The 56835-nt window shown below is 74.5% G+C and carries 46 protein-coding genes and 1 pseudogene (2 of these 47 cut by a window edge); 26 read left to right on the top strand and 21 right to left on the bottom strand.

Annotation, left to right across the window (positions count from 1 at the left end; genetic code table 11):
- On the bottom strand, nt 1-1391 hold the 5' portion of the coding sequence (locus ACYP53_RS24160; RefSeq protein ID WP_459648914.1) for a TolB family protein. It extends 262 nt beyond the left edge of the window; only the first 1391 of its 1653 coding nucleotides appear in the window; its start codon is at nt 1389-1391; the stop codon falls past the left edge of the window.
- Between the two features lie 171 nt (nt 1392-1562).
- On the bottom strand, nt 1563-2948 hold the full coding sequence (locus ACYP53_RS24155) for a hypothetical protein (protein ID WP_459648913.1): 1386 nt from the start codon (nt 2946-2948) through the stop codon (nt 1563-1565).
- A gap of 240 nt (nt 2949-3188) precedes the next feature.
- Here ACYP53_RS24155 and ACYP53_RS24150 point away from each other — a divergent pair, with 240 nt between their 5' ends.
- On the top strand, nt 3189-4100 hold the full coding sequence (locus tag ACYP53_RS24150) for a LysR family transcriptional regulator (protein WP_459648912.1): 912 nt from the start codon (nt 3189-3191) through the stop codon (nt 4098-4100).
- Nucleotides 4101-4285: 185 nt separating this feature from the next.
- On the opposite strand, the gene ACYP53_RS24145 is transcribed toward ACYP53_RS24150, so the two are convergent.
- Nucleotides 4286-4489, bottom strand: a complete 204-nt coding sequence (locus tag ACYP53_RS24145; RefSeq protein ID WP_189920235.1) for a hypothetical protein — start codon at nt 4487-4489, stop codon at nt 4286-4288.
- 115 nt (nt 4490-4604) lie between these two features.
- Here ACYP53_RS24145 and ACYP53_RS24140 point away from each other — a divergent pair, with 115 nt between their 5' ends.
- The 4 genes from ACYP53_RS24140 (at nt 4605) to ACYP53_RS24125 (ending at nt 8831) form a co-directional block, all read left to right on the top strand.
- Nucleotides 4605-5147: a TetR/AcrR family transcriptional regulator gene (locus tag ACYP53_RS24140; protein WP_459648911.1), complete on the top strand. Its 543-nt coding sequence runs from the start codon at nt 4605-4607 to the stop codon at nt 5145-5147.
- A 49-nt stretch (nt 5148-5196) separates the two neighbouring features.
- On the top strand, nt 5197-6150 hold the full coding sequence (locus tag ACYP53_RS24135) for a Gfo/Idh/MocA family protein (RefSeq protein WP_459648910.1): 954 nt from the start codon (nt 5197-5199) through the stop codon (nt 6148-6150).
- A 277-nt stretch (nt 6151-6427) separates the two neighbouring features.
- Nucleotides 6428-8242, top strand: a complete 1815-nt coding sequence (locus tag ACYP53_RS24130; RefSeq protein ID WP_459649818.1) for an endonuclease/exonuclease/phosphatase family protein — start codon at nt 6428-6430, stop codon at nt 8240-8242.
- A 76-nt stretch (nt 8243-8318) separates the two neighbouring features.
- On the top strand, nt 8319-8831 hold the full coding sequence (locus tag ACYP53_RS24125) for a GNAT family N-acetyltransferase (protein WP_459648909.1): 513 nt from the start codon (nt 8319-8321) through the stop codon (nt 8829-8831).
- Nucleotides 8832-8879: 48 nt separating this feature from the next.
- Here ACYP53_RS24125 and ACYP53_RS24120 read toward each other — a convergent pair whose 3' ends face one another.
- From ACYP53_RS24120 to ACYP53_RS24105, 4 genes are all read right to left on the bottom strand, one after another.
- Nucleotides 8880-11276 (bottom strand): ATP-binding cassette domain-containing protein, encoded by a 2397-nt coding sequence (locus tag ACYP53_RS24120; RefSeq protein WP_459648908.1) that lies wholly within the window; start codon nt 11274-11276, stop codon nt 8880-8882.
- Between the two features lie 211 nt (nt 11277-11487).
- The gene (locus ACYP53_RS24115) at nt 11488-11901 is read right to left on the bottom strand and encodes a VOC family protein (RefSeq protein ID WP_459648907.1); all 414 of its coding nucleotides are present in this window, start codon (nt 11899-11901) and stop codon (nt 11488-11490) included.
- Between the two features lie 84 nt (nt 11902-11985).
- Nucleotides 11986-13209 (bottom strand): C40 family peptidase, encoded by a 1224-nt coding sequence (locus ACYP53_RS24110; protein WP_459648906.1) that lies wholly within the window; start codon nt 13207-13209, stop codon nt 11986-11988.
- Between the two features lie 393 nt (nt 13210-13602).
- On the bottom strand, nt 13603-14475 hold the full coding sequence (locus tag ACYP53_RS24105) for an MmyB family transcriptional regulator (RefSeq protein ID WP_459648905.1): 873 nt from the start codon (nt 14473-14475) through the stop codon (nt 13603-13605).
- 160 nt (nt 14476-14635) lie between these two features.
- Between ACYP53_RS24105 and ACYP53_RS24100 the strand changes: the two genes are divergently transcribed.
- The 6 genes from ACYP53_RS24100 to ACYP53_RS24075 all read left to right on the top strand — a co-directional run bounded on the left by ACYP53_RS24100 (nt 14636) and on the right by ACYP53_RS24075 (nt 22475).
- Complete coding sequence (locus tag ACYP53_RS24100) at nt 14636-15418, top strand: SDR family oxidoreductase (protein ID WP_459648904.1); 783 nt, start codon at nt 14636-14638, stop codon at nt 15416-15418.
- Between the two features lie 97 nt (nt 15419-15515).
- On the top strand, nt 15516-15752 hold the full coding sequence (locus ACYP53_RS24095) for a tautomerase family protein (RefSeq protein ID WP_459648903.1): 237 nt from the start codon (nt 15516-15518) through the stop codon (nt 15750-15752).
- A gap of 205 nt (nt 15753-15957) precedes the next feature.
- Nucleotides 15958-17682: an acyclic terpene utilization AtuA family protein gene (locus tag ACYP53_RS24090; protein WP_459648902.1), complete on the top strand. Its 1725-nt coding sequence runs from the start codon at nt 15958-15960 to the stop codon at nt 17680-17682.
- Nucleotides 17679-19277, top strand: a complete 1599-nt coding sequence (locus tag ACYP53_RS24085) for an acyl-CoA carboxylase subunit beta (RefSeq protein ID WP_459648901.1) — start codon at nt 17679-17681, stop codon at nt 19275-19277. The genes ACYP53_RS24090 and ACYP53_RS24085 overlap by 4 nt, the downstream gene beginning before the upstream one ends.
- Before the next feature lie 26 nt (nt 19278-19303).
- Nucleotides 19304-21289, top strand: a complete 1986-nt coding sequence (locus ACYP53_RS24080) for an acetyl/propionyl/methylcrotonyl-CoA carboxylase subunit alpha (protein ID WP_459648900.1) — start codon at nt 19304-19306, stop codon at nt 21287-21289.
- Between the two features lie 13 nt (nt 21290-21302).
- Nucleotides 21303-22475: an acyl-CoA dehydrogenase family protein gene (locus tag ACYP53_RS24075; RefSeq protein ID WP_189920278.1), complete on the top strand. Its 1173-nt coding sequence runs from the start codon at nt 21303-21305 to the stop codon at nt 22473-22475.
- 19 nt (nt 22476-22494) lie between these two features.
- On the opposite strand, the gene ACYP53_RS24070 is transcribed toward ACYP53_RS24075, so the two are convergent.
- Together ACYP53_RS24070 and ACYP53_RS24065 are read right to left on the bottom strand one after the other, a co-directional pair.
- The gene (locus tag ACYP53_RS24070) at nt 22495-23229 is read right to left on the bottom strand and encodes a class F sortase (RefSeq protein WP_459648899.1); all 735 of its coding nucleotides are present in this window, start codon (nt 23227-23229) and stop codon (nt 22495-22497) included.
- On the bottom strand, nt 23216-23941 hold the full coding sequence (locus tag ACYP53_RS24065; RefSeq protein WP_189920280.1) for a hypothetical protein: 726 nt from the start codon (nt 23939-23941) through the stop codon (nt 23216-23218). The genes ACYP53_RS24070 and ACYP53_RS24065 overlap by 14 nt, the downstream gene beginning before the upstream one ends.
- A 210-nt stretch (nt 23942-24151) precedes the next feature.
- On the opposite strand from ACYP53_RS24065, the gene ACYP53_RS24060 reads away from it, so the two are divergent.
- The 3 genes from ACYP53_RS24060 (at nt 24152) to ACYP53_RS24050 (ending at nt 29188) form a co-directional block, all read left to right on the top strand.
- Nucleotides 24152-25750, top strand: a complete 1599-nt coding sequence (locus ACYP53_RS24060) for an AMP-binding protein (RefSeq protein WP_459648898.1) — start codon at nt 24152-24154, stop codon at nt 25748-25750.
- Nucleotides 25751-25881: 131 nt separating this feature from the next.
- Nucleotides 25882-26502 (top strand): TetR/AcrR family transcriptional regulator, encoded by a 621-nt coding sequence (locus ACYP53_RS24055; protein ID WP_459648897.1) that lies wholly within the window; start codon nt 25882-25884, stop codon nt 26500-26502.
- 148 nt (nt 26503-26650) lie between these two features.
- Complete coding sequence (locus ACYP53_RS24050; RefSeq protein ID WP_189920295.1) at nt 26651-29188, top strand: SpoIIE family protein phosphatase; 2538 nt, start codon at nt 26651-26653, stop codon at nt 29186-29188.
- 120 nt (nt 29189-29308) lie between these two features.
- Here the strand turns inward: ACYP53_RS24050 and ACYP53_RS24045 are convergent, their stop codons facing one another.
- From ACYP53_RS24045 to ACYP53_RS24015, 7 genes are all read right to left on the bottom strand, one after another.
- Entirely contained in the window at nt 29309-30931 is a 1623-nt protein-coding gene (locus tag ACYP53_RS24045) for an MFS transporter (protein ID WP_459648896.1), read from the bottom strand.
- On the bottom strand, nt 30928-31581 hold the full coding sequence (locus ACYP53_RS24040) for a TetR/AcrR family transcriptional regulator (RefSeq protein WP_189920299.1): 654 nt from the start codon (nt 31579-31581) through the stop codon (nt 30928-30930). The genes ACYP53_RS24045 and ACYP53_RS24040 overlap by 4 nt, the downstream gene beginning before the upstream one ends.
- 160 nt (nt 31582-31741) lie before the next feature.
- Entirely contained in the window at nt 31742-32134 is a 393-nt protein-coding gene (locus ACYP53_RS24035) for a cell division protein SepF (protein WP_189920301.1), read from the bottom strand.
- A 283-nt stretch (nt 32135-32417) separates the two neighbouring features.
- Nucleotides 32418-32933, bottom strand: coding sequence for a DinB family protein (locus ACYP53_RS24030; RefSeq protein WP_189920303.1), 516 nt, complete (start codon nt 32931-32933; stop codon nt 32418-32420).
- Between the two features lie 104 nt (nt 32934-33037).
- Nucleotides 33038-33733: a TVP38/TMEM64 family protein gene (locus tag ACYP53_RS24025; protein WP_459648895.1), complete on the bottom strand. Its 696-nt coding sequence runs from the start codon at nt 33731-33733 to the stop codon at nt 33038-33040.
- A gap of 194 nt (nt 33734-33927) precedes the next feature.
- Nucleotides 33928-34485 (bottom strand): RICIN domain-containing protein, encoded by a 558-nt coding sequence (locus tag ACYP53_RS24020; protein WP_189920309.1) that lies wholly within the window; start codon nt 34483-34485, stop codon nt 33928-33930.
- 556 nt (nt 34486-35041) lie between these two features.
- Complete coding sequence (locus ACYP53_RS24015) at nt 35042-36283, bottom strand: MFS transporter (RefSeq protein WP_459648894.1); 1242 nt, start codon at nt 36281-36283, stop codon at nt 35042-35044.
- Between the two features lie 208 nt (nt 36284-36491).
- Between ACYP53_RS24015 and ACYP53_RS24010 the strand changes: the two genes are divergently transcribed.
- From ACYP53_RS24010 to ACYP53_RS23985, 6 genes are all read left to right on the top strand, one after another.
- A complete protein-coding gene (locus tag ACYP53_RS24010) occupies nt 36492-37700 on the top strand; it encodes an ROK family transcriptional regulator (protein WP_459648893.1) in 1209 nt (402 codons plus the stop codon).
- Between the two features lie 167 nt (nt 37701-37867).
- Nucleotides 37868-38284, top strand: a complete 417-nt coding sequence (locus tag ACYP53_RS24005) for a TOBE domain-containing protein (protein WP_189920315.1) — start codon at nt 37868-37870, stop codon at nt 38282-38284.
- A 69-nt stretch (nt 38285-38353) separates the two neighbouring features.
- Nucleotides 38354-38842, top strand: coding sequence for a hypothetical protein (locus tag ACYP53_RS24000; RefSeq protein ID WP_459648892.1), 489 nt, complete (start codon nt 38354-38356; stop codon nt 38840-38842).
- The gene (locus tag ACYP53_RS23995) at nt 38839-39549 is read left to right on the top strand and encodes a glycerophosphodiester phosphodiesterase (protein WP_459648891.1); all 711 of its coding nucleotides are present in this window, start codon (nt 38839-38841) and stop codon (nt 39547-39549) included. The genes ACYP53_RS24000 and ACYP53_RS23995 overlap by 4 nt, the downstream gene beginning before the upstream one ends.
- Nucleotides 39546-40643 carry a winged helix DNA-binding domain-containing protein gene (locus ACYP53_RS23990; protein WP_459648890.1) on the top strand — a complete coding sequence of 366 codons (1098 nt, stop codon included), beginning with the start codon at nt 39546-39548 and terminating at the stop codon, nt 40641-40643. The genes ACYP53_RS23995 and ACYP53_RS23990 overlap by 4 nt, the downstream gene beginning before the upstream one ends.
- A gap of 90 nt (nt 40644-40733) precedes the next feature.
- Nucleotides 40734-41822 (top strand): AI-2E family transporter, encoded by a 1089-nt coding sequence (locus tag ACYP53_RS23985; protein ID WP_229928882.1) that lies wholly within the window; start codon nt 40734-40736, stop codon nt 41820-41822.
- Between the two features lie 18 nt (nt 41823-41840).
- On the opposite strand, the gene ACYP53_RS23980 is transcribed toward ACYP53_RS23985, so the two are convergent.
- Nucleotides 41841-41969 (bottom strand): hypothetical protein, encoded by a 129-nt coding sequence (locus ACYP53_RS23980; RefSeq protein ID WP_268256606.1) that lies wholly within the window; start codon nt 41967-41969, stop codon nt 41841-41843.
- A 117-nt stretch (nt 41970-42086) separates the two neighbouring features.
- On the opposite strand from ACYP53_RS23980, the gene ACYP53_RS23975 reads away from it, so the two are divergent.
- Nucleotides 42087-42983, top strand: a complete 897-nt coding sequence (locus ACYP53_RS23975) for a Vgb family protein (protein ID WP_459648889.1) — start codon at nt 42087-42089, stop codon at nt 42981-42983.
- Here the strand turns inward: ACYP53_RS23975 and ACYP53_RS23970 are convergent.
- Genes ACYP53_RS23970 through ACYP53_RS23960 form a run of 3 tightly spaced genes read right to left on the bottom strand, consistent with a single transcriptional unit; the run spans nt 42974 to nt 47479 of the window.
- The gene (locus tag ACYP53_RS23970; RefSeq protein WP_189920325.1) at nt 42974-43531 is read right to left on the bottom strand and encodes a GAF domain-containing protein; all 558 of its coding nucleotides are present in this window, start codon (nt 43529-43531) and stop codon (nt 42974-42976) included. The genes ACYP53_RS23975 and ACYP53_RS23970 overlap by 10 nt on opposite strands.
- On the bottom strand, nt 43515-44366 hold the full coding sequence (locus tag ACYP53_RS23965) for a S8 family peptidase (RefSeq protein WP_189920327.1): 852 nt from the start codon (nt 44364-44366) through the stop codon (nt 43515-43517). Before ACYP53_RS23965 ends, ACYP53_RS23970 begins: the two co-directional genes overlap by 17 nt.
- Nucleotides 44363-47479, bottom strand: a complete 3117-nt coding sequence (locus ACYP53_RS23960) for an adenylate/guanylate cyclase domain-containing protein (protein ID WP_459648888.1) — start codon at nt 47477-47479, stop codon at nt 44363-44365. The genes ACYP53_RS23965 and ACYP53_RS23960 overlap by 4 nt, the downstream gene beginning before the upstream one ends.
- A gap of 383 nt (nt 47480-47862) precedes the next feature.
- Between ACYP53_RS23960 and ACYP53_RS23955 the strand changes: the two genes are divergently transcribed.
- The 3 genes from ACYP53_RS23955 to lanKC all read left to right on the top strand — a co-directional run bounded on the left by ACYP53_RS23955 (nt 47863) and on the right by lanKC (nt 52076).
- Nucleotides 47863-48045, top strand: a complete 183-nt coding sequence (locus ACYP53_RS23955) for a hypothetical protein (RefSeq protein ID WP_189920331.1) — start codon at nt 47863-47865, stop codon at nt 48043-48045.
- A gap of 175 nt (nt 48046-48220) precedes the next feature.
- Nucleotides 48221-49441 (top strand): MFS transporter, encoded by a 1221-nt coding sequence (locus ACYP53_RS23950; protein ID WP_459648887.1) that lies wholly within the window; start codon nt 48221-48223, stop codon nt 49439-49441.
- A 37-nt stretch (nt 49442-49478) separates the two neighbouring features.
- Entirely contained in the window at nt 49479-52076 is a 2598-nt protein-coding gene (gene lanKC, locus ACYP53_RS23945) for a class III lanthionine synthetase LanKC (RefSeq protein ID WP_459648886.1), read from the top strand.
- A gap of 4 nt (nt 52077-52080) precedes the next feature.
- On the opposite strand, the gene ACYP53_RS23940 is transcribed toward lanKC, so the two are convergent.
- Nucleotides 52081-53973: an AfsR/SARP family transcriptional regulator gene (locus ACYP53_RS23940; RefSeq protein ID WP_459648885.1), complete on the bottom strand. Its 1893-nt coding sequence runs from the start codon at nt 53971-53973 to the stop codon at nt 52081-52083.
- 590 nt (nt 53974-54563) lie between these two features.
- Here ACYP53_RS23940 and ctaD point away from each other — a divergent pair.
- Both ctaD and ACYP53_RS23930 read left to right on the top strand, forming a co-directional pair.
- Nucleotides 54564-56225 (top strand): annotated as a pseudogene (ctaD, locus tag ACYP53_RS23935) (aa3-type cytochrome oxidase subunit I); the annotation flags it as partial.
- 311 nt (nt 56226-56536) lie between these two features.
- Nucleotides 56537-56835, top strand: the 5' portion of a protein-coding gene (locus ACYP53_RS23930; protein WP_459648884.1) for a hypothetical protein. 235 nt of this gene lie beyond the right edge of the window; the window shows 299 of its 534 coding nt (coding positions 1-299); the start codon lies at nt 56537-56539; its stop codon lies off the right edge, out of view.

The raw sequence follows: 56835 nt of genomic DNA, 5'->3' as shown, positions 1-56835 counted from the left end.
TCCCAGCCCGGGTGCTGCGGGCCGGCCACCAGGTTGTCGGCGGCGGAGGAGAAGTAGATCCAGCGGTTGTCGGCGGTGATGCTGCCGTGGTCGGAGGTGCCGACCGAGGTGGTGCCGGGCAGGCCGCCGCTGACCTTGGTCACGGTGCCCTTCCTGAGGTCCCGGACGTACAGCACCAGGTGGTACCGGTGGCCGTTGGTGGAGCCGCCGGGCTCGGGCAGGGCGTAGACCGCGCGTCGCCCGTCCGGGCTGATCGTGGCGTCGAAGCCGGCGGCGCCGAGCTTGCCGTCGAGGTCGAGGCTGGCGGCGGCGATGCGGCCGGACGCCACGTCGTAGGTGTAGTAGGTGCCGGTGGTGGGCCGGGACAGGTTCGCCTTGGCGGCGCCCTCCCGGAGGCTGCGGGGCAGGGCCCGGTCGGCGCCCGGGGCCTGCTCGACGTCGGTGGCGGCCGGGATCGCGGCGGCTGGGTTCGTCGCGGCCGGGTTCGTGGCGGCCGGGTTCGTCGCGGCCCGGGCGGAGGCGGCGGCCTCGGCGGCCGGGGCGGTGAGGGCCGGGGTCTGTTCGGCCGGCACCAGGTTGTCCGCGAAGGACGTGAAGCCGATGGTGCGGCCGTCCGCGCTGATCGTCGGGTTGAGTGACATGCTGTCGCCGGGCTTGCCGTCCACGCCGAGGGAGACCAGACGGGTCTTCCCGGTCCAGCGGTCGGTCAGGTAGACGTTGTAGTCCCAGGTGTAGGGCCGGGCGAGCGAGGGGCCGTCGCCCTGGGGGCCGGGGGCGAGGCCGGGGACGAGGTCCGTCCGGGCGGACACGAAGGCCACGTAGCGGCCGTTCGCGCTGATCGAGGGCGCGTACGAGGCGTGGAACTTGTCGCTGTCGGTGGCGGCGGGCGCGCCGCTGACGAGTTCGGTGCGGCCGGTCCTGCGGTCGCGGAGGTACACCTCGGTGCGGCCCGGGACGGGCAGGCCGGGGACCACGTTCTCGGCATCGCTCTCGAAGGCGACGTAGCGGCCGTCGGCGTTGATCGCGACGTAGTCGGTGAAGCCGTTCAGTGCGGAGCCGTCGTCGGCCAGGTTGACCCGCTCGGTGCGGCCGGTGCGCAGGTCCCGGACGTAGGCGTCGCGGGCGCTTCCCGCGGGCTGGGACACCAGGTTGGTGGCCCAGGAGGTGAACAGCGCGTAGTGGCCGTCGGCGCTGACGCCCTTGCTCCAGGACTGGTTGTCGGGCAGCGCGCCGTTCAGCCCGGTGCTGACCCGGACGGTGTCGCGCGGCAGCGGCGCGGCCTGGACGGGTGCGGCGGTCACGGCCAGCACGGCGGCGGCTGCCAGCACGCTGCCGCCGACGGCCGGCCACCGGTCGCGGAGGGTGCGGGTGGTGCGGGTGGTGCGAGACATGGGCGTTGCCCTCCCCTGTGATCGCCCCTGCCGCCGGGCTCCCTCCCGGCGACGGGCTCCAGCAGAGCCAATCGCCGGGAGGTCGCGCCGGTCAACGGCGGCGGGTGATCTCGGGTGGAAAAGTACGTCAACGGACGTATTCCGTGCGGTTCTCCGTACGGAACCGGCGGCTCAGAGGCGGTGCCGGAACACGTCCGTGAAGGTGTTGGTGTCGCCCGGGACCAGGTTGCCGTCCTCGGCGTCGAAGACCACCGTGGCGCCGGTGGCGTCGATGGACGGCCGGTACGAGCCGGCGGTGCTCTGCGCGCCGTCCTCGGTGACGCTGACCCGCTCGATCAGCCCGGTCCACAGGTCGCGACGGAAGACGTCGGTCGTGTCGTTGGTGTCGCCGGGCACCAGGGTCTCGGCGTCGGAGGCGAAGTAGACCCAGCGGTCGTCGAAGGTCATGGTGCCGTCGAACGAGGACCGCTTGGTGGCGGTGCCCGGCAGGTCGGTGTTGACCTTGGTGATCCTGCCGGTGGCGAGCTCGTGGACGTACAGGTCCATGCGGATGTTGCGGGGTGGCGTCCCGCCGCCGTGCACCGGGAGGCTGTAGACGGCGTAGCGGCCGTCGGGGCTGATCCGGCCGTCGGAGCCGGTGCCGCGCAGGTCCCCGGCGGCCGGGTCCAGGCTGGCGCCGGTGATCTTGCCGGTGCCGGCCTTCCAGACGTAGTAGGGGTAGAAGCGCGGCCCGGTCAGCTCTGCGTCGGTGGCGGCGGTTGTGGTGGCGGGGTCGCCGGCCGGGTCGGACGGGAGCAGGTTGCCGGCCCGGGAGGTGAAGCCGACGGTGGTGCCGTCCGCACTGATCGTCGGACTGAAGGAGTTGTTGTCGGCGCCCGAGCCGTCCGCGCCGACGGTGACCAGCCGGGTGGTGCGGGTCCAGCGGTCGGTGACGTAGACGTTGAGCTTGCCGCGCTTCACGCCGGGGGCGAGGTCGGTGCGGTTGGAGGAGTAGGCGACGTACCGGCCGTCCCAGCTGAGGGTGGGGTTGTAGGCGTCGCGGATGGTCTGGTCGTCGCCCGCGCCGGAGCTGCCGTCGCCGGCGGAGACCAGTTCGGTGCGGCCGGTCCAGCGGTCGCGGACGAAGATGTCGGTGTTGTGCTTGGGCTGGCCGGGCACCGCGTTGGTGGCCGGGGTGCTGAACGCCACGTACCGGCCGTTGCCACTGATCGAGGCGTCGGTGGTGGCGGCGTTCAGGGGGGAGCCGTCGTCGGCCACGCTGACCCGCTCGATGTGCCCGTTCCTCAGGTCCCGGACGTAGACCTCGTCCGTGTTGTGTGCGCCGGGCAGCAGGTTGGACGCCTCCGAGAGGAACAGTGCCGAGCGGCCGTCCGCGCTCAGCCCGAGTGTGGACGAGTACCCGTCGAGCTGCTCGCCCTTGAAACCCTCGCTGACCCGGGCGGTGTCGCCCTTGGGCGGCCGGGCCTCGGCGGCGGGCACGGTGGCACCGGCCGCGGTGACGAGGGCGAGGACGCAGGCGGTCCTGGCCAGTCTGCGGCGGGTGTGTGCGGTGGTCATCGATCGTCCTCCCCGGATGCGGCGCCGGGCCCGCTCGACCCCCGCGGCCCGGTCGGTCACGAGCCAACCGCCGGGACGGCCCGGCGGTCAACGGAGGGCGGTGATCCCGGCCGGAAATACGTCACCGGTGGTACCGCCGTCCGCCGGCGATCACCTCCGCCCGACATCCCGGCCTCCCGGGAGTGGGCCGGGCGTCCCGGCCCGTCCGGTCCGCTCCGCCGCGCTGGCAGAATTGGCCTTGTGATCGACGCACGACGGCTGCGGACCCTGCGGGCCGTGGCGGACCACCGCACCGTGACCGCCGCGGCGGCCGCCCTCTACCTGACCCCTTCCGCGGTCTCCCAGCAGCTGGCCGCCCTGGAGCAGGAGACCGGGCACCACCTGCTCGCCCGCGAGGGCCGGGGCGTGCGGCTGACCGCCGCCGGGGAGATCCTGCTCGGCCACGCCGACGTCGTGCTCGCCCAGCTGGAGCGGGCCGAGGCCGACCTCGCCGCCTACAGCGCGGGCGTCTCCGGCGAGGTGACCGTCGCCTCCTTCGCCACCGGCATCGGGCTGGTGCTGGCCCCCGCCATCGGCCTGCTCGCCGAGCGCGCGCCGGGGGTGCGGCTGAAGGTGCTGGACGCCGAGGGTGACGCCAGCCTGCCGATGGTGCTGGAGGGCCGGGCGGACCTGGCGGTGGCCGTCGAGTACCGGGGCGCCCTGCGCGCCGACGACGCCCGGCTGACCAGGGTGCCGCTGTACGCCGAGCCCTTCGAGGCGGTCCTGCCGCTCGGCCACCGGCTGGCGGGGGAGGCGGGGCCGCTGGCCGTCGCCGCGCTGGCCGACGAGCCGTGGATCGGACCCTACCCGGGCAACCCCTGTCACGACGTGGTGCTGCTGGCCTGTGAGCACGCCGGGTTCCAGCCGCGGCTGCTGCACTCCTCGGACGACTTCCGGGCCGTCGTCGCGCTGGCCTCGGCGGGCGCCGGGGTGGCCCTGGTGCCGCGTTCGGCGCTGCGCGGGGTGGACCTCGGGCAGGTCGCGGTCCGTCCGGTGGACAGCGAGCTGGCCACCCGCCGGGTCTTCGCCGCCGTCCGGGCCGGGGCCGACGGGCACCCGTTGATCCGGCCGGTCCTGGACGCCCTGGTGGAGGCGGCGGCCGCGGGCGGGTAGCGCGGAGCCCAGTGGGGCGGGGCACGGCGGGGCGGGGTGCCCCGGGGTGGGGTGCGGAAACGGTTTTGCGGCTGCCCGGCGTCCCGGGTCGGGCGGCCGCGCCGTGTGCAGGTGGCGTGGCGTCCCGGCCCGGGCGGCCGTGCAGCCGCTGGTCCGTGGGGGCGGTCGGGATCCGACCGCCGGGGTCACCCGGTGATGAGGGTGATCAGGCGGACGGCGGGGGCGGAGACCACCTGCACCGTCTCGGTGCCGGGCAGCCGCAGCTTGACGAAGCCGCCCTGGAAGGCCGCCAGCGCCCGGGGCACCGAGGAGACCGGCTCGCCGTCGGCGTTCACCACCACGTAGCCGTCGACCAGTTCGACGGAGGCCTCGGCCCAGTCCTCGTTCATGCGTCCCCCCGCTGTACGACTGTCCCCGTTAAACGGTACCGATCGGTTCCGTTCTGACGTCGAAAACGGTACCGATCGGTGCCGTTTGGCGTCAAGGGCGGTTAGGATCGCTTCCATGGCAGTCAACGCACGGGCGCGCCTGCTGAGCACGGCAGAGTCCCTCTTCTACGCCAACGGGATCCACGCGGTCGGGGTGGAGCGCATCCTGTCCGAGTCCGGGGTGGGCCGCGCCTCCTTCTACCGGCACTTCACCGGCAAGGAGGCGCTGGTGACCGCCGTCCTGGAGGGCCGGGACCAGCGGTGGCGGGCCTGGCTCTCCGAACGGGTCGCGGCCCACGGCGGCCACCCGCTGAACGTCTTCGACGCGCTGGCCGAACGGTTCGCGGCGCAGGACTACCGCGGCTGCGTCGCCATCAACACCATGACCGAGATCGCCGACCGCGCCAGCCCGGCCCGCGAGATGGCGGCGCTGCACAAACGGCGCGTCATCGAGCTGGTCGAACAGCTCATGCGGGACGCGGACATCCCCGAACCCGACTGTCGCGCACGGCAGTTCGCCCTCCTGATGGACGGCGCCATCGTCACCGCCCTGCGCGAGGGCACCCCGGACGCCGCCTGGCGGGCCCGCGCCATCGCGGAGTCCCTGCTCGCGGCTTAGGGCGCATAGGGTGGGCGGTGCCGACCGTCCGCACGCCCAGGAGAACGCCATGAGCGAGACCGCTGCCACCGACCACCGCCTCCCGGTCGGGGTGATCGGCCTCGGTGACATCGCGCAGAAGGCCTACCTGCCGGTGCTCACCGCGCTGCCCGGGCTCGACCTGCGGCTGATGACCCGGGACGCGGCCAAGCTCGACCGGATCGGCGACGCGCACCGGATCGCGCCCGCGCACCGCTTCACCGATCTCGGGGAGCTGATCGCGAGCGGCATCCGGGCCGCCTTCGTGCACGCCGCTACCGACCAGCACGTCCCGATCGTCGAGCGGCTGCTCACCGCCGGGGTGGACGTCTACGTGGACAAGCCGCTCGACTACACCCTGGACGGCGCCCGCCGGCTGGTCGACCTGGCCGACCGCACCGGCCGCTCGCTGATGGTGGGCTTCAACCGCCGCCACGCGCCCGGCTACGTCCAGGCCAAGGAGCGCCCCCGCGACCTGATCGTGCTGCAGAAGAACCGGGAGGGCCTGCCCGAGGCCGCCCGCACCCTGGTCTACGACGACTTCATCCACGTGGTGGACCTGCTCCGCTTCCTCGCCCCCGGCGAGATCGAGCACGTGGACGTCCGGGCCCGCACCAAGGACGGCCTGGTCGAGCACGTGGTGCTCACCCTCGGCGGGCGGGGCTTCACCGCCCTGGGGATCATGAACCGGCTGTCCGGCTCGACCGAGGAGGTCCTGGAGGTCTCCGGCGGCGACTCCAAGCGCGAGGTCCGCAACCTGGCCGAGGTGATCGACCACCGCGGCCAGCCCACCGTCCGCCGCCGCGGCGACTGGGTGCCGGTGGCCCGCCAGCGCGGCATCGAGCAGTGCGTGCTCTCCTTCCTGGACGCCGTCCGCGCCGGGCGCACCCTCGACGCCCACGACGCGCTGCGCACCCACGAGCTGTGCGAGCTGGTCGTGGAGCGGATCGGCGCTTCCTGGGAGTCGGCTGGGAGCGGTCTGTGAGCAGCCTGGGCTGACCGTGGGTCAAGTCACCCGGGGGGAACCGACAGTTCACCGACGAGGTCTTGTCGGGGCTTTTTCTACGCGCGTATCTTGAGGGGCGCCGCGGGGGGCGGGTGTCCGTCCCCCGCTCCCTCTACGCGAGTAGCGCGCGCCTCGAAGCGCGCCTCCGCCCGGACCGCCGTGCCACGACCGTGCCGCACGACGGAGCTAGGAGTCCGCCCCGGTGACCACCGCCCCCGCCTCCCGCCCGCACAGAACCCTGCTGCGCGCCGCCCTGATCCCGGCCGCGCTGACCGCCTCGCTGGTGCTCGTCCCGCTCCCGGTGGCCAACGCCGCCGGCGCCGCCACCCCCGCCCCGACCGAGGCCGGCCCGCTGCGGATCCACGACATCCAGGGCACCACCCGGATATCCCCGCAGGCCGGCAAGCCGGTCACCGGGGTGCCCGGCATCGTCACCGGCGTGCGCGCGTACGGCAGCTCCAAGGGCTTCTGGATCCAGGACCCGAACCCGGACGCCGACCCGGCCACCAGCGAGGGCGTCTTCGTCTTCACCGGCGGCAACCCGACCGTCAAGGTCGGCGACTCGGTGCTGGTGAGCGGCAAGGTCACCGAGTACTACCCGAGCTACTCCGGCGGCTCGCAGTCCGTCACCGAGATCTCCGCCCCGGGCGTCACCGTCGTCTCCTCCGGCAACCCGCTGCCCGCCCCGGTGGTCGTCGACACCCGCGACATCCCCGGCACCTACGCCCCGGCGGCCGGCGCGGACGGCTCGATCGACGGCGTCGCGCTGAACCCGGAGAAGTACGCCCTGGACTTCTACGAGTCCCTGGAGGGCATGCTCGTCCAGGTCAAGGACGTCCGGGTGGTCCAGGCCACCGACAAGTACAACGAGCTGTGGGTCGCCGCCGACCGCCAGGACCAGCGCAGCAAGCGCGGCGGCGTGCTGTACGAGTCCTACCGCGAGCCCAACGTCGGCCGCCTGATGATCCAGCAGCAGGCCGCGGTCTCCCAGCAGCCCTTCCCGGTCGCCAACGTCGGCGACGAGCTGACCGGAGCCACCACCGGCCCGCTGGACTACAACAACTTCGGCGGCTACACCCTCGTCGCCGGCACCGTGGGCACCCTCAAGGACAACCACCTGCAGCGCGAGGTCACCGCGCAGCCGGCCGACCGCGAACTCACCCTCGCCACCTACAACGTGGAGAACCTGGCCCCGAACAACCCGGACGCCAAGTTCGCCGCGCTGGCCCAGGGCGTCGTCACCAACCTGCGCTCGCCCGACATCGTCGCCCTGGAGGAGATCCAGGACGACAACGGCTCCAAGAGCGACGGCACGGTGGACGCCAGCCAGACCGTCGCCAAGTTCATCGCCGCGATCAAGGCGGCCGGCGGCCCCGCCTACGACTGGCGCTCCATCGACCCGCAGGACGGCAAGGACGGCGGCGAGCCCGGCGGCAACATCCGCCAGGTCTTCCTGTTCAACCCGCAGCGGGTCTCCTTCACCGACATCGCGGGCGGCGACGCCACCACCGCCGTCGGCGTGACCGGCACCGGTGCCGCCACCGCGCTGACCGCCTCGCCCGGCCGCATCGCGCCGAACGACGAGGCCTGGACCAACAGCCGCAAGCCGCTCGTCGGCCAGTTCGTCTTCCGCGGCCAGAAGGTCTTCGTCATCGCCAACCACTTCAACAGCAAGGGCGGCGACCAGGGCATCGACAGCCGCTTCCAGGCCCCGACCCGCGGCTCCGAGGTGCAGCGCGTCAAGCAGGCCACCGTCGAGCAGGCCTTCGTCGCCGGCCTGCTGGCCGCCGACAAGGAGGCCAAGGTCGTCTCCCTCGGCGACTTCAACGACTACCAGTTCTCGCCCGCGCTCGCCGCGCTCACCAAGGGCGGCGTGCTGCGCGACCTGGTGAACGAGCTGCCGGAGACCGAGCAGTACTCCTACGTCTACCAGGGCAACTCGCAGGTGCTGGACCACATCCTGGTCAGCCCCGAGGTCGGCTACGCCAAGTACGACGTGGTGCACATCAACTCCGAGTTCGCCCAGCAGGCGAGCGACCACGACCCGCAGGTGGTGCGCATCAAGCCGTAGCGTGAGCCCCGGCTATGCTGCCTCCGTCGCCGGTGCCCACCGGCGGCGGAGGCGTTTTCACGGGGGGTCGGCGAACGTGCGGTACCGGATCGAGCGGATCGGCCGCGAGGACTGGCAGCTCCTGCGCGAGGTGCGCCTCGCCCAACTCCTCGACACGCCCATGGCGTTCGGCGAGACCCACGAGTACGCCAGCCACCAGGGCGAGGGCAACTGGCGGGCCCGGACCAACTGGCTCAACGAGCCCGACAAGGTCGGCCTGGTCGCGGTGGACCCCGAGGGGGAGTGGGTCGGCACGATGATCTCCACCGCGAACAAGGACCACCCCGACACCGTCGACCTGATCGGCGTCTGGGTGGCCCCCGCCCACCGCGGCCGCGAACGCGGCGTCGCCGACGCGATGCTGGACACGGCCCTCGCCTGGGCCCGCGACCGCGGCGCCGGCCGGATGCTCCTCGGCGTGCACGAGGCCAACCCCCGCGCCGCCGCCTTCTACCTGCGGCGCGGGTTCGCGTACACCGGCGGCGGGACGCCGTACGTGCTGGACGCGTCGGCGCGGATCCTGGAGATGGCCCTTCCGCTCGGGGACTGACCGGCCTGAGGTGCCGGGCGGCCCGCGGTTGCCGGCCGGCCCGCGGCGCTAACCGACGTACGCGGCCAGGGCCTCGCCGGTCGGCGTGGAGCGGGCGGCGACCAGCTCGGCCGGGGTGCCCTCGAAGACCACCCGTCCGCCGTCGTGACCGGCGCCCGGGCCCAGATCGATGATCCAGTCGGCGTGCGCCATGACCGCCGGGTGGTGCTCGATCACGATCACCGACTTGCCGGACTCGACCAGCCGGTCCAGCAGCCCGAGCAACTGCTCGACATCGGCCAGGTGCAGCCCGGTGGTCGGCTCGTCCAGGATGTAGACCCCGCCCTTGTCCCCCATGTGGGTGGCCAGCTTGAGCCGCTGCCGCTCGCCGCCGGAGAGCGTGGTGAGCGGCTGCCCGAGGCTCACGTAACCGAGCCCGACGTCCGCCAGCCGCTCCAGGATCCGGTGCGCGGCCGGCAGCTTGGCCTCGCCCGAGCCGAAGAACTCCTCGGCCTCGGCCACCGACATCGCCAGCACCTCGGCGATGTCCCGCCCGCCCAGCCGGTACTCCAGTACGGCGGGCTGGTACCGCTTGCCCTCGCAGTCCTCGCAGGTGGTGGCCACCCCGGCCATCATCGCCAGGTCGGTGTAGACCACGCCCGCGCCGTTGCAGGTCGGGCAGGCGCCCTCGGAATTGGCGCTGAACAGGGCCGGCTTGACGCCGTTGGCCTTCGCGAAGGCCTTGCGGATCGGCTCCAGCAGCCCGGTGTAGGTGGCCGGGTTGCTCCGCCGCGAGCCCTTGATCGCGCCCTGGTCGACCGAGACCACGTCCTCGCCCGACGCCCCCGACCGCCGGCCCAGCGAGCCGTGGATCAGCGAGCTCTTTCCGGAGCCGGCCACCCCCGTCACCACCGTGAGCACCCCGAGCGGCACGTCCACGTCCACGTCCCGCAGGTTGTGGGTGTTCGCGCCCCGGATCTCCAGCGTCCCGGTGGGCTTGCGCACGTCCTCGCGCAGCGGCGCCCGGTCGGCCAGGTGGCGGCCGGTGACCGTACCGCTGTCGCGCAGCCCGTCCACGCCGCCCTCGTAGCAGACCGTGCCGCCCGCCGTCCCGGCGCCCGGGCCGAGGTCGACCACGTGGTCGGCGATCGCGATGGTCTGCGGCTTGTGCTCCACCACCAGCACGGTGTTGCCCTTGTCCCGCAGGCGCAGCAGCAGCCTGTTCATCCGGTCGATGTCGTGCGGGTGCAGACCGGTGGTGGGCTCGTCGAAGACGTACGTGGTGTCGGTGAGCGAGGAGCCGAGGTGGCGGATCATCTTGACCCGCTGCGCCTCGCCGCCGGAGAGCGTGCCGGAGGGGCGGTCGAGGGAGAGGTAGCCGAGGCCGATCTCCACGAAGGAGTCGAGGGTCTGCCCAAGGGTGGTGAGCAGCGGCGTCACCGAGGGCTCGTCGAGCCCGCCGACCCAGGCGGCGAGGTCGCTGATCTGCATCGCGCAGGCGTCGGCGATGCTGACGCCCGCGATCCTGGACGAGCGGGCGGCCTCGCTGAGCCGGGTCCCCCCGCAGTCCGGGCAGGCGGTGAAGGTGACGGCCCGCTCCACGAAGGCGCGGATGTGCGGCTGCAGCGAGTCCTTGTCCTTGGACAGCATCGACTTCTGGATCTTGGGGATCAGGCCCTCGTAGGTGAGGTTGACGCCGTTGACCTTGACCTTGGTCGGCTCCCGGTACAGGAAGTCCTGCAACTCCTTCTCGGTGTACTCGCGGATCGGCTTGTCCGGGTCGAGGAAGCCGGAGTTGGCGTAGACGCCGACCGTCCACCAGCTGTCGGTCTTCCAGCCGGGGATGGTGATCGCGCCCTCGGAGATCGACTTGGCGTCGTCGTACAGCTGGGTGAGGTCGATGTCGGAGACGCTGCCGCGGCCCTCGCAGCGCGGGCACATGCCGCCGGTGATGCTGAAGCTGCGCCGCTCCTTCACGGTCTTGCCGGCGCGCTCGACGGTGACGGCGCCGGCCCCGCTGATCGAGGGGACGTTGAAGGAGAAGGCCTTGGGGGAGCCGATGTGCGGGGTGCCGAGCCGGCTGAAGAGGATGCGCAGCATCGCGTTGGCGTCGGTGGCGGTGCCGACGGTGGAGCGCGGATCGGCGCCCATCCGCTGCTGGTCGACGATGATCGCGGTGGTCAGGCCCTCCAGGACGTCCACCTCGGGGCGGGCCAGGGTGGGCATGAAGCCCTGGACGAACGCGCTGTAGGTCTCGTTGATCAGCCGCTGGGACTCGGCGGCGATGGTGTCGAACACCAGCGAGCTCTTGCCGGAGCCGGACACACCGGTGAACACCGTCAGCCGGCGCTTGGGGATGTCGACGCTGACGTCCTTGAGGTTGTTCTCGCGCGCGCCGTGGACGCGGATCAGGTCGTGGCTGTCGGCGGCGTGCGGCGCGGGGTTCGCGTCCGTCCTCTTGGGCATCGTCTGGTCTCTCCCTGTCGATCGGGCGGGCCCGTCCCCGCGGTCACCGGTGGATTCCTTCGATCCAACCAGAACCGGCGTGATCCGGTCGGTCCGTTGGTCGGTCGGTCGGTCGGTCGGTCGGTCCGGTGCCGCGGGCGGCGGGCCCGTCGGGTGTCACGGCTACGGCTGTGGTGGCCTGCCGTCGTTCGTCCGGCGCGCCTCGCCGGGTTCAGCGCACCTCGTTGAAGCGGATCAGGTTGCCCGCCGGGTCGCGGAAGGCGCAGTCGCGCGCACCCCACTGCTGGTCGGCCGGCTCCTGCACCAGCTCGGCGCCGCCGGACTTCAGCCGGTCGAACAGGCCGTCCAGGTCGGGGGTGCCGAGGACGAGCCGGGCGTAGGTGCCCTTGGCCATCATGTCGGTGATGGTCCTGCGCTCGTCCTCGGTGACACCCGGGTCGATCGCCGGCGGCTCCAGCACGAGGGAGACGCCGGGCTGGTCGGCGGGGCCGACGGTGATCCAGCGCATCGCGCCGCCGCCGACGTCGTTGCGGACCTCGAAGCCGAGCAGGTCGCGGTAGAAGGCGAGGGAGGCCTCGGGGTCGGTGTGCGGGAGGAAGGTCCAGTGAATGGTGATGTCGCTCATGACCGCAACGCTAGGCGTGGGCCCGGGCCGGGTGCTTCTCCAAAACTGATCGGTCCGCCCGGCCGGTTCCGTGCGCCCGGTTCCTCAGCAGTCGGGGATGGTGGCGCCGCCGTTGTCCTTGGCGGTGTCGTTGCCCCAGCGGGAGAGGTAGAACGCGGAGACCCACTGGCCGCCGGGGCCGGCGTCCGGGTCGGTCTTCAGCCACCAGTGGTTGTAGCTGCCGCCGCTGGACACCTCGCGTCCCCAGGCCTTGCAGTAGACGTAGTTGGTGCCCTGGTTCAGCGTGCCGGTGGCGGTGGTGGAGTTCGGCGAGGCGTAGACGTTCGCGTTGGCGAAGGTGTCCACCCAGTACTTGCCGGTGGCGGGCGGGGTGCCGCCGCCCGGGCAGTCGGGGATGGTGGCGCCGCCGTTGTCCTTGGCGGTGTCGTTGCCCCAGCGGGAGAGGTAGAACGCGGAGACCCACTGGCCGCCGGGGCCGGCGTCCGGGTCGGTCTTCAGCCACCAGTGGTTGTAGCTGCCGCCGCTGGAGACCTCGCGTCCCCAGGCCTTGCAGTAGACGTAGTTGGTGCCCTGGTACAGGGTCCCCGTGCTGGTGGTGGAGGTCGGGGAGCCGTACACGGGCGCGTTGGCGAAGGTGTCCACCCAGTACTTGCCGCCGCCCGACGGGGTCGAGGTCGGCGTCGGGGTGGAGTCGCCGGGCCCGTACAGCCGGATCGCGCCGTAGTAGTCGCCGTGCGAGGAGAGCGCCGCCACCTGGACGTAGCCGCCGGAGTAGGGCGCCTCGACGATCCAGCCCTGCCCGAGGTACATCGCGACATGGTGGATGCCGGGGGCGGTGTCGCCGAAGAACACCAGGTCACCGGGGAGCAGCGGTGCGGTCCCGTCCGCCCGGTAGTAGCGGGCGACCGCCCGGGAGGACGGCCACTGGGTCCGGGTGGTGCCGTTGACGACGTCCTCGCCGACCGCCAGGTCGTAGGCGTAGCGGACCATGCCGGAGCAGTCCAGGCCGCGGACGTGGCAGTCGTCGGGGGCGCCGTTGGAGGCGTCGCAGAGGCCGTACGTCAGGCCGGGCTGCGCGCCGTGGCCGCCGCCCCAGGAGTACGGGGTGCCGATCAGCCCGCAGGCGGACCGGACGGCGGCGGTGGCCTGCGGAGCCGCCCCGGTGGACAGCACCCCGCAGGCGGGCGCCGCCTGGGCCTCCCCGGCCCCGGCGAAGAACACCCCGACCGACACCAGCATCGACAGCAGGGCCGCCCACCGCAGCGGGGCCAGCAGCCACCGTGACAAAGGGTCTATGCGCGTCGTCATGACCGCGAATCCTCCCGGCGCCCCTGACGGCCGGTCAATGGCTCTGCCCCACATGCCGTCCGTGGCCCGGTCACCTGCCGGTCCGCCGCCCGCCCGCACGGCAACCGGCAACACGGGCCGGTCCGTTGCGCCAGACCACGTCAGACCACGTCAGACCACGTCAGACCACGCCCGGCATCGCCACAACGCGGACGGGGCCCGGTACCTGATCAGGTACCGGACCCCGTCCGATGCTGGAGCGCCAGGCCCGGGTCGCACGGACTCTTCCTACTGAAAGTAGGACGTGCTCTGGTAGCACCACTGACGCCTGACGAGGGATCATTCTCCCTCGCGACAAGAAGAATATTAGCAGCTCAGAACCGGTGCGCCGAACCGCTCCCGGGCGGGCGCGGGTCAGCTCGGCGCCACACCCTCCGTGACGCCCAGCTCCTGGGTCCCCACGACGGACAGCAGTTCCAACTGCTCGGCTCCCGGGCTGCCGGGCGGGGCCGTGAACCAGAGCAGGCGCTGCCGCCCGTCCTCGCTGAGGAGGTTGTGGCAGTCGAGCTCGATGACGCCGAGCAGGGGGTGGACGATCCTCTTGCGGTCCATGCGGCGCACCGCGACGTCGTGGGTGTCCCAGAGGGCCGCGAACTCCTGGCTGCGTCGGCGCAGTACGGCGACCATCCTCGTGACCTCGGCGTCCCGGCCACGCCGGGCGGCCGCCGCCTGGAGGTCCGCCGCGAACACCCGGGAGTGGTGCGGGTGGTCCTCGGGCGGGTGGATCTCGCGCGCCCGCGGGTCGGTGAACCACCGGTACACGTAGCTCGCCGCCGGGCCGCGGTGCGCCGGGGACTTGCCGAGCAGCGCCCGGGCCAGGTCGTTCTCCACCAGGGCTTCGTGCAGGTCGGTGATGACACGCGCGGGGGTGTTGGACAGCCGGTCCAGGAGTCCGAGGAGCGCGGGCTGCACGTGTGCCGAGGGTCCGTGTTCCGAGCGGGGGACCGGCCGTTCGGCCAGGTGGAACAGGTGGTCGCGCTCGTCGCCGTTCAGGCGCAGGGCTCGGGCGAGCGCGGCCAGGGTCTGGGTCGAGGGCTGCACGCCGTTCTTCGCGCTGCCGCGTTCCAGCTCGGTGTAGTAGTCGACCGACAGCCCCGCCAGCTGCGCGACCTCCTCGCGGCGCAGCCCGGGGACGCGTCGGCGCGGGCCTTGGGGGAGGCCGACCTCGCCGGGCCGGATGCGGTCGCGGCGTGTCCTGAGGAAGGCACCGAGCTCTGGAAGGTTCACCCCTCCATGGTCGCCGCTACGCCGGAGCGCAGCCAGGGGGTGGCATCCCCTGGGTAGACGCAGCCCTGGCTGGGGGCGGGGGACCGACCGATCGTGGAGGACGCAGCAGGGCCGCCGGCAAGGCCGCGGCCCGAACCCCCATCCACCGCAGGAGCCAGCTATGCCCATCCCCACCTCCCCGGCCGGGACGCCCGCCCCGGCCCGGTCCTCCGCCGCACCCCGCGTCGCGGTCGTCACCGGCGGCTCGCGCGGCATCGGCCGCCGGACCGTCGGCCGGCTGGCCGCCGACGGGTACGCCGTCGTGGTCGGCTACGCCGGCAACCGGGCCGAGGCCGAAGCCGCCGTGAAGGAGGCCGTCGCCGGCGGCGGCCGGGCGATCGCGGTGCGCGCGGACGTCGCCGACGAACACGCGGTCGCGGCCCTGTTCGACGCGGCCGACGCGGAGTTCGGCGGCGTCGACGCCGTCGTGCACACGGCCGCGCGGATGCACCTGGGGCCGATCGCCGAGCTGGACCTGGCCGTCCTGGACGACCTGCACCGCACCAACATCCGCGGCACCTTCGCCGTCGTCCAGCAGGCCGCCCGTCGGGTGCGCCCCGGCGGCGCGATAGTGACGTTCTCCACCTCCGTGCTGGGGCTGGCCTTCCCGGGCTACGGCGCGTACGCCGCGAGCAAGGGCGCGGTCGAGGCGCTGACGCTGATCCTGGCGCGGGAGCTGCGGGGCCGGGACGTCACCGCCAACACCGTCGCACCCGGCCCCACGGCCACCGACATGTTCCTGGACGGCAAGGACGAGGAGACCGTCGCCCGCCTGGCCGCCCAACCCCCGCTGGAGCGCCTCGGCAGCACTGCCGACATCGCCGAGGTCGTCGCGTTCCTGGCCTCCCCGGCCGGCCACTGGATCAACGGACAGGTCATCCGCGCCAACGGCGGCATCGTCTGAACCGCCCCCAGCCACCCCGTCGGCCGACGGGACCGGACGGCCTGCCCGCTGCGGGCAGCTCCCTGTAACGCCCCACCGAGAGAAGGAACGACCCGCCATGCCTTTCGCGAACTTCAAGGTCCCCGAGAAGACCCTCACCCCGAAGCAGAAGGAGCAGATCGTCACCCGCACCACCGAGCTGTACGTCGAGATCTACGGTGAGCGCGCCCGCAACACCACCATGGTCCTGGTCGAGGAGGTCGCCGACGGCGGCTGGGGCATCTCCGGCAACGTGCTGACCCTCGCCATGCTCGGCGAGGCGCCGACCGAAACCGGCGACGCCGGCGAGGCCTGACGGCACCGCCGGCACGGAAGCGGTCCGCCGCAGGTCGCGGCGGCCCGCAGCCCCGGGCGGTTCCGTCGGCCCCGGCTCGGCGGGGCAGGTGGGTGTCGGGAAAACAAGCAGGCATGATTGCTTTTTTCTCCGGGCGGTGCCACGCTGCTGCCCGACGGCGCTCGTGCGGGGGCGTCGCCAACTCTTCGGCAGGGGAGGGGCATTGGTGGTCGAGCGGGTGGGGCTGCGGATCGGGAACGCCTCGGGGTTCTACGGGGACCGGTTCGCCGCGGTACGGGAGATGCTGACCGGTGGGCCGTTGGACGTGCTGACCGGGGACTATCTGGCCGAGCTGACCATGCTCATCCTGGCGCGGGACCGGCTGAAGGACCCGTCGCGGGGGTACGTCCGGACCTTCCTGCGGCAGATGGAGGAGTGTCTCGGGCTGGCGCGCGAGCGCGGTGTGGCGATCGTGGTGAATGCGGGCGGCCTCAATCCGGCGCGACTGGCCGACGAGCTGCGCGAGTTGGCCCGGCGGCTGGGCGTCGAGACGGCCGTGGCGCACGTGGAGGGGGACGACCTGCTGCCGCGCAGGGCGGAACTCGGGCTGCCGGATGGGCTGTTGGCGGCGAACGCCTATCTCGGCGGGTTCGGCATCGCGGCCTGTCTGCGGGAGGGCGCCGAGCTGGTGGTCACCGGCCGGGTGACGGACGCGGCACTGGTCGTCGGGCCGGGGATCGCGCACTTCGGCTGGGAGCCGACGGACGTGGACGCGCTGGCCGGTGCGGTGGTCGCCGGGCACGTGCTGGAGTGCGGCGCCCAGGCGACGGGCGGCAACTACGCGTTCTTCGGCGAGCACGACGTGACCAGGCCCGGCTTCCCGATCGCCGAGCTGCACGCCGACGGCTCCAGTGTGATCACCAAGCACCCGGGCACCGGCGGCGCCGTCACCGTGGGCACCGTGACCGCCCAACTCCTGTACGAGACAGGCGGACCGCACTACCTGGGCCCGGATGTGACCGCCCGGCTGGACACCGTCCGGCTCAGCGCGGAGGGCCAGGACCGGGTCCGGATCGACGGCGTCCGGGGCGAGGCCCCGCCGGCCACGCTGAAGGTCGGCCTCAACGCGCTCGGCGGCCACCACAACGAGGTGGTCTTCGTCCTCACCGGTCTGGACGTCGAGGCCAAGGCCGACCTGGTGCGACGGCAGTTCGCCGAGGCCCTGCCGCCCGGGGCCGGCCCGGCCGAACTGCGCTGGACGCTCGCCCGCACCGACCACCCGGACGCCCCGACCGAGGAGGCCGCCTCCGCCCTCCTCCGGCTGACCGCCCGCGACCCGGACCCGGCCAAGGTAGGACGTGAACTCGGCAAGGCCGCTGTGGAGTTGGGCCTGGCCGGCTACCCGGGCTTCCATCTCACCGCCCCGCCGGGGCCGGGTGCGCCGTACGGGGTGTTCACCGCCGCGTACGTCGACGCCAAGACGGTCGAGCACACCGCGGTGCTGCCGGACGGCCGCCGGATCGCCGTACCGCCGGCGCCGGTCACCGGCGGATCCGCGGAGGTCGGGCACCGGCTGCCCGAGCCGCTGCCGGCCGGCCCCGCCCGGCGCGCGCCGCTCGGCCTGGTGGCCGGTGCCCGCAGCGGTGACAAGGGCGGCGACGCCAACCTGGGCGTCTGGGCCCGTACGGAGGACGGCTGGCGCTGGCTGGCGCACGTCCTCACGGTCGAGCGGATCAAGGAACTCCTGCCGGAGACGGAGGAGTTGACCGTCACCCGGCATCTCCTCCCGAACCTGTGGGCGGTCAACTTCACCGTCGCCGGGCTGCTCGGCGAGGGCGTCGCCGCCCGGCACCGCTTCGACCCGCAGGCCAAGGCCCTCGGGGAGTGGCTCCGTTCGCGCCACCTCGACATCCCGACCCAGCTCCTCGACAGCCCGGAGGCCGTGTCGTGACCGTCCTGCCCACCCGAATCGACCCGGCCGGGCCGGAGTACGCCGAGCACCGTGCCGCGATGCTCGCCAAGCTCGCCGAGCTGGACGCCGAGCACGCCAAGGCGCTGGCCGGCGGCGGCCCGAAGTACCTGGAGCGCCACCGCGGGCGCGGCAAGCTGACGGCCCGCGAGCGGATCGAGTTGCTGGTCGACCCGGACTCGCCGTTCCTGGAGCTGTCCCCGCTGGCGGCGTGGGGCAGCGAGTTCCCGGTCGGTGCCGCGCTGGTCACCGGCATCGGGGTGATCGAGGGCGTGGAGTGCGTGATCACCGCCAACGACCCGACCGTGCGCGGCGGGTCCAGCAACCCGTGGACGCTGCGCAAGGCGCTGCGGGCCAACGAGGTCGCGCTGGGCAACCGCCTCCCGCTGGTGAACCTGGTCGAGTCCGGCGGCGCGGACCTGCCCAGCCAGAAGGAGATCTTCATCCCCGGCGGCGCCCTGTTCCGCGACCTCACCCGGCTGTCCGCCGCCGGAATCCCCACCGTGGCCGTGGTGTTCGGCAATTCGACGGCCGGCGGCGCGTACGTTCCCGGCATGTCCGACCACACCGTGCTGGTCAAGGAGCGCGCCAAGGTGTTCCTCGGCGGTCCGCCGCTGGTCAAGATGGCCACCGGGGAGGAGGCCGACGACGAGTCGCTCGGCGGCGCGGAGATGCACGCCCGCACCTCCGGCCTCGCCGACCACTTCGCGGTGGACGAGGTGGACGCGGTGCGGCTGGCCCGGCGGATCGTCGCCCGGCTGGACCACCGCAAGCCGGGCCCCGGGCCGGACCGGTTCGCCGAGCCGCCGAAGTACGCCGAGGAGGAGCTGCTGGGCATCGTCCCGGGCGACCTCAAGGTGCCCTTCGACCCGCGCGAGGTGATCGCCCGGCTGGTCGACGGCTCCGACTTCGACGAGTTCAAGCCGCTCTACGGCTCCAGCCTGTGCACCGGCTGGGCCCGGCTGCACGGCTATCCGGTCGGGGTCCTGGCCAACGCGCAGGGCGTCCTGTTCAGCGCCGAGTCCCAGAAGGCCGCCCAGTTCATCCAGTTGGCGAACCAGCGGAACACCCCGCTGCTGTTCCTGCACAACACCACCGGCTACATGGTCGGCAAGGACTACGAGCAGGGCGGCATCATCAAGCACGGCGCGATGATGATCAACGCCGTCGCCAACTCCACCGTCCCCCACCTCTCCGTGCTGATGGGCGCCTCCTACGGGGCCGGCCACTACGGCATGTGCGGCCGGGCGTACGAGCCGCGCTTCCTGTTCTCCTGGCCGAGCGCCAAGTCGGCGGTGATGGGCCCGCAGCAGCTCGCCGGGGTGCTGTCGATCGTGGCCCGGCAGTCGGCGGCGGCGAAGGGGCAGCCCTACGACGAGGACGCGGACGCGGCGATCCGGGCGATGGTCGAGCAGCAGATCGAGGCCGAGTCGCTGCCGGTGTTCCTGTCCGGCCGCCTCTACGACGACGGCGTGATCGACCCGCGCGACACCCGTACCGTGCTCGGCCTGTGCCTGTCCGCGATCCACAACGCGCCGGTCGAGGGCGCACGCGGGTACGGCGTCTTCCGCCTGTGAGCGAGCCTCTGCCAACGGAGCCACCAATGACTTCCACGACGTCGATCGGCAACCTGCTGGTCGCCAACCGGGGCGAGATCGCCCGCCGGGTCTTCCGTACCTGCCGGGAGCTCGGCATCGCGACCACCGCCGTCCACTCCGACCCGGACGCCGACGCCCCGCACGTGCGCGAGGCCGACGCGGCCGTCCGGCTGCCAGGGGCCGCGCCCGCCGACACCTATCTGCGCGGCGACTCGATCGTCCGGGCCGCGCTCGCGGCCGGGGCCGACGCCGTCCACCCCGGGTACGGATTCCTGTCCGAGAGCGCCGAGTTCGCGCAGGCCGTGCTGGACGCGGGCCTGGTCTGGGTCGGCCCGCCGCCGGCCGCGATCGCCGCGATGGGCTCCAAGACCGCCGCCAAGCGCCTGATGGCCGCGGCCGGGGTGCCCGTCCTGGGCGCGCTGGCCGAACCGACCGAGGCGGACCTGCCGGTGCTGGTCAAGGCCGCGGCGGGCGGTGGCGGCCGGGGCATGCGCGTGGTCCACCGGCTGGCGGACCTGCCTGGCGAGTTGGCAGCCGCGGGCGTCGAGGCGGCGAAGGCCTTCGGCTCGGACGAGGTGTTCTGCGAGCGCTACCTGCCGACCGGCCGGCACGTCGAGGTCCAGCTGCTGGCCGACGCGCACGGTACGGTCTGGGCGGTCGGCGACCGCGACTGTTCGCTGCAACGGCGGCACCAGAAGGTGATCGAGGAGGCGCCGGCGCCCGGCCTCCCGGCGGAGGTCCGCGCCGAGCTGCACGCGGCCGCGGTCACGGCGGCCCGCACGATCGGCTACGTCGGCGCCGGCACCGCCGAGTTTCTGCTCGACGAGGACGGCCGGTTCTACTTCCTGGAGATGAACACCCGCCTCCAGGTCGAGCACCCGGTCACCGAGGCGCTCACCGGACTGGACCTGGTGGCGCTCCAACTCGCCGTCGCCGAAGGGGAGGAGCTGCCGCCGCTGCCGCCGGCGAGCCGCGGTCACGCGATCGAGGCCCGGCTGTACGCGGAGGACCCGGCGAAGGACTGGCGGCCCGCCACCGGCACCCTGCACTGCCTCGAACTCACGGTTCCGCACCAGGAGTTCACCGGCGGTGGTGGCCGGCCGGAGGGATCCGGCGTACGGCTGGATTCCGGGGTGGCGGCGGGCAGCGAGGTCACCCCGCACTACGACGCGATGCTCGCCAAGGTGATCGCCTGGGCGCCGACCCGGGCGGCTGCGGCCCGCCGGCTGGCGGACGCGCTGGCCCGCGCGCGGATGCACGGGCCGTCGACCAACCGGGAGTCGCTGGTCCGGGCGCTGCGGCACCCGGCCTTCCTGGCCGGGCACCTGCACACCGGATTCCTGGCCGAGCACGCCGCGGAGCTCACCCCACCGGACGCCGGGGGCGCCGGCCGCGCGGCCCTGGCCGCCGCGCTGGCCGACGCCGCCGCCCGTCGCACCGCCCTCCCGTCCGGCTGGCGCAACCTGCCCTCCCAGCCGCAGCTCAAGCGCTACCGGGCGGACGACGGAACCGAGTCGGAGGTCCGCTACCGCCTCACCCGGGCGGGGCTGCGGGCTGAGGACCACCCGGACGTCGAACTCGTGAGCGCCGCACCGGAGTCGGTCGTCCTGAGCGAGGGCGGGGTCCGCCGCCGCTACCGCGTCACCCGCTACGGCGACCGGGTGTACGTCGACACCCCCGCCGGCGGCACCGCGCTCACCGCTCTTCCGCGCTTCCCCGACCCCACCGTCCGCACCGAACCCGGTGCCCTGCTCGCCCCGATGCCCGGCACGGTGCTCCGCACCACCGCCGTCGCGGGCGACACCGTCACCGCGGGACAGCCGCTGCTCGTGCTGGAGGCGATGAAGATGGAGCACCGCGTCACCGCACCGGCCGACGGCGTCCTCGTCGAACTCCGCGCCACCCCGGGCCAGCAGGTCGAACCCGGCACCCTGCTCGCCGTCGTCAAGTCCCCCCAAGAGTCGCCGCAAGAGTCCCGCCAAGATGACTGAGGAAGGACCCCACATGTCCGCCATCGGCAGTCAGCTCCTGGAAACCCCCGAGCGCCGGGCCCTGCGCCAGGCCGTCGGCGATCTCGGCCGCCGCTACGGCTCCACCTACTACCTCGCCAAGGCCCGGGCCGGCGAGCCCGCCGACGAACTGTGGGCGGAGGCCGGCAAGGCCGGCTACCTCGGCGTCAACCTGCCCGCCGAGTACGGCGGCGGGGGCGGTGGCATCACCGACCTCGCCATCGTCCTGGAGGAACTCGGCACCGCCGGCTGCCCGTTGCTGCTGCTGATCGTCTCCCCGGCGATCTGCGGCACGGTGATCGCCCGCTACGGCACCGAGGAGCAGAAGCAGCGCTGGCTGCCCGGCCTGGCCGACGGCAGCCGCCGGATGGCCTTCGGCATCACCGAGCCGGACGCCGGTTCCAACGCGCACCGGATATCCACCGTGGCCCGCCGCGACGGCGAGGACTGGCTGCTCACCGGCCGCAAGGTGTTCGTCTCCGGCATCGACCACTGCGACGCGGTGCTGTTCGTGGCCCGCACCGAAGACGCCCGCACCGGCAGGCTCAAGCCCTGTCTGTTCGTCGTCCCGCGCGAGACCCCGGGGTTCGAGTTCCGGCCGATCCCGATGGAGCTGGTCGCCCCCGAGAAGCAGTTCCAGGTCTTCCTGGACGACGTCCGGCTGCCCGCCGACGCCCTGGTCGGCGACGAGGACGCGGGCCTGCTCCAGCTGTTCGCGGGCCTCAACCCGGAGCGCGTCCTGACCGCCGCGTTCTCGCTCGGCCTCGCCCGCCAGGCCCTCGGCAAGGCGGTCGAGTACGCGAAGACCCGTACGGTCTGGTCCACCCCGATCGGCGCCCACCAGGGCCTGGCCCACCCGCTGGCCCAGTGCGCGGTGGAGATCGAGCTGGCCCGGCTGATGACCCAGAAGGCCGGGCTGCTCTGCGACGCGGGCGAGGACCTCGCCGCCGGTGAGGCCGCCAACATGGCCAAGTACGCGGCCGGTGAGGCCGCCGCCCGCACCGTCGACCAGGCGGTGCAGACCCTCGGCGGCAACGGCCTCACCCAGGAGTACGGGCTGGGCGCGCTGCTGGCCGCCACCCGGGTCGGCCGGGTGGCCCCGGTGAGCCGGGAGATGGTGCTCAACTTCGTCGCCCAGCACACCCTCGGCCTGCCGAAGTCGTACTGAGTCGCCGGGTCGCGCTGAGTCACCGGGTGGAGGACAGGTGGGCGAACACCACGGTGTTGGCCTCGTACCCGGTCTTCTGGTCGAACTTGCCGCCGCAGGTGATCAGCCGCAGTTCGGCGCGGTCGGCGCTGCCGCCGCCGTACACCAGGGCGTCCGGGAAGTCCTTCTTCGGGAAGACCTGGACGGAGTCGACGGTGAACACGGCGGTGCGCCGGTCCTTGCGGGTCACCTCGACGGTGTCGCCGGGGCGCAGCAGTCCGAGCCGGTAGAAGACCGCCGGTCCGGTGCGGTTGTCGGCGTGCCCGACGACGAGCGCGTTCCCGGCGGCCCCGGGCGCGGCGCCGTCGCGGTACCAGCCGGTCAGGTTGCGCTGCTCCATCGGCGGGGTGGCCAGCTGGCGGGCGGTGGTGAGTCCGAGGCCGGTGACCGGGGCGTCGACCTTGATCGAGGGGATCCGGATCCTGGTCGGCGGCGAGGCCGGCAGCTGTGGCGCGGCGGGCACCGGTGGCGGGGTGGGCGCGGCGGCCGGTGTCGGGGTGGCCGGTGACGGTGACGCTGCCGGTGCCGGACCCGGTGACGGTGCGGCGGCCGGTGCGGTGGCGGGCACGGGCGGCAGCGGCGGCCCGTTCCGGCCGGTGGTGCCGTCGTGGACCATCCAGAGGCCGCCCGCCGCGAGCACCAGCGCGGCGACCCCGGCCCGCCAGGGGCCGGAGCCGTCGCGCGGGGCGCGGTGCGGACGGTCAGGAACCGGCATTGTGTCCGGGACGGCGGCGCAGCGCGCGGACGCCGAGCCCGCCGGCGCCGACGACCAGGGCGACACCGCCGATCACCTCGGCGGCGTTCGCCCCGGAGGTGCCGCCGCCGCCGGTGCCGACCCCGCCGTGCGGGCCGGGCGTGGGCGAGTGGCCGGGCGAGTGGCTGGGCGAGACGCCGGGGGAGGGGCTGGTGGAGGGTGAACCACTCGGCGAGGGCGAACCGCTGGGCGACGGGGAGCCGCTGGGCGAGGGGGAGCCGCTGGGCGAGGAGGAGGGCGAGGACGAGGGTGACGAGGTGGCGCAGGAGACGTCGAAGACCTTCTGCTTGGCGTTGCCGGTCTCGCCGACGAACGTCCATTCGAGCTTGTAGTGCCCGTCCGGAAGGCTGTACGTCTGGGTGGAGCCGGTGCCGTTGGTCAGCACGATCGAGCCGGCCAGCACCAGGGCGTTGCCGGTCGGCGGCTGCTGCGAGATGGTCCAGCTGACCAGCTGGAGGGTGTCGAAGTTGAAGGCGTCCAGGTAGAACCGGCAGACCTTGGGTTCGTCCCGGGTGTCGTCCACCGGAGTGGTCTCATTGTGGATCTTGACGTCACCGTTGTCGCCCGGCGCGGCCAGCGCGGCCGGGGCGGCGCCGAGGGTGAGCGCGAGGGCGGCGCCGGCTGCGGCGAGCAGCCGACGGGCCGGTGGCAGGGGATGGGAGGTGGTGCGCACGGGGCTGCTCCAGGGTTCTGGGCCGCACCCGGGGGCGGGCGGCCGTGGTCCAACACCGTCGGGGTGGGCGGCCCCGGGGGCAACCGCGCCACGCGGGCGCCGGCGCCGGTTCCCCACAATGGCCCAGCCTCCCCCCTGACTGTCCGTATGCTCCTGAGCGCGCCCTCGCAGGTTTTGTTGCAGCGTCAACTTCCTTACTGGAGGCATGCCTTGGTGTTCCGAAGCGAGTTCCCGGACGTCCCCGTGGTCGACCTGCCGATCCATGACGCGGTCCTCGGTGCCGCGGCCCGGTACGGGGACCGGCCGGCCCTGATCGACGGCCTCACCGGGGAGCGGGTCAGCTACGCGCAGCTCGCCGCCGCCGTCGAGCGGGTCGCCGCCGCCCTGGCCGGATCAGGCCTGGCCCGGGGCGACGTGCTCGCCCTCTTCAGCCCCAACTCGACCGCGTACCCGATGGCCTACTACGGCGCAACCCGGGCCGGCGCCACCGTGACCACGGTGTCCTCGCTGGCCACGCCCGCCGAACTGGCCGGCCAGCTGCGCGACAGCGGCGCCCGCTGGCTGGTCACCGTCTCCCCGTTCCTGCCCACCGCCCGTACGGCCGCCGCCCTGCTCGCCGAGGAGGGCCGGCCGCTGACCGAGATCGTCGTGCTGGACGGCGCCGACGGACACCGCTCGCTCGCCGACCTGCTGGCCGTCTCCGGTCCCGCCCCCGAGGTGGCCATCGACCCGGGCGAGGACATCGCCGTGCTGCCGTACTCCAGCGGCACCACCGGCCTGCCCAAGGGCGTCATGCTCACCCACCGCTCGATCGCCACCAACCTCGCCCAGTGCGACGCCCTCTACCGCCCCGCCGAGGGCGAGCGGGTGCTGGCCGTCCTGCCCTTCTTCCACATCTACGGCCTCACGGCCCTGCTCAACCAGCCGCTGCGCTGCGGCGCCACCGTGGTCGTGCTGCCCCGCTTCGAGCTGGAGCAGTTCTGCCGCGCCGTCGAGGAGCACCGGGTGCAGGCCCTGGTGGTGGCGCCGCCGATCGCGCTCGCCCTGGCCAAGCACCCGGTCGTGGAGCGGTTCGACCTCTCCTCCGTCGAGTACCTGCTGTGCGCCGCCGCCCCGCTGGACCACGAGCTCGCCGCCGCCTGCGCCCGCCGCCTCGGCCTGACGCACCTGCTCCAGGGCTACGGCATGACCGAACTGTCCCCGGTCACCCATGTGGTCTCCCCCCGGGAGAGCGAGCCCTCGCGCGGGTCGGTCGGCCGGCTGGTCCCCTCCACCGAACTGCGGATCGCCGCCCTGGACGGCTCCGACGGCGACCTCGGCGCCGGGGAGCGCGGCGAGCTGCTGATCCGCGGCCCCCAGGTGATGAAGGGCTACCTCGGCCGTCCCTCCGAGACCGCCGCCGTGGTCGACGCCGAGGGCTGGCTGCACACCGGGGACGTCGGCTTCGTGGACGAGCGCGGCTACCTGCACATCGTCGACCGGGTCAAGGAGCTGATCAAGTACAAGGGCTACCAGGTCGCCCCCGCCGAACTGGAGGCCGTGCTGCTCGGTCACCCGCAGATCGCCGACGCCGCCGTGATCGGTGTCCGGGACGCCGACGGCACCGAGTGCCCCAAGGCCTTCGTGGTCCGCGCCCCCGGCAGCGGCCTGACCGCCGAGGAGGTCACCGGGTACGTCGCCGGACAGGTCGCCCCGTACAAGAAGGTCCGCGCGGTGGAGTTCGTGGACGCCGTCCCCAAGTCCGCGGCCGGCAAGATCCTCCGCCGCGAACTGCGCGCCCGCGAGGCCGCGCGCGCCGCCGTCGGCTGAGCCCGCCGTCGCCGACCGGGCCCGGGCCCGTCGTCCGACCGGAGTGGACGGGCCCCGGCGGGCGCGGACCGGTGCCCGTCTGTGAGGATCGACCCGCCGCGCCCCCACCGGAACAGGAGCCGCCCGCAGCCATGACCAACCACGCCACCGCCCGCACCCCCCAGCAGGACCGCAGCCGCGCCACCCGGGCCCGGCTGCTCGCGGCGGCCGTGGACTGCCTGGCCGAGCTCGGCTGGAACGGCTCCACCGTCAGCGTCGTCGCCGAGCGGGCCGGGGTCTCCCGGGGCGCCGCCCAGCACCACTTCCCGACCCGCGAGGACCTCTTCACCGCGGCCGTCGAGCACGTCACCGCCGAGCGGCTGGCCGCCGTCCGCGCCCACGCGGACGAGCTGCCGGCCGCCGGCCCCGACCGCACCCGCGCCGTGGTCGACATGATCGTCCGCCTCTACACCGGCCCGCTGTTCCGCGCCGCCCTGCACCTGTGGACCGCCGCCGCCACCGAGCAGGCCCTGCGCGAGCGGATCATCACGCTGGAGGGTCACGTCGGCCGGGAGGCCCACCGGGCCGCCGTGGAATTCCTGGACGCCGACGAGAGCAGGCCGGGCGTACGCGAATCGGTGCAGGCCACGCTGGACCTCGCGCGCGGGCTGGGACTGGCCAACCTGCTCACCGACGACAGCCTCCGACGATCCGGAGTGATCCGGCAGTGGGCGGGCGTTCTTGAGGGTACGCTGCGCCCGGTACGCCCATGACGCCCGTACACCGGGAGCGACCGGGAAACCCCTGACCAAGGGGTCGCCGGGCGGCCGATGTCCGTGCAGTCTGGAGAAGAATCCCGGCCGGAACGGACCGCGAGGCCCACCCGGCCGGGCACGAGCCGAACCGGGGTGCTGCCTGATCATGCACGGACACGAGTGGGACGCGACCGACGCCGCCGACCCTGCCCCGGGCCGCACTCCGGCCCGTCCCGGTCCCGTGGGCACGAGTCCCACAGGCACGAGTCCGGAAGGCACGAGCCCCGCAGTCACGACACGTTCCGAAGGCCACCGGCTCGTCCCGCTCGCCACGGCCCTGCTCCAGGGCGACGGCCTGATCCTGCACTGGAGCGAGGACGCCGAGGCGCTGCTCGGCTACACCTCCGAGGAGGCCGTCGGCAGTCACGCCGCCCAGCTGCTCACCACCGGCGGCGACCGCACCGAGGTGCTGGGCCTCTTCGAACGGATCATGGGCGGCACCGGCTGGTCCGGGGTCTTCCCGGTCCGTCACCGCGACGGCCACACCGTGGACCTGGAGTTCCGCACCCACCCCATCGCCGGCCCGGGCGGCACCCTGCTGCTCCTCGCCACCGCCTCCGACACCCGCGCCGTGCACGCCGTCGAGGCCGACCTCGCGGTGCTGGACGGCATCTTCGGCCGCTCCCCGATCGGCATGGCCGTCTACGACACCGACCTGCGCTACGTGCGGATCAACGAGGCGCTGGCCCGGATGAACGGCGTGCCGGTCGCCGCCCACCTCGGCCGCCGGATATCCGCCGTCCTGCCCGGCATCAACAGCGCCGAGATCGAGCAGACCATGCGGCAGGTGCTGAAGACCGGCAAGCCCGTGGTGGACGCCCGCTCGCACGGCCGCGTTCCCGGCGACCCCAAGCGGGACCGCGCCTGGTCCGCCTCCTACTTCCGCCTGGAGGACCCCAGCGGCCGGGTCTTCGGCGTCTGTTCCTCCATCATCGACGTCACCGAGCGCTCCCAGGCCGAGGCCCGCGCCGCCCGGGCCCAGGAGCGGCTCGCCACCATCGCCGAGGCCACCGCCCGGATCGGTACCACCCTCGACCTCCAGCGCACCGCCGAGGAGCTGATCGAGGCCGTCGTCCCCCGGTTCGCCGACTTCGCCACCGTCGACCTGCTGGAGCCGGTGCTGCGCGGCTCCGAGCCCACCGCGATCCCCGCCGACCGGACCGTCACCCTGCGCGCCGTCGCCGTCGGGGAGGAGTACGAGACCGGCCTCGCGCACGCCGTGGACGTCGTCGGCGAGACCTCCGAGTACGCCCCCGACCGCAGCTACACCCAGTGCCTGCGCAGCGGGAAGCCGCTGCTGCGGGCCCACGTGGACGAGGAGGTGCTGCGCGGGCTGGTCTCCAGCGAGGACCGGGTCGCCCCCGGGATGGCGGCGGGCATCCACTCGTACCTGATGGTGCCGATCACCGCCCGGGGCATGGTGCTCGGCGGCTCCGAGTTCATCCGGATGCGCAACCCCGAGCCGTTCACCGACGCCGACGTCGCCCTCGCCGAGGAACTGGTCGCCCGCACCGCGCTGGCGCTCGACAACGCCCGGCTCTACCGCCGCGAGCGGGAGACCGCCCTCACTCTGCAGCGCAGCCTGCTGCCGCAGGAGGTGCACCGCACCCTCGGACTGGAGATCGCCTACCGCTACCTGCCCAGCAGCGTGACCAGCGAGGTCGGCGGCGACTGGTTCGACGTGGTCCCGCTGTCCTGCGGGCGGGTCGCCCTGGTGGTCGGCGACGTGATGGGCCACGGCATCCGGGCCGCCGCCACGATGGGCCAGCTGCGCACCGTCGCCCGGACCCTCGCCACCCTCGACATGCCGCCCGAGCAGGTCCTCACCCGGCTGGACGAGACCGCCTCGGGAATCGGCGAGGGCCAGTTCGCCACCTGCATCTGCGCGGTCTACGACCCGCTGGAGCGCACCGTCCAGGTGGCCTCGGCCGGGCACCTGCCGCCGGTCCGGGTCGCCCCCGACGGCACCGCCGAGAAGGTCGAGGTGCCGCCCGGCGTGCCGCTGGGCGTGGGCGGGGTGGCCTTCGAGTCCATCGAGTTCGCCATCCCCGAGGGCGGCATGGTCGCGCTGTACACCGACGGCCTGGTCGAGCGGCGCGGCCAGGACCTGGACGACGGGATCGACCTGCTGGCCCGCACGCTCTCCGGGCCCGGCCGGACCCTGGAGGAGAACTGCGACGCCGTGCTGGCCGCTCTGGTCACCGACGGCACCGAGGACGACATCGCGATGATCATGGCGCGGGTGCTGCCGCTGCCCGCCGACCGGATCGCCACCCTCCCGCTCAGTGGCGGCGGCCGGCTGCCCGGGCGGGCCCGCCGCTTCACCCGGGCCACCCTGGAGGCCTGGAACCTGACCGCGCTCACCGACTACGCCGAGCTGCTGGTCAGCGAGCTGGTCACGAACGCCCTGCTGCACGCCGACGCCCCGCGCCGGCTGCGGCTCTTCCGCGACCGGGTGCTCACCGTCGAGGTCTCCGACGCCGGCGGCCAGACCCCGCAGCTGCGTCCCTTCGCCGAGCAGGACGAGGGCGGGCGGGGGATGTTCCTGGTCAGCGAGCTGGCGCAGCGCTGGGGCAGCCGGCTCACCCGGGACGGCAAGGTCGTCTGGGCCGAGCTGGAGCTGCCCTTCGGGGCGAGGCAGTAGCGGGCGGACCCGTCGGTTCAGCCGGACCGGTCGGACCCGGCGGAACAACCGGAACGGTCGGCCGGAAAACGGAAACGGCCGTTCTCGTCAGGAGAACGGCCGTTCCGTAGGGGGAGCGGGTCACGCGCGGACGGTCTCCGACGCCTCCGACTCCTCGGACGTCTTCGCGACCTCCGCGACCTCCGCGACCTCCGCGACCTCAGAGGCCCCCGAGGCCGCGACGGGCGTCCCCGCCGTCGCGCCCGGCCCGGACAGCCCGCGCAGCAGCCGCCAGGCCATCACGGCCGCGCCGACCAGCAGGGCCGCGGCCAGCAGCCCGGCGCTGTTCATGCCGCTGACGAAGACCTGCTTGGCGCTCGCCAGCAGCGGCTGCGCCAGCTCCGGCGAGAGCCCCTGCGCGGCCTCGACCGCCGAGCCCAGCGACTCGCCGGCCCGGGCGGCGACCGCCGGGTCCGTCCCGGCCGGGACGGCCAGCCCGTTCGCGTAGATCGAGCCGACCACCGAGCCGACCAGGGCGATGCCGAGCGCGGTGCCCAGCTCGTACGCCGTCTCGGAGACCGCCGAGGCGGCCCCGGCCTTGTCGGCGGGCGCGGCGCTCAGCACCAGGTCGGCGCCGAGCGTGTAGACCACGCCCTCGGCCGTCCCGACCAGCAGGAAGGAGGCGGCCAGCATCAGGTAGGTGGTGTCCTGCCCCAGCCAGCCGAGCACGCCGACGCCCAGACCCATCGCCAGCAGACAGGCCGTCAGCGCCCCGCGGGCGCCGAAGCGGCGGGCCACCCGGGCGGTCAGCAGACCGCCGACCACCGAGCCGGCGAAGGCCGGCAGCTCGGCCAGGCCGGCCTGCAGCGGCTGGTAGCCGCGGACCAGCTGCAGGTACTGCGAGACCACGAAGATCACACCGGAGAGCCCGACCAGGGAGATCGCCGAGGCCGAGACCGCCGCCGTGAACCGCCGGTCGCGGAACAGCCGGACGTCGAGCAGCGGGGTCTCCAGCCGCAGCTGGCGGCGGACGAAGACGGTCAGCGCGGCGGCGCCCAGCGCGAAGGTGACCGGGACGTCCCAGCGGCCGACGCCGTGCGCGGCGGCCTCCTTGACCGCGTAGACCACGCCGATCACCCCGGCCAGCGACAGGAGGACGCTCAGCACGTCCCAGCGGCCCGGCTTGGGGTCCTTGGACTCCGGCAGCAGCCAGAAGCCGAGGCCCAGCAGCAGGAGCAGCACCGGGATGTTCATCAGGAACACCGAACCCCACCAGAAGTGCTCCAGCAGCGCCCCGCCGACCACCGGCCCGAGCGCGGCGCCGGCGGTCGCGGCCGCGCCCCAGATGCCGATCGCGGTGGCCCGCTCGCGGTCGTCCGGGAAGAGGCCGCGGATCAGCGACAGGGTGGAGGGCATGATCGTCGCCCCGGCGACGCCGAGCAGGGCGCGGGCCACGATCAGCCAGCCCGCGCTGGGCGCGTAGGCGGCCAGCAGCGAGGCGGCGCCGAAGGCGGTGGCACCGGCCAGCAGCAGCTTCTTGCGGCCGATCCGGTCGCTCAGCGCGCCCATGCTGACCAGCAGGCCGGCCAGGACGAAGGAGTAGGAGTCGCCGATCCAGAGCAGCTGGGTGCCGCTGGGGCGCAGCGTCTCGCTGATCGACGGGATGGCGAGGGAGAGGACGGTCGCATCCAGCGCGACCACGGTCACGGCCAGGACGAGGACGGCGAGGCCGGTCCAGCGCTGGCGGGCGGTCAGGGAACTCATGGCTTATCGGTGTCCGGTCTGCAGTCGGTGGTGCTGCGGTCCGAGGTGAGGGGGTCGGTGGTGCCGGGGTCGGCGGTGCTGTGGCCCGCGGTGGCGCCGGTGGCCTCCGGTCTGCGCAGGGCGCCGCCGAGGAAGAGCTCGGCGAGCGAGAAGGCGGCGTCGCGCGGGGCGAGCCGGCCGTCCTGGATGGCCCAGCCGACGCCGGCGACCAGGTCGAAGAAGGCCTCGCTCAGCCAGGCGGCGCTCAGCTCGATCCGGAACGCGCCCTGCTGCTGGCCGCGCAGGAAGAGCGCGTGCAGCCGGGCGATCTGGAGCTCCCAGAGGTCGTTGATCTCGTCGTTGTCGTAGAGCTGGTTCTCGCCGGCGAGGAAGGCGCAGAGCATGGCGTCCGGCACCGAGGCGTCGACCAGGCGGCGCAGCGCGGGCTCGGCGTCGCCCTCCTCGACCCCGGCGGTGTCCAGTGCGGCGGCGAACCGGCGCAGGCCGAGCAGGCCGACCTCGCGGATCAGCGCCTCACGGCCCGGGAAGAGCCGGTGCAGCGTGGCGCGGCTGATGCCGGCGGCGCGCGCGATCTCGTCCAGGTGGGCGGTCGGGCGGCGGGAGAGCACGCCGACGGCGGCTTCGAGGACGGTGTCGCGGTCGGTGGCCATGCGGCGAGTCTAGTTCATTTGAGACATGGATGTCTCAAAATTAAAAGGCGAGTCTCAGATGATCCGCTGAGCGGAGGGCGTCCGGGCAGCAAAAAACCGGGGGCGGCGGGTGCCGTCCCCGGTCGGGGTGCTGCTGACGCGTCGGTCGACGCCGGTCGGCTCAGCTCTGGTTGTAGAAGCCGGTCTCGTCCAGCGGGCGGTCGATCACCATGACCTCGACGTCGGCCGGAGTGAGCAGGAAGACCCTGCGGGCGATCCGCTCGATGCCGCCGCGGGTGCCGAAGATCAGCCCGGAGGCGAAGTCGACCATGCGCTTCGCCTCGGCCTCCGTCATCTCGGTGAGGTCCATGACCACCGGGGTGCTCGCCCGGATGTGCTCACCGACCGTGCGGGCCGCCTCGAAGCCCGTCGGCCGCAGGGAGACGATCTTCGTGGGTGAGGGGACGGCAGGCACCGTCTCCTGGTCCACCCACTCGTCGTCGTACACCGCGGCCGGGTAGTTCCCCGAGGGCATCAGCCACCCGTTGTGGTGCTCGTCGCGAAGTGCTCCCATGCCGCGCCTCCCTGCCTCGTCCCGTCTGGTCCCCCCGGTGGTGCGTGCCGTTCTTGACACGTCATCCACTCGTCGGAACTGTCCGAGTATCGCACTGTTCACCGGTCCCGTGCCCGCTCGCGACCCCCGTACGAGTCGTGCCGCGCCGGAAACCCGGGCGGACCCGGGCAAAGAGAGCAGACGCGGTGAGCCTCCGTACGGTTGCGCGCGTAGACCATATCGGTAGTGGCCGCCGGTTAATTGACCTTCTGTCAACAATGCGGAAACGATTTCGCGCGGCGGCTCACTCGCCGGTCGCGCCGTCGATCAATTCGCGCAGAAGATCGGCGTGGCCGTTGTGTCGCGCGTACTCCTCCACCATGTGCGCGAGGATCCAGCGGAGCGTCACTTCCTCGCCGCGGCGCGGCCGCCTGGCCACCGTGTCCAGCGGCAGGCCGGCCGCCGCGGCGCGGGCCGCCTCGACCTCGGAGCGCCAGGTGGCGAAGTCGGCCGCGACGTCGGCGGTGTCGACGTGGTCGAAGTCGCCGTCCGGATCGGCCTCGGTCCAGTAGATGCCGCTGGTGAGCTCCCCGCCGCCCAGGATGATCTGGAACCAGTAATGCTCCACCTCGGCCATGTGCCGGACCAGGCCGAGCAGCGAGAGGGAGGACGGCGGGACGGAGCGCAGGCGCAGCTGGTCGTCGGTCAGCCCCTCGCACTTGAGGGCCAGGGTGGCGCGGTGGTAGTCGAGGAAGGAGGTGAGGGTGGCGGCCTCGTCGGCGGCCATCGGCGGGTCCACCCGCGGGTTCGATTCGGTCATGCGGGCCATCCTGGCGTCCGGCGCCGAGGGGGCGCGACTCATTTGTTCGCCCGGTCTGCTTCGTCCGGCCGTGACGCCGGGCTGCCGCTGAGCCCGCCTGCCGCTCAGGCGGCCGTCGTCCGGCGGCGGGTCCTGGCCGCCCGCCAGAGCCCGGCCACGGTGCCCAGCCCCAGCAGCGCGATCACCCCCGCCGACAGCAGGAAGGCCGCGGACCCGGGCTCGCCCGAGCTGGCCGCCGCCGTCACGTAGACCGCCGTGGTCGGCACCGAGCCGACGGCGGTGCCGAGGACGAACGGCCGGAAGCGTGCCCCGGAGAAGGCGGCGCCGTAGTTGACCGCCTGGAACGGCATGCCGGGCAGCAGCCGCAGCACCAGCACGCTGCGGAACCCCTGCTCGGTGAAGCGCCGGTCCAGGGCGCCGAGCACCTTGCCCCGCAGGTACGGGCGGAGCGCGTCCCGCCCGAGCCCCCGGCCGAGGCCGAAGGCCAGGGCGGCGCCCAGCGTGGTGCCGAGCACGGCCAGGAGGACGCCCTGCTGGATGCCGAGGAGCAGCCCGGCCGCCGCGTTCAGCGCCGGCCGGGGCACGAAGGCCACCGTCGCCACCGCGTAGACCAGGGCGAACAGCGGCCCGAACCAGTACCAGGGCATCCGGTCCGCGAGCCCGCCGGACAGCAGCTCCGTCGGGCTCCACAGCAGCAGCGACCCGGCCGCCGCGCCGAGCAGGGCGATCAGCAGCGCCGGCCGCCACCAGGACGGACGCGGCGCGGCGGGGGGCGCGGGGGTGTGTTCGGGCGCTGGCACCGCCCGAGCCTAACCGGGGCCAGGGCCTACCAGGGCACCGGGTTGGTGGAGGGGTCGTAGGACCGGCGTTGGTTCCCGTCGAAGTTCGCCCCCCACTGGACCACGGGAGTGGCGTCCGCCGGGCCCCCGCCGTACGGGTCCGGCTTCGGTCCGCTGTGGCGTACGGGGGCGCCGTCGGCGGTGCGCCGGTCGGATCAGCTGTAGGGGTCCTTCTCGGGGTTGTAGTGCCAGAACTGGTTGGCCCCGGCGGAGTACTCCCACTGGATCACCGGGGTGCCGTCGGCCAGTGCGCCGCCGGAGACGTCCAGGACGAGGCCGCTGTTGGCGTTCACGATCCGGCGCGGGGTGCCGGGGTGGCTGGCGGGCGGGTCGCTCCACTTCTGGTTGGTGCCGCCGTTGCAGGTCCACTGGCCTGCCTGGGTGCCCCAGGTGGTGCTGTAGGCCGGGATCTCCAGGCACTTGCCGCTGTACTGGTTGATCCAGCCGGTGGCCGTCTGGGTCCACTTCTGGTTGGCGCCACCGGTGCAGGTCCAGATCCGGACGGGGGCGCCGTTGTCGGTGCGCCAGTCGGCGACCTCCAGGCAGAGGTCGTTCGGTCCGGCGTACATCCCGGTGCGGATCTCGGCGGGGCCGAAGTCCGCGGCGGCGGGCGCCGCCGGGGTGGTGAGGGCCACCGCGGGGGCGGCGACGGCGGTGGCCACGGCGGTGGCGAGGACGGTGGTTGCGGCGGCGAGCCGCGAGCGGCGGAACATCGGTCGACCTCCGTTGGTGCGGTTCGGCGCGACCCGGCGAGGAATCCGGGCAGGAGTCGCCGGGAGTCCCGGGCCGCGACGGAGTGTTCGACGGCCGAGGGTTCGAAGAAGTTGTGCGGTGCACCCGGACAGGTGAAGAAATCGTGCGGGCGGCCCGCGTCGGTGAGGTCGGCGTCCAGCCTCTCCGGGGTGAGCGCGGGCAGGTGGGGCAGCCGGTTCGGCGGCTCGCCGAAGTCCGGTGGGCGGTTTTCCGGATCGGTCCCGGTGGTCCGCCGGTGGAACGCGGGAAAGGCCTTTGTCGTCCGGCGGGACGAGTACGCCGGCCCCGGTGGTGAATTCCGGGCGGGCCCGGAAAGCGCCGAATTCGGTGCCGTCCGCGGCGGTCAGGGAGAGCGGCGAGGCCTCCGCCAGTGGCTGGGCGGCGGGGGAAGAGGCGGGTGGGGCGGCATCCGGGCCGTGGCGCCCGGGGATTCCCCGCCGGCACGCGAAAACCGCCGGGCGCGGCTGCACCCGGCGGTCGGCGATGCCGGCGGGGAAATCCCGTGGGAATTCCCCGTCATATCGCGGAGAGGTCTTTTCCGACAGGCCTTTCCGCTTCCGACGCGGTCGCGTTCTCCCCGGTGGAATTCCGTTCGGCGAGGCGCAGCGCGCCGGCGCTCAGCAGCAGGGCGAAGGCGAGCGCGGTGACCAGCCCGAAGGAGACGGTCAGCGAGGTGGCCTGGGCGAGGGCGCCGATGACCGCCGGGGCGATCAGGCCGGAGGTGTAGGTGACGGTGGCGACGCCCGCGATGGCCTGGCTGGCGTTGGTGCCGATCCGGCCCGCGGCGGCGAAGGCGAGCGGGACGATGACGGCGATGCCGATGCCGATGAGCGCGAACCCGGGGATGGCCAGCGCCGGGCTGTCGGCCGCGACCACCAGCAGGCCGCCCGCGGTGGCGACGGCGCCGCCGAGGCGGGTGGTGCGGACGGCGCCGAGGCGGCGGATCGCGGTGTCCCCGGCGAGCCGGCTGACCGCCATGGTGAGGGAGAAGGCGGTGTACGAGGCGGCGGCGACGGTGGCCGAGGCGCCGGTGACGTCCCGCAGGTAGACGCCGCTCCAGTCCATCGAGGCGCCCTCGGCGAAGACCGCGCAGAAGCCGACCAGCCCGATCACCAGCGAGCTGCGCGGCGGCAGCGCGAACCGAGGCGGCTCCTCCGCGCCCTCCTGCGCCCGCAGGTCGGGCAGGCCGCGGCAGACCGGCTGGGCCAGCGCGAGCAGGACCAGTGCGGTGACGGCCAGCTGGAGCCGGGCGTCCAGGTCGAGGTGGGCGGCGAGGATGCCGAAGGCGGAGGCGAGCAGGCCGCCGGCGCTCCACATCCCGTGCAGGCCGGACATGATCGAGCGGCCGAGCCGCTCCTCGATCTCCACGCCCTGCGCGTTCATCGCGACGTCCGCCATGCCGGCCGTGGCCCCGTACACCAGCAGCACCGCGCAGAGCACCGGCAGCGAGGGGGCGAGCGCGGGCAAAGCGAGGGCCAGGCACCAGAGGGAGAGCAGTCCGCGCACCGCCGCCCGCCCGCCGTAGCGGTGGACGAAGCGGCCGGCCAGCGGCATCGCCAGGGAGGAGCCGACGGCGGGCATCACCAGGGCCAGGCCGAGCTGGCCGGCGGAGAGGTCCAGGCGGTCCTGGATCCACGGGATGCGGGTGACGAAGCTGCCGCTGACGGCGCCGTGCACGCCGAAGACCAGGGCGATGCTCGCGCGGGCCCGGCGCGGTTCGGTCAGTGGTTCCGGTGGTGGTGCGGTGGTGCGGTCCATCGGCGTTCCCTCCCGGTCGCGCGTGGGGGCGCGACAGTGCCCTGTGGGTGGCCTTGCTGACAGTGAAGCGCGGGTGCGCGCGGTCCGGCCCGGTCGGTCCGGTCCGCTGTCCGCGCGGCCTGTGCGGCGGAGACGGCCGGCGGGCCGACGGTTCGATAAACTATCAGGAAGGGACCCTGATAGAAACACTCTGGAAGGATGACCGGCCATGACCACCGCGCGTACGGCAACGCCGAGCACCGCCCGGGCGATCAACGACCGGCTGGCGCTCAACCTCCTGCTCGAACAGGGCCCCCTGACCGCGACCGAGCTCCGCGACCTCACCGGCCTGTCCCGGCCGACCGTCGCCGACCTGCTCGAACGCCTCCAGCGCACCGGCCTGGTGGCCGTCGTCGGGGAACGCGGCGAACAGCGGCGCGGCCCCAACGCCCGGGTCTACGCACTGGTCGCCTCCCGCGCCCACATCGCCGCCTTCGACGTCCGCGCCGGCGGCGTCAGCCTGGTCGTCGCCGACCTCGCCGGGCGCACCCTCGCCACCGCCGAGGTCCCGGTCGAGGGCGGCGGCGGGCCCGACACCGCCGCGGCGATCACCGCCACCCTGCTGGAGACCGCGCGCGGCGCCGGCGTCGAGCGGCTGCACACCGTCGCGGTCGGCGCGCCCGGCCTCGTCGACCCCGCCACCGGACGGCTGCAGAGCACCGGCAAGCTCCCCGCCTGGCACGCCGAACTCCTCGCCGCACTGGAGGAGCTGCCCGGCACCGAGGTGATCCTGGAGAACGAGGTCAACCTGGCCGGGCGGGCCGAGTACCGGGTCGGCGCGGCGCGCGACCGCGACACCTTCGTCCTGATGTGGCTCGGCCACAGCGTTGGCGCCGCCGTCATCCTGGACGGGCGGCTCCGCCGCGGCTTCTCCGGCGGCACCGGCGAGATCTGCTTCCTGCCCGTCCCCGGCACCGTCGGGCTGCCCAGCGCCGACAGCTGCGAGGGCGGCTTCCACGGGCTGGTCGGCAGCGCGGCGGTCTGCGCGCTGGCCCGGGCGCACGGACTGCCCGCCGACCCGGACGGGGACGCGGCCGCCGCCGAGGCCGTCGTCCGCGCGGCGGTGGCGGGGGCGGCATCGGCGGGCGAGGGGGAGTCCACGGCCGGCGGGCGCTTCCTGGACGAGCTGGCCGAGCGGATCGCCATCGGCGCGGCCGGCGTCTGCGTCGTGCTCGACCCCGGCTGCGTGGTGCTCGGCGGCGAGGTCGGCCGGGCCGGCGGTGCCGAACTGGCCGGCCGGGTGGAAGAGCGGCTGGCCCGGCTCTCCCCGCTCAGCACCGAGGTCCGGGCCGGTACGGCGGGCGGCGGCGCGGTGCTCGCCGGGGCGGTGCTGACCGCCGGCGACGCGGTGCGGCGGGACCTCTTCGGCGAACCCTAGCGAAGCCGGGGCGGCGACCCCGGGGACGATCCCGCGCCGACCCCCGGGACACCCCCGGCACCCCCGGCCGCCCTCGCTTTCCCGTCGCCGTCCCCGGTACGGCAGGATGGCGGCGGAGGCGCACAGCGCCCACCCCCTGTTCCTCGAACCACCGTCAGGAGTCGCACATGGGCCAGCCCGGGGCGCCGGTCAACCCGTACCGCATCGGCGAGGCGGCGGCACTGCTCGGCGTCAGCGCCGACACCATGCGGCGCTGGGTCGACGCCGGGCGGCTCGCCGCCGCGCGGGACGAGCACGGGCACCGGATCATCCCCGGCGCCGAACTGGCGGCCTTCGCCCGGGAGCTGGCCCGGCCGGAGAACGCCGAGGCCGAGGGCCGGCCCTCCTCGGCCCGCAACCGCTTCCCGGGGATCGTCACCCATGTGGTGCTCGGGGACGTGGCCGCGCAGGTGGAGATCCAGGCCGGGCCGTTCCGGGTGGTGTCGCTGATCAGCCGGGAGTCGGCGGAGGAGCTCAACCTGGTCCCCGGCGCGCCCGCCACGGCGGTCATCAAGTCCACCAATGTGATGGTCGAACGGCGCTGACGCCCCGCGCCCCCACGAGCCCACGCCCCCGCGAGCCCACGAGTCCCGGAACCCGAGGAGCGGCCCCGGATGCCACCCCCGCACCTGCCGACCACCCAGAGCGCCGTCCTCGCGATCGAGGCCGTCGCGCACCGGCACGGCCGGACCGTCCGCGCCCAGCACGACATCGGCCACGACCGGACCTTCGCGGGCCTGGTCGGTCCCGGCGGTCCCGGCTCGGACCTCGACGTCACCGACGCCCTCCCGCACGAGGCGCTGCTGGAGTTCGACGGCCCCGACCAGGGCGACGGCCCCGACCAGGGCGGCCGCCCCGCCGTCACCGTCCGGCTGTTCACCCACGACGAGGTCACGGTGACCGTCGAGGGCGTCGCCTTCGACGTCGACCGCGACCGCGTCCCCGGCTTCCTGAACGCGGTCTGGTCCGACCTCGTCCACGTCAGGACGCGCACCTTCCCGCCGTCCACCACGCTGATCGTCACCGTCCCCGGGGAGCCGAGCCACCGCGAGGGCATCGGCGTCCACAGCCTCACCCCCTGGCTCGCGGGGAGGATCCGATGAACACCCACCACAGCCCCCGGGTACTGGCCGTCGCCCACCGCGGCGACCCGTACCGCCACCGCGAGAACACCCTGCCCTCCGTCGAGTCCGCGCTCGCCGCCGGAGCCGACGCCGTCGAGGTCGACATCCAGCTCACCCGGGACAAGGTGCCCGTCCTCCTGCACGACCGCACCCTGGAACGGCTCTGGGGCGACCCCCGGTCCGTCGACCGGCTCACCGCCGAGCAGCTCGACGAACTGCGGCAGGGCCCGCTCGCCGTCCCCACCCTCGCCGAGGCCCTCAAGGCGGTCGCCGCCGTCGAGGGCCGCCGCCTGCTGATCGACCTCGACGAACCCGGGCCCGCCGCCGCCACCTGGTCCGTGGTCACCGGACTCGGCGCGGAACGGCAGGTCGCCTTCTGCGGGCCCGCCACCGCGATGCTCGCCGTGCGCGGGCTGACCCCCGACGCCGAGATCGCGCTCACCTGGAAGCAGCCGCGGATGCCCGTCCGCGCCCTCCTGGACGACCTGCGCCCGCGCTACCTCAACCCGCCGTTCGGCCTGGTCACCCCCGAGTTCACCGCCGCCGCGGCCGACGCCGGGCTCGCCGTCTCCACCTGGACCGCCGACCTGCGCCGCACCATGCGCCGACTGCGGGACACCGGCGTCGCCTCCATCACCACCAACCGGATCGGCGTGCTGCGCTCCGTCCTGGACGGCCGCCGGTGACGGAATCGGGACAGCTGCTCGGCACCCGGGCGCTCGGACGGGCCCTGCTGGCCCGTCAGCACCTGCTCGCCCGCACCGACCTGGCGCCCGCCGCGCTGATCCACCACCTCGGCGGCCTCCAGGCCCAGGCCGCGCCCCAGCCGCCCTACCTCGGACTGCTCGCCCGCCTCGACGGCTTCACGCCCGAACCGCTGAGCGCCCTCCTGGAAGAGCGGGCGGCGGTCCGGATCGCCCTCCAGCGCGGCACCATCCACCTGGTCACCGCCGAGGACTGCCTGACCCTGCGCCCCCTCCTCCAGCCCGTCCTCGACCAGGCACTGCGCACCACCTACGGCAAACGGCTCACCGGACTCGACCCGGACGCGCTCGCCGCCGAGGCCCGGGAGCTGGTCGAGGCGGAGCCGCGCACCTTCCAGCAGCTCGGCGCCCTGCTCGCCGCGAGCCGCCCGGACCGCGACCCGGCCGCGCTCGCCCAGGCCGCCCGCTGCCTGCTGCCGCTCGTCCAGGTGCCGCCGCGCGGCCTCTGGGGACGCGGCGGCCCCGCCGCGCACACCACCGCCGAATCCTGGCTCGGCCGGCCGCTCGACCCGGCGCCCCCGCTCGACGACCTGGTGCTGCGCTACCTCGCCGCCTTCGGGCCGGCCACCGCGGCCGACATGACGAAGTGGTGCGGCCTCAGCGGGCTCACCCCGGTGCTGCGGCGGCTCGCGCCGCGCCTGCTGACCTTCCGGGACGAGCAGGGCCGGCTGCTGTACGACCTGCCGGACGCGCCCCGGCCGGACGAGTCCACCCCGGCGCCGGTCCGGCTGATCGCCCCCTTCGACAACCTGCTGCTCTCGCACGCGGACCGCACCCGGGTGCTGCCCGAGGAGTACCGGGGGCGGGTGATGACGCAGAACGGGATCGTGCTCGGCACGCTGCTGGTGGACGGGCTGGTCGCCGGGAGCTGGCGGCTGACGGGCGAGCAGGAGGTCGTCGTCCAGCCGTTCGCGCCACTGCGGCGGGCCGACCGGCAGGCGGCGGAGGCCGAGGCGGAGCGGGTGCTGGCCTTCGCGGGCGGGGACGGTGAGGTCCTGATCCAAGCCCCCGGATAGCGACACAACGGGCGGATCGTCAGATTCTCTGCTGAGATGGGTCGGTTCGGACTCAACGACGCTCGACGACGATCCCCGGCGGAGGTGGCCGTGCCCGAGGAGCGCCCGCCCGGCGAACGGCCCGACCACCGCAGGCCGTACCTGATGCTGCCACCCGCCCTGCGGCAGGCGGCGGCCTGGTCGGCGGCGGTGATCCTGCTGATCGCCGTCGCCTCGCTGGCCGTCTTCGCGCTCGTCGAGCTGCGGGCCGCGACCGTGCCGTTCATCCTGGCGCTGCTCGGCGCCTCACTGCTGTACCCGGTGGTGCCCTGGCTGGTGCGGCGCGGCGTCGGACGCGGCCTCGCCGCCGGGCTGACCTGCGTCGTGCTGGTCGTGGCGGTCGGCGGGGTGATCGCCCTGCTGGTCAACTCCCTGGTGCACAGCGCCCCGCAGATCGCCGAGGCCCTGCCCGCCGCCGGGCACCGGCTGGAGCAGTGGCTCGGCCCGCTCGGCGAGAAGATCCAGCACGCCCTGAACAACGCCAAGGGCGAGACCAACTCGCTGGTCTCGACCCTGACGAACGGCGTGCTCTCCGGGCTCGGCCTGCTCACCCAGCTGGTCACCGGCGCGGTGCTGGCCCTCGCCCTGGTCTTCTTCTTCCTCCGCGACGGTCACCGCACCGGCGACGCCATCCGCTCCTACCTGCCCGGACAGAGCGCCGAAACCGTCGTCGCCTGCGCCGACCGGGCCTTCGAGGCGATGGCCGGCTTCATGCGCGGCACCACCCTGATCGCCCTGATCGACGCCGGCTTCATCACCATCGGCCTGCTCGCCCTCGGCGTCCCCGGCGCGCCCGGCCTCGGCGCCCTCGTCTTCATGGGCGCCTACATCCCGTTCGTCGGCGCTTTCCTCTCCGGCACCGTGGCCGTCCTGGTCGCCCTCGCCGACGGCGGCCTCGGCACGGCGCTCTGGGCCCTCGGCGTGGTGCTGACGGTGCAGATGATCGAGGGCAACATCCTGCAACCGGTCATCCAGAGCCGGACGGTGGAGCTCCACCCGGCCACCATCATGGTCGCCGTGGTGGCCGGCTCCGGCATCGCCGGCATCATCGGCGCCCTCCTCGCCGTCCCGGTCTGCGCGGCGGCCACCGGCGTCGTCTCCGTCCTGCGGGGCGTCCCGGCGCGGGCGGCCGGGGAGTAGCGGCCCTGCGACCTCGGGTCAGGAGTTCAGGGTCTGGCCGCCGGCGCGCGCGAAATCGTCCAGTGCGCTCCAGAACACGATGATCGCCGGGCGGAAGTCCTCCACGTCCCCGGCTCCCGCGGCGATCGTCTTGAGGAGCCGGAACACCCGGGCGGCAATGTACGGGCCCGGGCCGGCCTGTGGTGGGGGAATCGGGTTGCCCGACGGTGATCGCCGTGGCAGCATCTCTAATGCGACGCAAGTCGCGATAGTGAAGGGGTGGGCATGGAACTGTTCCAGGTGGCCGACGCGGGGGCCGGGCCGTACGGGGTGGCGGTGGGGGCCGACGGGGGTGTCTGGTTCACCGCGGTGCACAGCGGGGAGGTCGGGCGGCTGGCGGCCGACGGGTCGGTGCGGCGGTTCGGGCTCGGGGCACCGGAGTGCGGGCCGGCGGTGATCACGGCCGGCCCCGACGGGGCGCTGTGGTTCACGCGGATGCGGGACCACCGGATCGGGCGGATCGGCCCGGACGGCACGGCGAGCTCCTTCGCGCTGCCGACACCGGACGCCGGGCCGTACGGGATCGCCGCCGGGCCCGACGGGGCGCTGTGGTTCACCGAGATGAACGCGAACGCGGTCGGGCGGATCACCGTGGACGGCGAGGTCACGGAGTACCCGCTGCCGGTCGCCGGGGCCTTCCCCTCGCTGATCACGGCCGGGCCGGACGGCGCCCTGTGGTGCGCGCTGAACCAGGCGGACGCGGTGGCGAGGATCGGCCCGGACGGGGAGGTGGCCGTCCACCCGCTGCCCACCGCGGGCACCGCGCCGGTCGGGATCACCGCCGGGGCGGACGGCGCGCTCTGGTACGTGGGCATCGGCGGCGGGCTGGTCGGGCGGATCACCGTGGCCGGCGAGGTGACGGAGCACCCGCTGGCCGACCGGGCGGCCAGGCCGCACGCGATCGCGGCCGGGCCGGACGGCCGGCTCTGGTTCACCGAGTGGGGCGCCGGCCGGATCGGGGTGCTCACCCCGGACGGGCGGCTCGACGGCCGGCCCGTCCCGGGCGAGGGCGCCGAGCCGCACGGCATCGCCGTCGCCCCGGACGGCACGGTGTACGCGGCGCTGGAGCGCGGCGAGATCGTCCGCCTGGCACCCTCGGGGTTTGCACCGGATCAGGGCTGACGGCGCAGCAGTTCCTCCAGGTCGGCGAGGAGGCCGAGGGCGGCGGCCCGGTCGGGGACCGGCTCCGGGGCGGGGGTGCGTTCGGCGATCACCCGCAGGGCGGCGGCGGCCTGGCGGGCGAACATGGCGAGCAGGTCGAGCTCCGGCAGGCTGGCGCGGGCCTGCGGGGCCGGGTCCAGCACCTCCAGGACGCCGAGGACCCGGCTGCCGTGGGTGAGCGGCGCGGCCATCAGGGCGTTCGGGACGTACGCGGTGGACTCGGCGAAGTCCCGGTCGAAGGTGCGGTTGGCGTCCAGGTCGTCGACCACCATCGGCTCGCCGGAGGCGGCGACCCAGCCGGCGATGCCCTGGCCGGCCGGGAAGCGCCGGCCGACCAGCGACTCCTCGCCGCGGCCGGAGACGGCCTGGAAGACCAGCTCCCCGGCGGTCTCGTCGAGCAGGCACACCGAGCCGGCCTGGGCGCCGAAGATCGCCCGGGCGACGTCGACCACGGACTGCAGCAGCTCGCGGGCGAGCGGATCGACGGCGGGGTCAGTGCTGAGGGTCATCGGGCGCCTCCGGGGTGGGGGTGGTCGGGACCTGGACGTTGGCCGCGGTGAGGTACAGCGCGCTCTTCAGCTGGAACGTGGTCAGCCTCGGCCGCCGGGACAGGATGCGGGCGCAGAGCCCGGCCACGTACGGGGTGGCGAAGCTGTTGCCGGTGGTGCGGATGGTGGTGCCGCCGAGCCAGGGCACCCGGACGTTCTGGCCGGGGGCGAAGAACTCGACCGGCGGCTCGGGGTTGTAGAGGTGCAGGTCGGGGTCGTCCTCCTGGTGGCTGCCGACCGAGATGACCGAGGAGAACCGCCAGGGGAAGCTCTCCACAGGGGTGTTGTGGGCGGAGGCGACGATCGCGGTGCGGGCGAAGAAGGCGTCGTCGGCGATCGAGTGCAGCTCCTCCAGGAAGCGGGTCCGGGTGGTGGAGAGGCTGAGGTTGACGACGTCGAAGCCCTGCCGGACGGCCCAGCGCAGTCCGGCGATCAGCATGTCGCCGGTGCCGGTGAAGCGTTCGCCGAGGACCCGGACGCTGTAGAGCTCGCAGTCCGGGGCGGTGCGGCGGATGATGCCGGCGCAGGCGGTGCCGTGGCCGCAGGTGTCGCCGGCGGTGTCCGGGCGGACGGTCAGCTCCCGGGTGACCGGGTCCTTGACCACCGCCCAGGAGCCCTGCAGCGGGCCGACCAGCGGATGGTCCGGCTCGATGCCGGAGTCGACCACGCAGACCCGCACACCCTTGCCGGTGCCGTCGCTCCCCTCGCTCCCGTCGGTGAGGCGGTCGGCCAGCACCGGGAGGTCGGCGGGGCCGCGGTCGCGCAAGCTCCAGGTGAGCCCGGCCGGGCCGTTCACCGGGTGCCCCCGAGCCGCTCGGCCCGCCGCACGCCGGGCAGGTGGCCCTTGGTGGCGAAGCGGTCCCGGGCGGTGGCGGCGGCCGCGGCGGCCTCGGCCGGGCGGTCGAGCAGCAGCAGGGCGTGCGCGCGGTCGAGCGCGGTGAGCGCCTGCAGCAGCAGCGACTCGGTGGCCCCGGCGGCGCTCAGGGCGGCCGCGGTGAGGTCCAGCGCGGGCTGGGCCTCGCCCCGGGCGGCGGCGAGTCGGCCGCGCAGCGCGTCCAGCTCGATGGCGAGCACCGGGGGCAGCGCGGTGGTGGCGTCCGCGCCGTCCAGGTGGCGGGCGGCCTGGGCCGGGCGGTCGGTGTCCAGCAGGACGCGCGCGGTGGTGAGGGCGAGCCGCGGCAGCGGGGCGGCGGTGCCCTGGTGGCGGGCGATCTCGGCGGCGTCGGCCAGCAGGTCCAGGGCCTGGCCGGTCTGGCCGGTGGCGGCCGCGGCCTGGGCGGTCAGCGCGGGCAGCGCGACCATCGCCTCGGCCAGCGACAGCTCCCCGGCCAGGCCGTTGGCCTCGGCGAGCAGCAGCTCCGCCTCCTCGGGGCGGTCCCGCAGGGCCAGCAGGACGGCCAGCGGGCCGTTCAGCGCGACCCGCACGGTGCGGCGCCCGGCGCCGTGCTCGGCGAGCAGGGCCCGCAGCCGGAAGGTGGCGTTCGGGACGGGCTCGGGGCCGGCCAGCAGCGCGGCGGCCAGCGCGCCGAGCACCGCCGCCCGGTCCAGCTCGGCATCGGTGCGGGAGACCCGGTCGAGCGCCTGGTCGAGCAGTTGCTCGGCCTCGGTGTGCCGGCCCGCCAGCAGGTGCTCCTCGCCCAGCCGCAGCAGGGCGCGGGCCCGGCCGAGCTCGTCCCCGGTGTCGGTGAACAGCGGCAGGACGGCGCGGGCGGTGGCGGCGGGCTGGTCCTGACCGGGCGGCAGGCCGCGGGCGGCCAGGGCGAGCCGGGCGTGCGCGGCGTCCAGCGGGTCGGCGGCCGCGTCGCGCACCTGGGCGAGGACGGGCAGGGCCTCGTCGGCGCGGCCGAGCGCGAGGCGGGCCTCGCCGAGGCGGCGCAGGGTCGGGCCGGCGGCGCGCTCGTTGGGGTAGTGCAGTCGGACGGCCCGCTCCAGCAGGTCGGTGGCGGCGGGCAGGTCGGCGCGGGCCAGGGCGGTGGCCCCGGCGGCGCCGAGGGCGGCGGCCGCGCGGGTGCGCAGGGTGTCGGTGCGGGCGTCCAGCAGGCCGAGTTCCAGCCGGTAGCGGTGGGCGCGCTCCAGATGGCCGCCCACGGCGGCGGCTCCGACGGTGCGGACGGCCGGCAGGTCGGCGGCGCGCTCGTGGCGTTCGGCGCGGGCCCGCTTGGACATCGACTGGTAGACCGACTCCTGGACCAGGCCGCTGCTGAACCGGTAGCCGCTGCCCGCCGGTTCGAGCAGACGGCGCTCGGCCAGCCGGGCCAGCGCGGCGTGCAGCCGGGGTGGAGTGGTGTCGCCCTCGGTGGGCGGGCCGGCCGGCAGGCCGTCGATCGGGCCGGTGAAGACGTCGTCCTCGGGGTCGGCGAAGGCGTCCTGGTCGGTGCCGCCGTGGGCGAGTTCGGCCAGTTCGGCGGCGGTGAAGACGCGGCCGAGGACGGCGGCGAGGTCCAGGGTGGCGCGCTCGTCGCGCTCCAGCCCGTCGATCTGGGCGCTGAGCAACGCCCGTCCGGCGGGCGGGAGTTCGTCGGCCAGGGCGGGGCCGTCGGGCTCGGTGAGAGCGGCCAGCAGCTCCTCCAGGTGCAGCGGGTTGCCCTCGGCGCGCTCCAGCAGCCGGGTGGGGACCGAATCCTGGTGGGCGCTCAGCTCGGTCAACTGGGCGGCCAGCAGCGCGGATTCGTCCCAGGACAGGCCGCCGACCGGCAGCGTCGGCAGCTCCGGGCGGGCCGCCGGGAGCTCGGGGCGGGCCAGGCAGAGCAGCAGCACGGGCGCCGGGCCGAGCACCTCGGTCAGCCGCTCGGCGGCGTCCAGCAGGGCCGGACCTGCCCACTGGCAGTCGTCCAGCACGAGCACGGCGGGGCGCTCCACGGTGCGCCCGCGCAGGATCGCCGCCAGCAGCTCCAGCGACTGCCCGGCGCCGACACCCGGCGCGGTCGCCTCGTCCAGCCGGGCCAGCGCCTCGGCCGGGGCCGCGCCCTCGGGCTCGTCCAGCAGGGTACGGACGGCCTCGGCGATCGGCGCCAGGACGCCCTGCTCGCCGAAGCTGCGGCAGCGGGCGGTGCCGCAGCGCGCGGTGCGCCGGCCCACCCGCTCGCGCCACTCGCGCACCAGCCGGGTCTTGCCGATCCCGGCCTCGCCGGACACCAGCAGCAGCTCGGCGCCGGAGCCGCCCGCGACCCGGGCCAACGCGAAGTCCAGCTCCGCCAGTTCGCGTTCCCGGCCGACCAGCGGGACGTCGAAGCGGCGCAGCAGCTCCGGGTCGTCCTCGTCCAGGCCGACCAGGCGGTAGGCGGTGACCGGGTCGGCCTTGCCCTTCAGGTGCAGCGGCCCGACCTCGTCCACCTGGGCGGCCGGGCCGGCCGCGCGCAGCGTCTGCGGGCCGATCAGCACCTGGCCGGGGGCGGCCCGGGTCTGCAGCCGGGCGGCGATGTTGACGGTCTCGCCGGAGATCAGCGCCTGGCGCGCCGAGGCGTCCGAACCCGCCACCACCTGGCCGGTGTTGACGCCGATCCGGACGTCCAGCCGGACCCCGAGGGTCGCGTCCAGCTCGGTGTTGAGGTCCTCCAGGTCCTCCAGCATGGCGAGCGCGGCGGCCAGCGCCCGGTGGGCGTCGTCCTCGCGGATCACCGGGACGCCGAAGACGGCCATCACGGCGTCGCCGATGAACTTCTCCAGGGTGCCGCCGTGCGCCTCGATCTGGCGGTGCATCCGCTCGAAGTAGCGCAGGATCACCTCGCGCAGCGTCTCCGGGTCGAGCGCGCCGGACAGCGCGGTGGAGTCGACCAGGTCGCAGAAGACCACCGTGACCAGCTTGCGCTCCTCGGCGGCCAGGTCGAGGGCGGCGGACCGGGGGGTGCCGCAGGAGGGGCAGAACTGGTCGTTCGTGGCGACGAGTTGGGCGCAGAGTGGGCAGGGCATGGTGGCCGTCCTTCGGTCGTCCTCCGCTGTGCGGGGCGTACGGGGGCTGTGCGGGGCGCGGGCGGTGCGGGCGGGCGAGGGGTGTCCGGCCGCTCGGGTGGCCGGGCGTCCGGGTTTCCGGGCCAGGGTCGCGGGGGCGGCTTCGGGCCCGGTTGGGGAGCGCCTTGCGGGCGGTATGGCCGCAGCCGGGGCGGGGTGCCCGGGCGCCCGGCGGGCCCCGGGCGGGCCCGGTGGGCGGTGCCGTCGCCACCGCGACCTGCGGCCATACCGCGGACCAACCGGCCCTGAAGCCCGGCGCAGCCGGCCCCTCCCACCATGGTCGGCACGGCGGGCGGCCCGCCCGTCGCCACCGCGACGTCCCACCTGTGGAAGGGAGTTCGACCATGGCTGAGAACATGGAGAACATGGACCAGAACCTCGGCGAGAACGGCGAGGAGACCCCGGAGGTCGAGGCGCACGCCGCGAACGTCCTGGACCTGCAGTCGATGAAGGTCCTCGCCGAGGCCTCGGACGGCAACTGCTTCAGCCTGATCAGCTACGTCGGCGGCGCCGAGACCTCCGCCTGACCGGCACCGGTCACCAGGCCGGACGCCCACCGGGCGCCAGGCCGTGCGCGGGGGCGGGCGCACCACCGCCCCCGGCCGCCGGCCGCTCGCCACGCAAGGCCCCCCGGGGCGGTCCCGTCGTCACGGGGCCGCCCCGGCCCGATGCCACCACTGGACCCAGACCCGGAGGACGGCCATGGACTCCACCCCGCTCGCCCGCAACCGGGACTTCCGGCTGCTCTGGATCGGCGGCCTGCTGGCCTCGCTCGGCTCCCAACTCGCCTCGATCGCCCTGCCCCTGCTCGTCCTGCGGGAGACCGGCTCGGCCGCCCGGGCGGGCGCCATCGGCACCGTCTCGGTCGGCGCGCTGCTGCTCACCATGCTGCCCGGCGGCGTGCTCGCCGACCGGATCGAGCGGCGCCGGCTGATGCGGATCTGCGACGTCGCCAGCCTGCTCGCGGTCTGCGCCCTGGTCGTCGCCGTGCTGCGCGGGCACGCGCCGCTGCCGCTGGTCCTGCTGGTCGCCGCCGCCGGGGCGCTGATCTCCAGTGTCTACGGGCCCGCCGCAGGTGCCCTGTTGCGCACGGTGGTGCCGCGCGACCAGGCCCGGGAGGCCTCCGCCCGGATGCAGGCGCGCGGCGCCGCGGCCCGGCTGATCGGACCGCTCGGCGGCGGGGCGATGTTCGCCTGGCACCCGGTGCTGCCGTTCCTCGCCGAAGGCGTCGGACTGCTGCTGTCCACGGTCTGCGTGGCCCTGATGCGGACCCGCTCGACACCCGCGGAGAAGAGCGGATCGCCGTTCAGCAAGCAGGAGCTGACCGCCGGGCTGGCCTTCATCTGGCGGCAGCCCTATCTGCGGACCCTGCTGCTGATCTTCGGCCTGGGGATGAACTTCGCGTTCAGCGCGCTGATGTTCGCCACCCTGGCCGTCGCCTCCGACGGCGGGCACTCCGGGGTGGGCGGTGGCACGGTCGTCTCCTGCACGGCCGCCGGTGCGCTGGCGGGTGCGCTGCTCGCTCCGAGGCTGGGGGCCAGAGCGCGCGACGGCAGTCTGGTGGCGCTCGCCTGCTGGGCGTCCGCGCTGACCGCCGGGGTGCTGACGGTGACCAGGGCGCCGCTGGTGATCGGGCTGCTCTGCGCGGGCTGCATGTGCCTGTCCACCGTCGCCAGCATCGGTTTCGTCGCCGGGATGCTGCTCGCCGCGCCGCCGGACCGGATCGGCCGGGTGCAGAGCGCGGCCGGCTTCCTGTCCACCCTGATCCAGCCGTTCGGCCCGCTGGTGGGCGGCACCCTGCTCGGCTCCCTCGGCGGCCCCCGGACCTTCGGCCTGCTGGCGCTCGCCATCGCGCTCTGCGCCGCCGTGGTCACCTGGGCGCCGCCGGTGCGCCGCGGACCGGTGCCGGTCCCCGCCGTCTGAGCCGTCCGACCCGATCCCGCTCCGGAAGGGAGGCGCCATGGCCGGCGCCCACGAGACGCAGCTGTACTGCCTCGCCGACCCGACGTACTACGACACCCCGGGACGGCTGCGCGACCGGGCGGGCCGCTACCCGCTGGGCCTCGGCGCGCCGCCCGACGGCTGGCGGCGCGAGCAGCGCGGGCTGTGGACGGCGCTGCGGCCCGAGGGGGTCCGACTGCCGGAGCAGGGCTGGAAGGTGCACGTGTCGGCGGTGGAGGAGGAGGCCGCGGGGACGCTGGCCGTCGTCGCGCGGATCTGTACGAGCCGCCGGGTGGCGTTCAAGTTCCTCCGCAGCCCGGCGGCGCTGCGGGTGGCCAACGGCAAGTTCACCGGGCGCGGCGGCAGCGGCAAGTTCATCACCGTCTACCCGGGCTCCGACGAACAGTTCATCGAGCTGGCCGAGGAGTTGGCGCGGGAGCTGGACGGGCGCCACGGACCGTACGTGCTGACCGATCTGCGGATCGGCACCGCCCCCGTGTACGCGCGCTACGGCGCCTTCGTCGAACTGTGGTGCCAGGACGGGACCGGACGGGCGGTGCCCGCGCTGCGCGACCCCACCGGGGAGCTGGTGCCGGACTCGCGCGAGCCGGTGTTCCGGCTGCCAGGGTGGGTCGAGCCGCCGGAGGCGCTGCGCCCGCACCTGGCCGCGCGGGCGGCCGCCACCGGCGAACTGCCGTACCGGATCCTGGAGGTGCTGCAGTTCTCCGCCGCCGGCGGGATCTACCTGGCCGAGCGCCCGGACAGTGGCGGGCGGGTGGTGCTGCGCGAGGCGCGGCCGTACGCCGGGCTGGACGCCGCCGGGGCGGACGCCCTGACCCGGCTGCGGCGGGAGCAGTGGGCGCTGGAGCGGCTGGCCGGACTGGACTGCGTACCCCGGCTGCACGAGGTGCGGACGGTGTGGGAGCACACCTTCCTGGTGCAGGAGCACATCGAGGGCGTCCAGCTGTTCGCCGAGGCGGTCCGCCGCTACCCGCTGGTGCACCAGGACTGCACGGCCGAGCAGCGCGCGGCGTACGCGCGGTGGGTCGACGGGGTGGTCGCCGGGCTGGAGAAGGCGCTCGGCGCGCTGCATGAGCGGGGCGTGCGGTTCGGGGACCTGCACCCGGCCAACGTGGTGCTCCGGCCGGACGGTTCGGTGGTGCTGGTCGACTTCGAGTACGCGGCGGAGCTCACCGACCGGCGGGTGCCGACGGCCGGCGCGGCCGGGCTGCCCGTCCCGCCCGGGCTGGACGGCGCCGAGGCGGACCGGTACCAGCTCTGGGCGAGCTGGTTGATGCTGCTGATGCCGCTGCTCGAACTGGCCGACCGTGACCCGGGGAAGCTCCCGGCGCTGGAGCGGCGGGCACGGGAGTGGTTCGGACTGGGGCCGGAGGAGGGGCCGGTGCGCCCAGGGACACTGGCGGCCTGGACGGCGCTCAAGGCCCGGACGGCGCTCACGGAGTCGGCGAGCGAGCGGCGCGGCCGGGAACTGCTGGCCGGGCCCTCGTGGACCCCGGCGCGGAACGAACTGGTCGCCGGCATCCACGCGGGCGCCACCCCGGACCGCCCGGACCGGCTCTTCCCCGGCGACGTGGCCGGCTTCGCCGACGGTGGCACCGGCGTCGCGCACGGCGCCGCCGGGGTGCTGTACGCGCTGCACCGGTCGGGCGCCGACCCGCAGGCGTACGAGGAGTACACGGACTGGCTGGTCGCGGCCCTGCGCCGGCGCGGCGCCCGACCGGGCACGGGCGGACTGTACGACGGACCGCTCGGCATCGCCGTCGTGCTCGCCCGGCTGGGGCGCCCGGAGGCGGCCGAGGAACTGCTGGCCGCGGCGCGCGCGGCCCGGCCGGCCCGGCAGGTCGGCCTGTTCGGCGGCCGGGCGGGCGCCGCGCTCGCCCGGCTGCGGCTGGCCGACGCACTGGGCGGGCGGCGGGAGACCGCGGACGCGCTGGCCGACGCCTGCGAACTGGCGGCGGTGGTCCGCGGCGAGACGGTGGACGGGCTGGACGCGCCCGCGGCGGCCGGGCTGCTCTACGGGCTGGCCGGCATCGCGCTGCTGCAGCTGCGGCTGTACCGCCGCACCGGCGAGCGGTGGCTGCTGGACGCGGCCCGGACGGCCCTGGAGCGGGCCGTCGCGCAGTGCGTCCGGGTGCCGGACGGCTCGGTGCAGGTGCTGGAGGCCGGACGGCGGCTGGCGTACCTGGACCGGGGGAGCAGCGGGATCGCCCTGGTGGTGCGGGAGTTCCTGGAGAGCGCCGGACTGCCCGGCGGGGAGGAGTTCCTGGCGGACGTCCGGAAGGTGTGCGCGCCCGGATTCATCCGGGAGCCGGGGCTGTTCCGCGGACGGGTCGGGCTCACGCTGGCGCTGGACCGGCTGGGCGCGGGCGAGGCGGGCGACGGACAGCAGGACGGGTGGGTGACCGGGCAGGTGGCCGAGCAGGTCGCGCGGCTGCAGTGGCACCTGGTGGCGCGGCCCGAGGGGCTGCTGGTGCCGGGGATGCGGCTGCGGCGCTTCTCGGCGGACCTGCACACCGGCGCGGCGGGCGTGCTGCTGGGGCTGTGGGGGCTGGAGGAGGAACGGGGGGACGTGCTGGACCTGCTGACGCTGGGGTGAGGCGTCAGCGGGCGGCGGCTGGGGAGGAGCTTGCGTCGACGGGGCGCGGGTGGAGAAGGGCCGGGCCGGGGGAGGCGGTGGCCGCGCACTCCCGGGCGTGCAGATGGGTCAGCCGGGGGAGCGCGTACAGGGCCGCGTGCGCCGTCACCTCCCCGGTGGGCGAGGTGACCGCCCCCGTGTCGGTGAGCGACTCCAGGGTGCGCAGCGCCAGCCGTTCGGGGCGGCCCAGGGCGGCGGCGGCCTCCGGGAGGGTGAAGAGCAGCGACAGCGGCAGCGCGGCGAGCCGGGCCAGCGCGAGCCGGCCCTGGTCGGTGAGGTCCCGCCAGCCGGAGTCGAGCCGGGCGCGCACGGCGACGTCCCCGGCGACCAGCTCGTCCAGCGCGCCCGCCGGGTCCTCCAGCCGGGCCGCGAACTCGGCCGGCGGCAGGTGGCGCAGCACGGCCAGCCGGGTGCCGGCGACCCGTACGGCGAGCGGCAGCAGCCCGCAGGCGTCCACGATCCGGGCGGCGGCCGCGCGGTCGGTGCCGATCCGGCCGGTGCCGACGATCCGGCCGAGCAGTTCCACCGCCTCGGTGGGGGCCAGCGGCGGGACGGTGATCCGGTGCACCGAGGCCAGGCCGGCGAGTTGGCTGCGGGAGGTGACCAGGACGGCGCTCGGGCCGTGGCCCGGCAGCAGCTCGCGGACCACGGCCTCGCCCGGGGCGTCGTCCAGGACCAGCAGCATCCGGCGCCCGGCCAGCGAGGCGCGCCACAGGGCAGCGGCCCGGCCGGGGTCGGCGGGGGCCGGACCGGCCGGGTCGGTGCCCGATCGGCCGGTGAGGGAGGCGAGTTCGGCCAGCACCTCGGGCAGCGGGCGCGGGACGCCGTCCTCGGTGCGCAGCCGGACGAGCAGCCGGCCGTCCGGGAAGCGGTCGGCGAGCAGATGGCCGGCGTGCACGGCGAGCGCGGTCTTGCCGCTGCCGGCCGGGCCGGAGAGCACCGCGACCCGCCCACTTCCCTCGCCCAACTGGTCTACCAGGTCCCGTAGTTCGGCCGTCCGTCCGGTGAAGTCGGCGGTGTCGGCGGGTAGCAGGACGCCGTCCGGGGCGGCAGTCCGGTCCGGACGGCCCGCGGCGGGCCCGGTGCGGCCGCGGGCGAGCAGCTCGCGGTAGCGGGTGGTCAGCGCGGCGCTCGGTTCCAGGCCCAACTCGCGGGCCAGCAGCTGACGGTGGGTGTCGTAGACGGCGAGCGCCTCGGCCTGCCGGCCGCAGAGGTGGAGCGCGTTCATCCGGGCGGCCTGGAGGCGCTCGCGCAGCGGGTGGCGCTCGGCGAGCTCGGCCAGCTCCTCGGCGACCGCGACGGCGTTGCCGAGCTCCAACTCGGTTTCCGCCCAGTCCTCGTGGACCCCCAGGCAGCGGGCCTCCAGCCGCTGCGCCTCGGCGTCGACGGCGGGCGAGGAGCGCAGGTCGGCGAGCGGCGGGCCCTGCCAGAGGTCGAGGGCCTGGCGCAGCAGCCGGGCGGCCGGGGCGAGCGCACCGCCGTCGGCGGCCGCCCGGCCGGCCCGGGCCAGGGCGCGGAACTGCAGCAGGTCGAGCTCGGGTTCGGCGACCCGCAGCAGGTAGCCGCCGGCCGAGTGGACCAGCCGGTCGGGGCCCTCCTCGCGGCCGAGCAGGGTGCGCAGGGTGCAGACGTACACCTGGAGGTTCTTGCGGGCGGTGCGCGGCGGCTCCTCGGGCCACACCGCGTCGGTGAGCAGGTCGACCGGGACGGCGGCGTTGGCGCGGCTCAGCAGGACGGCCAGCACCAGCCGCTGCTTCAGCGGACCGAGCGGCAGCGGGCGGGCGCCGGCCTCGCCGGTCAGCGGGCCGAGGACGGAGAAGCGCAACCGGGTGGCGGCTGCGGGCTGGGCCAGGGGCATCGGCGTACCTCCGGGGCGAGGGCGGGGCGGTGACCGTCCAGGGGTGCGGGGTGCGGGGCGGTGGTTCGAGGGGCGCTTCGGGGGTGGTTCGGCAGCGGTTCGAGGGCGCTTGGTCGGTGCGCGCAGGCTACTTGACCGTCGATCGGGGCTGAAGGGCACGCGATCGGACGGGTTCCGGCACGCCGCCTTCACGGCCCAGGCCTTCGGGGGCCGGGTGCCCGGGGTGAGGCGTACTGGTGTGCGGGTGGGGTTCCGGCAGGTCGGGCGGGGTGCGGCGGGGCGGCTCGGGACGGTGGGCGGGCGGTGCGCGAAGCCCCGGCGCAGGGGCGGACGGGAGGGGCGCGTTCCGGTGGTTCTCGACCGGGCCTCCGCAGCCGGGCGAGCGCGGCCCGAGCGGGCCCGGGGCGGCCGCCGCGCGTGGACGGTCCGGGCGGGGCCCGGGGCGGGAGGTCCCGGTCGGGGCCCGGGAACTCGGGCCCAGCGGCCCCGGGCGGGCGGGCCCAAGGGCCCTGGGGCGGGGGGCGTGCCGGTTCGGATCATGGATCGCCATCATTCGCACGACGTTCCTAAGGAGTGGGTCCTTGACCGCCATCCAGGCACAGGGCGACCCCACGCGACCGCCAACGGCCGTACCGGCCACGGCGGTTCGGGCCAGGCGGCCCAGGTCGGCCCTGGTCGGGCTGCTGACCACCACCGACCACAAGACGATCGGCACCATGTACCTGGTGTCCTCGTTCGCGTTCTTCCTGATCGGCGGCATCCTCGCCCTGGTCATGCGCGCCGAACTCGCCCGGCCGGGGACCCAGATCCTCTCCAACGAGCAGTTCAACCAGGCGTTCACCATGCACGGTTCGGTGATGCTGCTGCTGTTCGCGATGCCGCTGTTCACCGGCTTCGCCAACTGGATCATGCCGCTGCAGCTCGGTGCCCCGGACGTCGCCTTCCCGCGGCTGAACATGCTGTCCTTCTGGCTGTTCATGTTCGGCTCGCTGATCGCCGCCGCCGGCTTCACGACCCCGCAGGGCGCCGCCGACTTCGGCTGGTTCCTCTACGCGCCGCTCTCCGACGCGATCCACTCGCCCGGTGTCGGCGCCGACATGTGGATCATGGGCGTGACGCTCTCCGGCTTCGGCAGCATCTTCGGCGCCGTCAACTTCATCACCACCGTCATCTGCATGCGCGCCCCCGGGCTCACCATGTTCCGGATGTCCATCTTCTGCTGGAACGTGCTGCTCACCTCGGTGCTCGTCCTGCTGGTCTTCCCGGTGCTGGCCGCCGCCCTGCTGGCGCTGGAGTGCGACCGCAAGTTCGGCTCGCACGTCTTCGACCCGGCCAACGGCGGGGCGATGCTCTGGCAGCACCTGTTCTGGTTCTTCGGGCATCCCGAGGTGTACATCCTGGCGCTGCCGTTCTTCGGCATCGTCTCGGAGGTCATCCCGGTGTTCAGCCGCAAGCCGATGTTCGGCTACGCGGGCCTGATCGCCGCGACCGTGGCCATCGCCGGCCTGTCGGTGACGGTGTGGGCGCACCACATGTACGTCACCGGGCAGGTGCTGCTGCCGTTCTTCTCCTTCATGACCTTCCTGATCGCCGTCCCGACCGGGGTGAAGTTCTTCAACTGGGTCGGCACCATGTGGAAGGGCTCGCTGAGCTTCGAGACCCCGATGCTCTGGACGGTCGGCTTCCTGGTCACCTTCCTCTTCGGCGGACTCACCGGCGTGCTGCTCGCGGCGCCGCCGATCGACTTCCACGTCTCCGACTCGTACTTCGTTGTCGCCCACTTCCACTACACGCTGTTCGGCACCGTGGTCTACGCGATGTTCGCCGGCTTCCACTTCTGGTGGCCGAAGATGACCGGGAAGAAGCTGGACGAACGGCTCGGCAAGATCACCTTCTGGACGCTGACCGTCGGCTTCCACACCACCTTCCTGGTGCAGCACTGGCTCGGCGCCGAGGGCATGCCCCGCCGCTACGCCGACTACCTGGCCTCGGACGGCTTCACCACCCTGAACACCGTCTCCACCGTCGGCTCCTTCCTGCTGGGCCTGTCGATCCTGCCGTTCCTCTACAACGTCTGGAAGACCGCCAAGTACGGCGAGAAGGTCACCGAGGACGACCCGTGGGGCTGGGGCCGCTCGCTGGAGTGGGCCACCTCCTGCCCGCCGCCGCGGCACAACTTCGTGAAGCTGCCCCGGATCCGCTCCGAATCCCCGGCCTTCGACCTCCACCACCCGGACATCGCGGCCCGGGACGTGCTGCACCACAGCGGCAAGCCCGCCACCCACCTGGGCGACGTGGAACCGGTCAAGTACGACCGGCCGCTGAGCCGGGCGGACCGGGCGGACCGGGCGGGCCGGGCGGACCGGGCTCGGGTGCCGTCCGCCATTCCCGCGGCGCCCTCCGCCGAGGCCCCGACCTCGGACGGCTGAGGCCGCCCCCCGAACGCCGTCCCCGCCCGCGTCGCTGCCCCCGGGCGGGCGGGGACGGCCCCCTCGCCCCTTGCCCCATCCGTCCCACCGCCCCATCCGCCCCATTGCCCCGACGTGACCAGGAAGGCCGGGTCGTGAACCACACCGTGCTCGCCATCGGCACCGCCGCCCTCACCGCGGGCGGCTGTGTCTGGTACCTGCCCGCCATCGCCGACCTCCAGGCCGGTGCCGACCGCCCCCGCTCCACCCGCACCGCCGCGGCGGCGTGCGTGCTGTGGTGGGCGGCGCTCGCACTGGCGGGCGGACTGCTGCTCGTCGTACCGGACTGGCGGCCCGCCGCGCAGATCGCGCTGGCCGGCCTGGTCGGCGGCGCCGCGCTGCGGGTGCGGGCGCTGTGGGACCGGCGGCGGGAGGTGCGGGACACCGCGGCCCG

This window comes from Kitasatospora sp. Ki12 (assembly GCF_054601375.1).
The sequence above is the reverse complement of the archived record's forward strand: the minus strand, read 5'-3'. Positions and strand labels throughout refer to the sequence as shown.

Excerpts from the sequence above, each read along its gene's own strand:
- ACYP53_RS24005 (WP_189920315.1), top strand. The coding sequence starts at position 37,868 with ATGGGCCAGCCCGGGGCGCCGGTCAACCCGTACCGCATCGGCGAGGCG.
- ACYP53_RS24035 (WP_189920301.1), bottom strand. The coding sequence starts at position 32,134 with ATGGGAGCACTTCGCGACGAGCACCACAACGGGTGGCTGATGCCCTCG.
- ACYP53_RS23995 (WP_459648891.1), top strand. The coding sequence starts at position 38,839 with ATGAACACCCACCACAGCCCCCGGGTACTGGCCGTCGCCCACCGCGGC.
- ACYP53_RS24110 (WP_459648906.1), bottom strand. The coding sequence starts at position 13,209 with ATGACGACGCGCATAGACCCTTTGTCACGGTGGCTGCTGGCCCCGCTG.
- ACYP53_RS23955 (WP_189920331.1), top strand. The coding sequence starts at position 47,863 with ATGGCTGAGAACATGGAGAACATGGACCAGAACCTCGGCGAGAACGGC.
- ACYP53_RS24040 (WP_189920299.1), bottom strand. The coding sequence starts at position 31,581 with ATGGCCACCGACCGCGACACCGTCCTCGAAGCCGCCGTCGGCGTGCTC.
- ACYP53_RS24140 (WP_459648911.1), top strand. The coding sequence starts at position 4,605 with ATGGCAGTCAACGCACGGGCGCGCCTGCTGAGCACGGCAGAGTCCCTC.
- ACYP53_RS24120 (WP_459648908.1), bottom strand. The coding sequence starts at position 11,276 with ATGCCCAAGAGGACGGACGCGAACCCCGCGCCGCACGCCGCCGACAGC.
- ACYP53_RS23950 (WP_459648887.1), top strand. The coding sequence starts at position 48,221 with ATGGACTCCACCCCGCTCGCCCGCAACCGGGACTTCCGGCTGCTCTGG.
- ACYP53_RS24015 (WP_459648894.1), bottom strand. The coding sequence starts at position 36,283 with ATGGACCGCACCACCGCACCACCACCGGAACCACTGACCGAACCGCGC.
- ACYP53_RS24080 (WP_459648900.1), top strand. The coding sequence starts at position 19,304 with ATGACTTCCACGACGTCGATCGGCAACCTGCTGGTCGCCAACCGGGGC.
- ACYP53_RS24135 (WP_459648910.1), top strand. The coding sequence starts at position 5,197 with ATGAGCGAGACCGCTGCCACCGACCACCGCCTCCCGGTCGGGGTGATC.
- ACYP53_RS23960 (WP_459648888.1), bottom strand. The coding sequence starts at position 47,479 with ATGCCCTGCCCACTCTGCGCCCAACTCGTCGCCACGAACGACCAGTTC.
- ACYP53_RS24115 (WP_459648907.1), bottom strand. The coding sequence starts at position 11,901 with ATGAGCGACATCACCATTCACTGGACCTTCCTCCCGCACACCGACCCC.
- ACYP53_RS24055 (WP_459648897.1), top strand. The coding sequence starts at position 25,882 with ATGACCAACCACGCCACCGCCCGCACCCCCCAGCAGGACCGCAGCCGC.
- ACYP53_RS24045 (WP_459648896.1), bottom strand. The coding sequence starts at position 30,931 with ATGAGTTCCCTGACCGCCCGCCAGCGCTGGACCGGCCTCGCCGTCCTC.
- ACYP53_RS23970 (WP_189920325.1), bottom strand. The coding sequence starts at position 43,531 with ATGACCCTCAGCACTGACCCCGCCGTCGATCCGCTCGCCCGCGAGCTG.
- ACYP53_RS24100 (WP_459648904.1), top strand. The coding sequence starts at position 14,636 with ATGCCCATCCCCACCTCCCCGGCCGGGACGCCCGCCCCGGCCCGGTCC.
- ACYP53_RS24070 (WP_459648899.1), bottom strand. The coding sequence starts at position 23,229 with ATGCCGGTTCCTGACCGTCCGCACCGCGCCCCGCGCGACGGCTCCGGC.
- ACYP53_RS24095 (WP_459648903.1), top strand. The coding sequence starts at position 15,516 with ATGCCTTTCGCGAACTTCAAGGTCCCCGAGAAGACCCTCACCCCGAAG.
- ACYP53_RS23940 (WP_459648885.1), bottom strand. The coding sequence starts at position 53,973 with ATGCCCCTGGCCCAGCCCGCAGCCGCCACCCGGTTGCGCTTCTCCGTC.
- ACYP53_RS24155 (WP_459648913.1), bottom strand. The coding sequence starts at position 2,948 with ATGACCACCGCACACACCCGCCGCAGACTGGCCAGGACCGCCTGCGTC.
- ACYP53_RS24030 (WP_189920303.1), bottom strand. The coding sequence starts at position 32,933 with ATGACCGAATCGAACCCGCGGGTGGACCCGCCGATGGCCGCCGACGAG.
- ACYP53_RS24000 (WP_459648892.1), top strand. The coding sequence starts at position 38,354 with ATGCCACCCCCGCACCTGCCGACCACCCAGAGCGCCGTCCTCGCGATC.
- ACYP53_RS23975 (WP_459648889.1), top strand. The coding sequence starts at position 42,087 with ATGGAACTGTTCCAGGTGGCCGACGCGGGGGCCGGGCCGTACGGGGTG.
- ACYP53_RS24145 (WP_189920235.1), bottom strand. The coding sequence starts at position 4,489 with ATGAACGAGGACTGGGCCGAGGCCTCCGTCGAACTGGTCGACGGCTAC.
- ACYP53_RS24050 (WP_189920295.1), top strand. The coding sequence starts at position 26,651 with ATGCACGGACACGAGTGGGACGCGACCGACGCCGCCGACCCTGCCCCG.
- lanKC (WP_459648886.1), top strand. The coding sequence starts at position 49,479 with ATGGCCGGCGCCCACGAGACGCAGCTGTACTGCCTCGCCGACCCGACG.
- ACYP53_RS24075 (WP_189920278.1), top strand. The coding sequence starts at position 21,303 with ATGTCCGCCATCGGCAGTCAGCTCCTGGAAACCCCCGAGCGCCGGGCC.
- ACYP53_RS24020 (WP_189920309.1), bottom strand. The coding sequence starts at position 34,485 with ATGTTCCGCCGCTCGCGGCTCGCCGCCGCAACCACCGTCCTCGCCACC.
- ACYP53_RS24010 (WP_459648893.1), top strand. The coding sequence starts at position 36,492 with ATGACCACCGCGCGTACGGCAACGCCGAGCACCGCCCGGGCGATCAAC.